The 56327-nt window shown below is 59.6% G+C and carries 53 protein-coding genes (1 of these 53 cut by a window edge); 41 read left to right on the forward strand and 12 right to left on the reverse strand.

Translation table 11 applies throughout. The features are described from left to right. The first annotated feature begins 179 nt into the window (after positions 1-179). Entirely contained in the window at positions 180-326 is a 147-nt protein-coding gene (locus EXN68_RS16765) for a DUF1127 domain-containing protein (RefSeq protein WP_080843067.1), read from the forward strand. Positions 327-806: 480 nt separating this feature from the next. Here the strand turns inward: EXN68_RS16765 and EXN68_RS16770 are convergent, their stop codons facing one another. Next, a complete protein-coding gene (locus tag EXN68_RS16770) occupies positions 807-1250 on the reverse strand; it encodes a response regulator (protein WP_142841954.1) in 444 nt (147 codons plus the stop codon). A gap of 375 nt (positions 1251-1625) precedes the next feature. On the opposite strand from EXN68_RS16770, the gene ftsZ reads away from it, so the two are divergent. The 3 genes from ftsZ to EXN68_RS16785 all read left to right on the forward strand — a co-directional run bounded on the left by ftsZ (position 1626) and on the right by EXN68_RS16785 (position 4762). Further along, on the forward strand, positions 1626-2588 hold the full coding sequence (gene ftsZ / locus EXN68_RS16775; protein WP_046801213.1) for a cell division protein FtsZ: 963 nt from the start codon (positions 1626-1628) through the stop codon (positions 2586-2588). A 400-nt stretch (positions 2589-2988) separates the two neighbouring features. After that, on the forward strand, positions 2989-3687 hold the full coding sequence (locus EXN68_RS16780) for a GntR family transcriptional regulator (RefSeq protein WP_080843068.1): 699 nt from the start codon (positions 2989-2991) through the stop codon (positions 3685-3687). Positions 3688-3796: 109 nt separating this feature from the next. Beyond that, positions 3797-4762, forward strand: a complete 966-nt coding sequence (locus EXN68_RS16785; RefSeq protein WP_142841955.1) for a dihydrodipicolinate synthase family protein — start codon at positions 3797-3799, stop codon at positions 4760-4762. A gap of 283 nt (positions 4763-5045) precedes the next feature. Here the strand turns inward: EXN68_RS16785 and EXN68_RS16790 are convergent, their stop codons facing one another. Next, the gene (locus tag EXN68_RS16790; RefSeq protein WP_142841956.1) at positions 5046-6083 is read right to left on the reverse strand and encodes an Ldh family oxidoreductase; all 1038 of its coding nucleotides are present in this window, start codon (positions 6081-6083) and stop codon (positions 5046-5048) included. Positions 6084-6461: 378 nt separating this feature from the next. Between EXN68_RS16790 and EXN68_RS16795 the strand changes: the two genes are divergently transcribed. The 7 genes from EXN68_RS16795 to EXN68_RS16825 all read left to right on the forward strand — a co-directional run bounded on the left by EXN68_RS16795 (position 6462) and on the right by EXN68_RS16825 (position 13390). Further along, positions 6462-7268, forward strand: coding sequence for an ABC transporter substrate-binding protein (locus tag EXN68_RS16795; RefSeq protein WP_142842085.1), 807 nt, complete (start codon positions 6462-6464; stop codon positions 7266-7268). A 72-nt stretch (positions 7269-7340) separates the two neighbouring features. Continuing rightward, positions 7341-8006: an amino acid ABC transporter permease gene (locus EXN68_RS16800; RefSeq protein ID WP_065116852.1), complete on the forward strand. Its 666-nt coding sequence runs from the start codon at positions 7341-7343 to the stop codon at positions 8004-8006. Positions 8007-8018: 12 nt separating this feature from the next. Continuing rightward, positions 8019-8672: an amino acid ABC transporter permease gene (locus EXN68_RS16805; protein ID WP_065116851.1), complete on the forward strand. Its 654-nt coding sequence runs from the start codon at positions 8019-8021 to the stop codon at positions 8670-8672. Then, positions 8665-9387, forward strand: a complete 723-nt coding sequence (locus tag EXN68_RS16810) for an amino acid ABC transporter ATP-binding protein (protein ID WP_020811659.1) — start codon at positions 8665-8667, stop codon at positions 9385-9387. Before EXN68_RS16805 ends, EXN68_RS16810 begins: the two co-directional genes overlap by 8 nt. Beyond that, complete coding sequence (locus tag EXN68_RS16815; RefSeq protein ID WP_142841957.1) at positions 9387-10628, forward strand: NAD(P)/FAD-dependent oxidoreductase; 1242 nt, start codon at positions 9387-9389, stop codon at positions 10626-10628. The genes EXN68_RS16810 and EXN68_RS16815 overlap by 1 nt, the downstream gene beginning before the upstream one ends. 13 nt (positions 10629-10641) lie before the next feature. After that, a complete protein-coding gene (gene lhpI, locus EXN68_RS16820; RefSeq protein WP_142841958.1) occupies positions 10642-12351 on the forward strand; it encodes a cis-3-hydroxy-L-proline dehydratase in 1710 nt (569 codons plus the stop codon). 10 nt (positions 12352-12361) lie between these two features. Then, positions 12362-13390, forward strand: a complete 1029-nt coding sequence (locus tag EXN68_RS16825; protein ID WP_142841959.1) for a trans-3-hydroxy-L-proline dehydratase — start codon at positions 12362-12364, stop codon at positions 13388-13390. 215 nt (positions 13391-13605) lie between these two features. Here the strand turns inward: EXN68_RS16825 and EXN68_RS16830 are convergent, their stop codons facing one another. Continuing rightward, on the reverse strand, positions 13606-14628 hold the full coding sequence (locus tag EXN68_RS16830) for a LacI family DNA-binding transcriptional regulator (RefSeq protein WP_142841960.1): 1023 nt from the start codon (positions 14626-14628) through the stop codon (positions 13606-13608). Between the two features lie 157 nt (positions 14629-14785). Then, positions 14786-15106 (reverse strand): hypothetical protein, encoded by a 321-nt coding sequence (locus EXN68_RS16835; RefSeq protein ID WP_142841961.1) that lies wholly within the window; start codon positions 15104-15106, stop codon positions 14786-14788. Positions 15107-15402: 296 nt separating this feature from the next. On the opposite strand from EXN68_RS16835, the gene EXN68_RS16840 reads away from it, so the two are divergent. The 7 genes from EXN68_RS16840 (at position 15403) to EXN68_RS16870 (ending at position 23202) form a co-directional block, all read left to right on the forward strand. Continuing rightward, positions 15403-16206: a transporter substrate-binding domain-containing protein gene (locus EXN68_RS16840; RefSeq protein ID WP_142841962.1), complete on the forward strand. Its 804-nt coding sequence runs from the start codon at positions 15403-15405 to the stop codon at positions 16204-16206. Positions 16207-16274: 68 nt separating this feature from the next. After that, positions 16275-16979, forward strand: coding sequence for an amino acid ABC transporter permease (locus EXN68_RS16845; RefSeq protein ID WP_142841963.1), 705 nt, complete (start codon positions 16275-16277; stop codon positions 16977-16979). Next, positions 16976-17635 (forward strand): amino acid ABC transporter permease, encoded by a 660-nt coding sequence (locus tag EXN68_RS16850; RefSeq protein WP_003499527.1) that lies wholly within the window; start codon positions 16976-16978, stop codon positions 17633-17635. The genes EXN68_RS16845 and EXN68_RS16850 overlap by 4 nt, the downstream gene beginning before the upstream one ends. After that, on the forward strand, positions 17616-18347 hold the full coding sequence (locus EXN68_RS16855) for an amino acid ABC transporter ATP-binding protein (protein WP_065116843.1): 732 nt from the start codon (positions 17616-17618) through the stop codon (positions 18345-18347). Before EXN68_RS16850 ends, EXN68_RS16855 begins: the two co-directional genes overlap by 20 nt. A 23-nt stretch (positions 18348-18370) precedes the next feature. Further along, positions 18371-19306 carry a 2-hydroxyacid dehydrogenase gene (locus EXN68_RS16860; RefSeq protein ID WP_142841964.1) on the forward strand — a complete coding sequence of 312 codons (936 nt, stop codon included), beginning with the start codon at positions 18371-18373 and terminating at the stop codon, positions 19304-19306. A gap of 230 nt (positions 19307-19536) precedes the next feature. Then, on the forward strand, positions 19537-21711 hold the full coding sequence (locus tag EXN68_RS16865) for a putative bifunctional diguanylate cyclase/phosphodiesterase (RefSeq protein ID WP_142841965.1): 2175 nt from the start codon (positions 19537-19539) through the stop codon (positions 21709-21711). 447 nt (positions 21712-22158) lie between these two features. Beyond that, positions 22159-23202 carry a porin gene (locus tag EXN68_RS16870; protein WP_142841966.1) on the forward strand — a complete coding sequence of 348 codons (1044 nt, stop codon included), beginning with the start codon at positions 22159-22161 and terminating at the stop codon, positions 23200-23202. A 178-nt stretch (positions 23203-23380) separates the two neighbouring features. Here the strand turns inward: EXN68_RS16870 and EXN68_RS16875 are convergent, their stop codons facing one another. Beyond that, complete coding sequence (locus EXN68_RS16875; protein WP_142841967.1) at positions 23381-24919, reverse strand: amidohydrolase family protein; 1539 nt, start codon at positions 24917-24919, stop codon at positions 23381-23383. 159 nt (positions 24920-25078) lie between these two features. On the opposite strand from EXN68_RS16875, the gene EXN68_RS16880 reads away from it, so the two are divergent. The 7 genes from EXN68_RS16880 (at position 25079) to EXN68_RS16910 (ending at position 33511) form a co-directional block, all read left to right on the forward strand. Continuing rightward, complete coding sequence (locus EXN68_RS16880) at positions 25079-26644, forward strand: ABC transporter substrate-binding protein (RefSeq protein ID WP_142841968.1); 1566 nt, start codon at positions 25079-25081, stop codon at positions 26642-26644. A 260-nt stretch (positions 26645-26904) separates the two neighbouring features. Further along, a complete protein-coding gene (locus EXN68_RS16885) occupies positions 26905-27873 on the forward strand; it encodes an ABC transporter permease (RefSeq protein WP_142841969.1) in 969 nt (322 codons plus the stop codon). An 18-nt stretch (positions 27874-27891) separates the two neighbouring features. Beyond that, positions 27892-28839 (forward strand): ABC transporter permease, encoded by a 948-nt coding sequence (locus tag EXN68_RS16890; RefSeq protein WP_110759555.1) that lies wholly within the window; start codon positions 27892-27894, stop codon positions 28837-28839. A 5-nt stretch (positions 28840-28844) separates the two neighbouring features. Further along, on the forward strand, positions 28845-30038 hold the full coding sequence (locus EXN68_RS16895) for an amidohydrolase family protein (protein WP_142841970.1): 1194 nt from the start codon (positions 28845-28847) through the stop codon (positions 30036-30038). Then, positions 30038-31531, forward strand: a complete 1494-nt coding sequence (locus EXN68_RS16900) for an amidohydrolase family protein (RefSeq protein WP_142841971.1) — start codon at positions 30038-30040, stop codon at positions 31529-31531. The genes EXN68_RS16895 and EXN68_RS16900 overlap by 1 nt, the downstream gene beginning before the upstream one ends. Further along, positions 31524-32507: an ABC transporter ATP-binding protein gene (locus tag EXN68_RS16905; RefSeq protein WP_142841972.1), complete on the forward strand. Its 984-nt coding sequence runs from the start codon at positions 31524-31526 to the stop codon at positions 32505-32507. The genes EXN68_RS16900 and EXN68_RS16905 overlap by 8 nt, the downstream gene beginning before the upstream one ends. Further along, positions 32504-33511 carry an ABC transporter ATP-binding protein gene (locus EXN68_RS16910; RefSeq protein WP_142841973.1) on the forward strand — a complete coding sequence of 336 codons (1008 nt, stop codon included), beginning with the start codon at positions 32504-32506 and terminating at the stop codon, positions 33509-33511. The genes EXN68_RS16905 and EXN68_RS16910 overlap by 4 nt, the downstream gene beginning before the upstream one ends. 9 nt (positions 33512-33520) lie before the next feature. On the opposite strand, the gene EXN68_RS16915 is transcribed toward EXN68_RS16910, so the two are convergent. Continuing rightward, on the reverse strand, positions 33521-34198 hold the full coding sequence (locus EXN68_RS16915) for a GntR family transcriptional regulator (protein ID WP_065116831.1): 678 nt from the start codon (positions 34196-34198) through the stop codon (positions 33521-33523). Positions 34199-34328: 130 nt separating this feature from the next. Between EXN68_RS16915 and EXN68_RS16920 the strand changes: the two genes are divergently transcribed. After that, on the forward strand, positions 34329-34958 hold the full coding sequence (locus tag EXN68_RS16920) for a flavin reductase family protein (RefSeq protein WP_110759564.1): 630 nt from the start codon (positions 34329-34331) through the stop codon (positions 34956-34958). A gap of 22 nt (positions 34959-34980) precedes the next feature. Continuing rightward, a complete protein-coding gene (locus EXN68_RS16925; RefSeq protein ID WP_142841974.1) occupies positions 34981-35697 on the forward strand; it encodes an aspartate/glutamate racemase family protein in 717 nt (238 codons plus the stop codon). Between the two features lie 65 nt (positions 35698-35762). Here EXN68_RS16925 and EXN68_RS16930 read toward each other — a convergent pair whose 3' ends face one another. The 4 genes from EXN68_RS16930 to EXN68_RS16945 form a co-directional block, all read right to left on the reverse strand. Continuing rightward, positions 35763-36269 (reverse strand): DUF992 domain-containing protein, encoded by a 507-nt coding sequence (locus tag EXN68_RS16930; protein ID WP_142841975.1) that lies wholly within the window; start codon positions 36267-36269, stop codon positions 35763-35765. After that, the gene (locus tag EXN68_RS16935) at positions 36266-36613 is read right to left on the reverse strand and encodes a BON domain-containing protein (protein WP_142841976.1); all 348 of its coding nucleotides are present in this window, start codon (positions 36611-36613) and stop codon (positions 36266-36268) included. Before EXN68_RS16935 ends, EXN68_RS16930 begins: the two co-directional genes overlap by 4 nt. Before the next feature lie 7 nt (positions 36614-36620). Next, a complete protein-coding gene (locus EXN68_RS16940; RefSeq protein WP_142841977.1) occupies positions 36621-36800 on the reverse strand; it encodes a CsbD family protein in 180 nt (59 codons plus the stop codon). Positions 36801-36940: 140 nt separating this feature from the next. Next, positions 36941-38419, reverse strand: coding sequence for a helix-turn-helix transcriptional regulator (locus EXN68_RS16945; protein WP_142841978.1), 1479 nt, complete (start codon positions 38417-38419; stop codon positions 36941-36943). Between the two features lie 190 nt (positions 38420-38609). Between EXN68_RS16945 and EXN68_RS16950 the strand changes: the two genes are divergently transcribed. The 12 genes from EXN68_RS16950 to EXN68_RS17005 all read left to right on the forward strand — a co-directional run bounded on the left by EXN68_RS16950 (position 38610) and on the right by EXN68_RS17005 (position 53082). After that, positions 38610-39545 carry a LysR family transcriptional regulator gene (locus tag EXN68_RS16950; RefSeq protein ID WP_142841979.1) on the forward strand — a complete coding sequence of 312 codons (936 nt, stop codon included), beginning with the start codon at positions 38610-38612 and terminating at the stop codon, positions 39543-39545. Positions 39546-39648: 103 nt separating this feature from the next. Beyond that, entirely contained in the window at positions 39649-40128 is a 480-nt protein-coding gene (locus tag EXN68_RS16955; RefSeq protein ID WP_065116827.1) for a formate dehydrogenase subunit gamma, read from the forward strand. Then, entirely contained in the window at positions 40125-41681 is a 1557-nt protein-coding gene (locus EXN68_RS16960; protein WP_142841980.1) for a formate dehydrogenase beta subunit, read from the forward strand. Before EXN68_RS16955 ends, EXN68_RS16960 begins: the two co-directional genes overlap by 4 nt. A gap of 4 nt (positions 41682-41685) precedes the next feature. Then, positions 41686-44568: a formate dehydrogenase subunit alpha gene (gene fdhF / locus EXN68_RS16965; RefSeq protein ID WP_142841981.1), complete on the forward strand. Its 2883-nt coding sequence runs from the start codon at positions 41686-41688 to the stop codon at positions 44566-44568. A gap of 68 nt (positions 44569-44636) precedes the next feature. After that, positions 44637-44978, forward strand: coding sequence for a formate dehydrogenase subunit delta (locus tag EXN68_RS16970; RefSeq protein ID WP_142841982.1), 342 nt, complete (start codon positions 44637-44639; stop codon positions 44976-44978). Positions 44979-45091: 113 nt separating this feature from the next. Then, positions 45092-46744 carry an OFA family MFS transporter gene (locus EXN68_RS16975; protein WP_142841983.1) on the forward strand — a complete coding sequence of 551 codons (1653 nt, stop codon included), beginning with the start codon at positions 45092-45094 and terminating at the stop codon, positions 46742-46744. A gap of 656 nt (positions 46745-47400) precedes the next feature. Continuing rightward, complete coding sequence (locus EXN68_RS16980; protein WP_142842086.1) at positions 47401-48426, forward strand: LacI family DNA-binding transcriptional regulator; 1026 nt, start codon at positions 47401-47403, stop codon at positions 48424-48426. Positions 48427-48460: 34 nt separating this feature from the next. Next, on the forward strand, positions 48461-49414 hold the full coding sequence (locus EXN68_RS16985) for an ABC transporter substrate-binding protein (RefSeq protein WP_142841984.1): 954 nt from the start codon (positions 48461-48463) through the stop codon (positions 49412-49414). After that, positions 49411-50214: an ATP-binding cassette domain-containing protein gene (locus tag EXN68_RS16990; protein WP_142841985.1), complete on the forward strand. Its 804-nt coding sequence runs from the start codon at positions 49411-49413 to the stop codon at positions 50212-50214. Before EXN68_RS16985 ends, EXN68_RS16990 begins: the two co-directional genes overlap by 4 nt. After that, entirely contained in the window at positions 50211-51215 is a 1005-nt protein-coding gene (locus EXN68_RS16995; protein ID WP_142841986.1) for an ABC transporter permease, read from the forward strand. The genes EXN68_RS16990 and EXN68_RS16995 overlap by 4 nt, the downstream gene beginning before the upstream one ends. Positions 51216-51219: 4 nt before the next feature. Next, on the forward strand, positions 51220-52287 hold the full coding sequence (locus tag EXN68_RS17000) for a phosphotriesterase family protein (protein WP_142841987.1): 1068 nt from the start codon (positions 51220-51222) through the stop codon (positions 52285-52287). A gap of 24 nt (positions 52288-52311) precedes the next feature. Next, complete coding sequence (locus tag EXN68_RS17005) at positions 52312-53082, forward strand: glutamine amidotransferase (protein ID WP_142841988.1); 771 nt, start codon at positions 52312-52314, stop codon at positions 53080-53082. 9 nt (positions 53083-53091) lie between these two features. Here the strand turns inward: EXN68_RS17005 and EXN68_RS17010 are convergent, their stop codons facing one another. Next, on the reverse strand, positions 53092-53988 hold the full coding sequence (locus EXN68_RS17010) for a ribokinase (RefSeq protein ID WP_142841989.1): 897 nt from the start codon (positions 53986-53988) through the stop codon (positions 53092-53094). 24 nt (positions 53989-54012) lie between these two features. Between EXN68_RS17010 and EXN68_RS17015 the strand changes: the two genes are divergently transcribed. Together EXN68_RS17015 and EXN68_RS17020 are read left to right on the forward strand one after the other, a co-directional pair. Further along, entirely contained in the window at positions 54013-54858 is an 846-nt protein-coding gene (locus tag EXN68_RS17015) for a BtpA family protein (RefSeq protein WP_142841990.1), read from the forward strand. 10 nt (positions 54859-54868) lie between these two features. Next, positions 54869-56128, forward strand: a complete 1260-nt coding sequence (locus EXN68_RS17020) for a Zn-dependent hydrolase (protein WP_142841991.1) — start codon at positions 54869-54871, stop codon at positions 56126-56128. A gap of 120 nt (positions 56129-56248) precedes the next feature. Here the strand turns inward: EXN68_RS17020 and EXN68_RS17025 are convergent, their stop codons facing one another. Next, positions 56249-56327 carry the final stretch of a dihydrodipicolinate synthase family protein gene (locus EXN68_RS17025; protein ID WP_142841992.1) on the reverse strand. 818 nt of this gene lie beyond the right edge of the window, so the window shows 79 of its 897 coding nt (coding positions 819-897); the start codon falls outside the window, past its right edge; the stop codon is at positions 56249-56251.

Here is a 56327-nt window from a genome sequence, read left to right on the forward strand (position 1 = left end):
TTCAGTCACGTTTCTTTTTCGCTGCAAATCGTCATGGTGAACCCTTGCGTCTGGTGCATGGGTGGATTGCCTTATTCTGCCTGTTCATTGGGCATGGGAAAGCGCATATAGAGGGCATCAAAGGACGCCGGAACGAAAACGTTGCTGACGTCACCTAAACCTCAAGAAAGGGTCATGTCATGAACGTAGCACGCAGCTTTAACAATTGGCGCAAATATCGTCAGACCATCAACGAACTGGGCCGCATGAGCACCCGTGAACTGCACGATCTCGGTCTCGACCGCAGCCAGATCACCAGCGTTGCCCGCGCCGCAATCGGCAAATAATCAAGACGATATTGTCCTGTCCTAATGCCCAAACGCCCGCTTCGCGGGCGTTTTTGTTTTTTGGGCTCATTTAATCTCGTCGTCGCCTTGGGGCGCCTGTAACGAGGTTTTGCCCGATTGCGTGAAATACGGATGTCGCGTTTTTCGCAGACGATGCGGTAGGGACGGGGAACTGTTGCATCGATATCCGGCGGCGTAAAATTCGCCATGCACAAAATGCATATCTGTACTGCAAGCTTATGCCTGTGAAATGCGCAGGAAGATGCTATCTTTCAATCATCGAAACGGATGTACCTCCTCCCACATCCTTTTGATAATGCGGGTGATCCTACTCCTCCTCCCAAGGATTGCCCCGGGGACAGCGGTTTTCCTCCTCCCATATCGCTGTTCATCTTTTCAGAAGCCTGCCGCACCTCCTCCCGCGGCAGGCTTTTCTGTTTTCAGCCCTATCTTCAGGTCACCTTATTTTCAGGAATTGCCTCAGTCGAACGGCATCATGCCGATCGGGGTCACCGCATGTGTACCGGCGCGTTTGGCAAGCGCGTAGGACAGGCATTGTTCCACCGCGTCCTGTGGCACGGGCTTGGCAATCACTCCGGCACCGATGCCGAGATTGACGACAACTTCCGGGTTTGCCGTCATGAAAATCACCACGACGCCATGATCCTGCGAAAGACGTCTGCCGATCTCGGGGCCGGTCTGGCCGTCGGCAAGGTTGACGTCGACAAAGGCGATGTCGGCGCGGCTGCCGAGTGCAACAGCCTCATCCAGCCGGTTGGCGATGCCGATAACATCTGCCTCTTCATCCGCCTGGAGAATGGAATCCTCTATATCCATGGCGATGAGGAACTCATCTTCGACGATCAGCACCCGCGGTTGTTCCAAGCGGAAACCCGGTTCGCTTTGCAAGACGTCTGCCAACATATGCCTGCCTCCATTCTGTGCGCCCAAGCGCTGTCGGCAAGCAAACACCTGTCGGCACAACTCGTTCCAAACTGAGATAAACATAGTGAATGGAGTGTAAACGGCGTGCCTTTTCGGCTATCACCATTCAATAGCGAAGCAGTTGATTCGGTTTGGTTTTCATCCGGGGGAAGGGTGGGAGAACGTTGCCGTAGCGCATCTTTCGCCGCTGGAGCACAAGTCTTTTGGCCGCAATCGGCCGATAGCTTATATGCAATTCAACGCGTTAAAGCCTCCTTCGTGCACCAGGAAGGAAGTGCGGGAACGCCGCCGATCATTCGCGTGCCGCGGCCAAAACGGCGCGGGACCCTATGAGTTTAGAAAGAGAATAACACGATGACCCAGTCTCCGCGCGCTTCGATTGCCCGCAACACTCCCAATATCGCTGTCGTCGGCGTTGGTGGCGGTGGCGGAAATGCGATCAACAACATGATCTCCGAAGGCATTAGCGGGGTCGATTTCATCGCCGCCAATACGGATGCGCAGGCGCTGAAGAAAACCAACGCGCCGCGGATGGTGCAGCTCAGTTCCGAGCTGACCGGCGGACTTGGTGCAGGGGCCGATCCTGAGGTCGGCCGGCAGGCGGCGATCGATTCACTCGATGAGATCATGGATCACTTGAGCGGTTACGACATGTGTTTCATCACCGCCGGCATGGGCGGCGGCACCGGCACGGGCGCTGCCCCGGTGATTGCGGAAGCCTGCCGGGCAAAGAACATCCTGACGGTTGGCGTCGTTACGCTTCCTTTCAGCTTTGAAGGTGCGCGCCGCATGCGGGCTGCCGAATACGGCTTTGCCAACCTGCTGAATACCGCCGATACCGTCATTGTCATTCCCAACCAGAACCTGCTGCGCATCGCTGACGCCGGCACCACCTTCGAGAATGCGCTGAAGACGGCCGATAAGGTCCTGTCGCTCGGCGTGCGTTGCGTCACCGATCTCATCCTGCGCGAGGGTCTCGTCAATCTCGATTTTGCCGATGTGCGTTACGTCATGAAAAATGGCGGCCGGGCGCTGATGGGCACGGCGCAGGCCAAGGGCGAAAAGCGCGCCTCGGAAGCGGCGGCAGCCGCCATCGCCAATCCGCTGCTCGGCGAACCGTCGCTGAAAGAAGCGCGCGGTGCGCTGGTGGCCATCTCCGGCGGCAACGATCTGACACTCTATGAGATCGACGAGGCGATGACGCTGGTGCGCGAGGCGGTGAGCGAGGAGACGGATGTAGTGATGGGCGCTTCCTTCGACCCGACGCTGGACGGTGCTTTCAAGATCTCCGTCGTGGCCACCGGTCTGCGCAACTGAGGCGCAGCTACAGCGACAGGGAGTTATGGGGGAGTACGACGGTGCGGCTCGTTTCTTCTCCCCGCCGGGGAGAAGGTGGCCTGAAGGGTCGGATGAGGGGGCAGCGTTGCCGAATATCTCTACCCTTGCCCCCTCATCCCGCTGCCGCGACCGTCTCCCCGGACGGGGAGAAGAAACAGGCGGCGCGCTCCCCGTTCCACGATAAACTAAGCGGCGACATTTTATAAACAGCGTACACGCCACAAACCGAACAATTAAAAGCCGTCGCGGGTAATTTTCGTGACGGCTTTTTGTTGTTTTTGAACAATTATTCCGCCATTCGGGGAGGCGGGGTTGCAACGCGTCGTTGATAACGAAAAAAGATAATAGTACTCTTTATGTCGACAAGAAGGATTTGGCTATGACGGATATAATTGCTTCTGCCGAGCGCAAGCGCGGCTCCGGCGTAAAGATGGTCTATGATCTGCTGCGCGACGAGATCCTCGATCTGGTCCTGCCGCCGGGAAGCCCCATTGACGAGGTGCAGCTTGCCGAACGATTCAAGATGTCGCGCACGCCGATCCGTGAGGCGCTGGTGCGGCTTTCGGGCGAGGGGCTGATCGATACGCTGCCGAACCGGTCGACCATGGTGTCGAATATCGACTTCCTCAACATGCACACCTATTTCGATGCGCTGGTGCTGATGTACCGGGTCACCACCCAGCTTGCGGCACAATATCATCGCCCCGAGGATCTGGCCGGAATTCGCGCCCACAATGCGGAGTTCGCCATTGCGGTGGAAGAGCAGAATGCGCTGGCGATGATTTCCACCAATGCAGCCCTTCACCTTTCCATCGCCGAGGCAGGCCGAAACCCCTATTTCACCAGCCTGTTCAAACGCCTGCTGGATGAGGGGCGGCGCATTCTGAGACTTTATTACCAGTCCTATGAGGATCGTCTGCCGAAGCGTTTCGTCCATGATCACGACGCAATGATCGCCGCCATCGCCGCCCGCGATATCGCCCTTTCCGAAAAACTGGCGCGTGAACATGCCGAACAGATCGTGCAGCAGGTGCAGAAATTGCTGGTGCGAAATGAGCGGCTGGAAATAAATCTGTAGCTTGTCGATTTCTTGTCGACAAATAAAATACAAGATAGTAATGTCCTTGTTGAAAGGGTGGCGCATAGCTGCGTCCATTCCTGAGAACCATGTGCCTTAGGAGCTAATAATGACGGCCAGCATTTTTTCCGGCGTGATTCCCGCCTTGATGACCCCCTGCAAGGATGATCGCACTCCTGATTTTGATGCGCTTGTGCGCAAGGGCAAGGAACTGATCGCCGATGGCATGTCGGCCGTCGTTTATTGCGGTTCCATGGGCGACTGGCCGCTTCTCACCGATGAGCAGCGCATGGAAGGCGTGGAGCGTCTGGTCAAGGCCGGCATCCCTGTTATCGTCGGCACCGGCGCGGTCAACACGGCGTCTGCCGTGGCGCATGCCGCGCATGCCCAGAAGGTTGGCGCCAAGGGCCTGATGGTTATCCCCCGCGTCCTGTCTCGCGGTTCGGTCATCGCGGCGCAGAAGGCGCACTTCAAGGCCATTCTCTCGGCCGCTCCTGAAATTCCGGCGGTTATCTACAACAGCCCCTATTACGGTTTCGCCACCCGCGCCGATCTCTTCTTCGCGTTGCGCGCCGAACACAAGAACCTGATTGGTTTCAAGGAATTCGGCGGCCCGGCTGATATGCGTTATGCAGCTGAAAACATCACCAGCCGCGATGATGAAGTGACGCTGATGATCGGCGTCGATACCGCCGTTTTCCACGGTTTCGTCAATTGCGGTGCAACCGGCGCCATCACCGGCATCGGCAACGTGCTGCCGAAGGAAGTCATTCATCTCTGCAAGCTTTCGCAGGCCGCTGCCAAGGGTGATGCGGATGCCCGCAGCCGCGCGCTGGAACTGGAGCAGGCGCTGGCCATACTCTCCTCCTTTGATGAAGGTCCGGATCTGGTTCTTTATTTCAAGCACATGATGGTGCTGAAGGGCGACAGGGAATACACGCTGCATTTCAACGAAACCGATGCCCTGACGGACAGCCAGCGCGGTTATGTCGAGGCGCAGTTCAAGCTGTTCAACAGCTGGTATGCCGACTGGAGCAAGCTTCCGGGCGCCGTTCAGACCTGCAAGGCTGCCTGAGATATTGCTGCTGCGAAAAAAAGGCCCGCAACTGCGGGCCTTTTTTGCATGTGATGGGGTTTGATGCCTCTCCTCCGTCATACCGGACCAGATCCGGCATCCAGCCACGGCGCGTCTGCGCCGTGAAAGAGTCTTCTCCGATCAAGGACTTGATCGCGCTGGACCCCGGAGCTAATCCGGGGTGACGGAGCGGGTATGCTATGCAGTCGCAAAAAACGCTGAGTGACGTTGTTGCCATGAGGCCCGCAATTGCGGGCCTTTTTTCATTTCCACATCCAAATGGTCAGGAGACTGCGTCCAGCCCCTTCTCCAGCAGCCGGTCGAGCCCGGCCATTTCAGCGGCGGTGAGCGTAATGCCGTCGCTCTCGGATTTGGCGCGCGCCGCAAAGCGGCGGCCGGAGGGCAGGCGGGCGCCCTGGCCGATGATGGCGTCAAACAGCACTTCCGCGCGCTGGAAGGGGTCGCCCGGGCGGCCCTTGGCGAAGGCTTCCGGAGAAAATGCGACGATCAATTCGCCATGGGTCGGCGCAAGTGTTGTCGTGCCGAGGAAATCGAGGGCTTCGGGGCTGGTCAGGTCACCGATCATGATGCCGGCAAGAAGTTCGATCATGGTGCCGATCGCCGATCCCTTGTGACCACCAAAAGGCAGCATGGAGCCGGCAAGCGCGGCTTCCGGGTCGGTCGTCGGCTTACCTTCGGCGTCCAGCGCCCATCCTTCCGGCAGGGATTTGCCGGCGCGCCGGTGCAGTTCGATTTCGCCGCGCGCCGCAACCGACGTGGCAAAATCGAAGACATAAGGTGAGGTGTCCTTGCGCGGCCAGCCGAAAGCGAAGGGATTGGTGCCAAGCAGCGGTTTGCTGCCGCCGGTGGGGGCAACGGTGGAGTAGCTGGGGCACATCACCAGTCCAGCGAGACCATTCGATGTCAGCCCCTCAACCTCTGGCCAGAGCGCCGAGAAATGTGTGCAGTCATTGATGACGAGTGCGGCAATGCCCGAACGTTTCGCCCGCTCGACAAGAACCGGCAGGCCCAGTTCGAAGGCGGGATTGGCAAAGCCGCCATTGGCGTTGACTTTGACAATCGCCGTGCCGTCGTCCTCAGCCACATCAGGGATCGCGTCGGGCTTCACCTTGCCGGCCTTGACGGTGCGCAACGCGCCTTCGATACGGTAGATGCCGTGCGATTTGCAGGCGTCGCGTTCACCGGCGGTGATGACGCGGGCAAGCGCCCCCGACTGCACCTCATTCAGTCCCGCCTTGCGGAAAATTTCTTCAATCCGCTTTGAAAGCGCATCAATGGTCAGGGTGGTGGCGTCGCTCATCATGATCCTCCGATATCGGCCCGCACATCTTGAATACATAAAGTATACAAAGGCATGTCTATTGCAACTCGTCTTTTCGGTGAAGTGCCGCGAAAGCGTAAATCGGTACCGAAGATACAGAGTTTTCAGTTTTTGTGACGGTTTCCTCTTCCCTCTCATTCGCGGGCGGGCCGCAGCACTCGCTTTGGCGCAAGTCCTTGGGCTGAAAAGAGACTTTTCGTCAGTTCCCCGCGCAGCCACCCATGCGGCAAATCCCGATTGTTCGCAGCTGCAAAATTCTTTTTGTATACTAGTTGTATTTTTATGTTGATTTATCGGCCCCATAGGGAAATAGTGACCGCGCCTTCAACGGCAGACCAATTGTGGGAGCAATCAAGAATGAAAAAATCGGTCATCATCGCCAGCCTTCTGGCCGCTACTTCCGTTATCACGCCGGCCAAGGCCGACAAGCTTGACGACATCATTTCCGCCGGTACGCTGCGTTGCGCCGTCGTGCTCGATTTCCCGCCCATGGGTTCACGTGACGACGCAAACAACCCTGTTGGCTTCGACGTCGATTATTGCAACGATCTCGCCAAGGCGCTCGGCGTCACGGCTGAAATCGTCGAAACGCCGTTCCCCGAACGTATTCCGGCACTGATGTCGGGCCGCGTCGATGTCGGTGTTGCTTCGACCTCCGATACGCTGGAGCGCGCCAAGACGGTCGGCATGACCGTGCCTTACTTCGCTTTCGAAATGGCTGTTACCGCCAACGACAAGTCGGGCATCAAGTCCTTCGAGGACATGAAGGGCAAGACGGTCGGCGCAACCGCCGGCACGTTCGAAGCCATCGCGCTTGAAAAGTCGGTCAAGGAGTGGGGAACCGGCGAGTTCCGTCCTTACCAGACGCAGGCTGACGTTTTCCTCGCGCTGAGCCAGGGCCAGATCGACGCCACCGTTTCCACCTCCACGGTTGCGCAGTCCAACGTCAAGGGCGGCAAGTTTGCCGGGATCTCGGTCGTCGGCAAGGCGCCCTACGATATCGATTACGTTGCGCTCTTCACCAACCGTGATGAATATGGGCTCATCAACTACCTGAACCTCTTCATCAACCAGCAGGTTCGCACCGGCCGTTACGCCGAACTCTATGAAAAATGGGTTGGCGGCGAAGTTCCCTCGCTCACCGTCAACGGCGTTTATCGCTAATCAGGACTTTTCGTAAACGGCGCGGTCAAAATGATCGCGCCGTTGATCGTTTCTGAAAAGGCGGGACGCTTAATGTTCAACTATACATTCCACTGGAATCAGGCGCTGAAGGCTTTGCCGCAGCTTCTGGACGGTGCGGTGGTAACGCTGCAGATCGCCCTTCTGTCGATGGTGATCGGTCTTACCTTCGCCATCCTGCTGACGCTGTTCCGGCTCTCGGGCAACCGTGTTCTCGGCGCTTTGGCCTCCGTCTGGGTGGAGGTTGCCCGCAACACGCCGGCACTGTTCCAGATTTACATGGCCCATTTCGGGCTTGGCAATTTCGGCATCCACCTCAGCCCCTATACCGCGCTTCTGGTCGGTATCGCGTTCAACAATGCCGGTTATCTGGCAGAGAATTTCCGCGGTGCGCTGAAAGCCATACCGGATACGCAGACGCGGTCGGGCCGTTCGCTTGGCATGACCTCGATGCAGACCTTCCGGCTGATCATCCTGCCGCAGATGCTGCGCGTGGCTTTCCTGCCGGCCACCAACCAGATGGTCTGGGCGATCCTCATGACCTCGCTCGGTGTCACGGTCGGCATGAACACGGATCTCGCCGGCGTCACGCAGGCGCTCAATGCGCGCTCGTTCCGCACCTTTGAATTCTTCGCGCTCGCCGCGGTCATCTATTACGTGATCGCCAAGATCGTCACGCTCGCCGCCAGATTGCTGGCCTGGCGTCTGTTCCGTTACTGAGAGAGGTGCGCCATGTTTGAAACCGCTCTCACCTGGAGTGATCTCGCCTTCCTGGCCAAGGGTGCCGGCATGACGCTTGCCGTCACCGCCGTCGCCGTCACGGCAGGCACCCTGATGGGGATCATCTTCGGTATCATCCGTTTTCAGTTCGGTCCCTATTGGTCGCTGCCGCTGACCTTCGTGCTGGATATTTTCCGCTCCGTGCCGCTGCTCATCCAGCTGGTTCTCGGCAATGCCTTCCAGTCGATCGCCAAGCTCGGCTGGCCGCCATTCACCACCTCCTGCGTGGTGCTGTCGCTTTATACGGCAGCCTATTGCACCGAGATCGTGCGCGGCGGCATCGATGCCGTGCCGTCCAATACGCGCCGTGCCTGCCGCTCACTCGGCATGACATGGTCGCAGGACATGCGCTACATCGTCCTGCCGCTCGCCACCCGCGTCTCGTTGCCGTCCTGGATCGGACTGACGCTCGGTGTCATGAAGGATTCGGCCCTGGTGCTTTGGCTTGGCCTTATCGAGCTTCTGCGTGCCTCGCAGATTCTCGTTACCCGCCTGCAGGAACCGTTGACCATCCTGATGATCTGCGGCGCCATCTACTTCCTTATCAGCTTCCCCATCGCCCGTTTCGGCGGGTATCTCGAAAGACGGTGGTCCCCCAATGATTGAGATCGAAAACGTCCGCAAATCCTTCGGCCCGCTGGAGGTTCTGAAAGGGATCAACCTCACCGTCAACAAGGGCGAGGTCGTCACCATCATCGGCGGTTCCGGTTCCGGCAAATCGACGCTGCTCACCTGCATCAACGGCTTGGAGCCGATCGACAGCGGCAAGATCGTCATCGACGGCACGGAAGTGCATGCCAAATCGACAGACCTCAACAAGCTGCGCCGCAAGGTCGGCATCGTTTTCCAGCAATGGAACGCCTTTCCGCATCTGACGGTGCTTGAAAACGTCATGCTGGCGCCGCGCAAGGTTCTTGGCATCTCGAAGGAGCAGGCCGAGGAGATCGCGGTCAAGCAATTGACCCATGTGGGCCTTGCCGAAAAGCTGAAGGTCTATCCGAACCGCATGTCGGGTGGCCAGCAGCAGCGCATGGCGATTGCCCGCGCGCTTGCCATGTCGCCCGAATATATGCTGTTCGACGAAGTCACCTCGGCACTCGACCCGATGCTGGTGGGCGAAGTGCTCGATACGCTGAAGATGCTGGCGGATGAAGGCATGACGATGATCTGCGTCACCCATGAAATGGCGTTTGCCCGCGATGTCTCCAACCGCGTCGCCTTCTTCCATCAGGGCGTGATGGCGGAAATCGGCACGCCGGACCAGCTGTTCGGCGCGCCGCAGCATGCCGAAACCCAGAAGTTCCTGGCGAGCGTGCGGTAATGCCTGCAAATGATGTCATCGTCATAGGGGCCGGCGTTGTCGGCCTCTCGGCGGCAATCGCCGCGCAGGGCCGCGGTCTTTCGGTCACGGTCATCGATCGCGAAGGGCCGGCGGCGGGCGCTTCGGCCGGCAATGCCGGCGCCTTCGCCTTCACCGATATCCTGCCGCTTGCATCGCCGGGCATTCTCTGGAAGGCGCCGAAGTGGCTTCTCGATCCGCTCGGTCCGCTCAGCGTGCCGCCGGCCTATGCGCTGAAGATCGCACCGTGGATGTTCCGCTTCTGGCGCGCCTGCGCGGCATCGAAAGTCGAGCATTCCACCGCCGCGCAGACGGCGCTGATGGACCTTTCCAAAGCAGAGCTGGAGCCGTTTCTCAAAAAGACGGACACGATTGCGATGCTGCGCAAGGAGGGGAACCTTCAGGTCTATGAAAGCGAAGCGGAGTTCGAAAGCTCGCTTGCCGGCTGGAAGGCACGCGAACGCCACGGCATCGAGTTCCGGCATCTGAACGCCGAACAGATGGCCGAGATACAGCCCGGCATCGCGCCGCGTTTTACCTGCGGCACCTTTACGCCCGGCTGGTTTTCCATTGCCGATCCCAAGCTTTACACCCTGACACTGGCCGAGCATTTTCGCAGCATTGGTGGCCGCATTGAATGCCTCGATGTCGGCTCGCTCCGACCGCTGGACGATGGCGTCGAGGTGGTGAGCCATGATGGCCGCACCCGCAAGGCCGGCAAGGTGGTGCTGGCGGCGGGGGCTTTCTCGCACCGCATCGCCCGCTCGCTTGGCGAAAAAATTCCGCTGGAAACGGAACGGGGTTATAATACCACCCTGCCTCCAGGTGCTTTCGATCTGCGCACGCAGGTCACCTTCGGCGGCCATGGTTTCGTCGTTACCCGCCTTTCCTCCGGTATCCGCGTTGGCGGTGCCGTGGAGCTGGGCGGACTGGAGCTTCCGGCCAATTTCGCCCGTTCCGAGGCGCTTTTGACCAAGGCAAAGGCTTTTCTGCCGGGCCTGAGAACTGAAGGCGGCAAGCAGTGGATGGGCTTTCGCCCCTCGCTGCCGGACAGCCTGCCGGCCATTGGGCAAGCGCAGCACACGGCGCGGGTGGTTTATGCTTTCGGCCACGGGCATCTGGGACTGACCCAATCGGCGGGTACGGCCCGCATCGTCGCCGATCTTCTGACGGGGCAAAAGCCCGCCATCGATACAAGGGCATTTTCGCCGCAACGTTTCTGACGGGGATTTTTCAATGTCTTCTTCCGTTTCGACAACAGCTGCTCCTCAGGCGCGCAGCATTCTGGCCGGTGCCGCCAAAGGCAAGGTCATCGCCACCACCGAGGCGCTGAGCTTCTGGGGCGGGGTCGATCCCGCCACCGGCAAGGTGATAGACGTGCATCACCCGCTGCATGGCATCTGTCTCACCGGCGGTGTGCTATTCATGCCGACCAGCCGTGGCTCCTGCACCGGTTCCGGTGTGCTGCTCGATCTCATCCTCACCGGCCGTGCACCCTCGGCGCTGGTTTTCTGCGAGGCTGAAGACGTCCTGACGCTTGGTGCCCTCGTTGCGGCGGAAATGTTCAACAGGGCTCTGCCGGTCGTCCGTCTCGATGCGGATAATTTTGCCCGCTTCTCGCGTGCTGCGCATGTCAGCATCAACGAGAACACCATTGAGGCCGACGGTATCTCGCTTGCCATCGCGCCGCCGGCGACGGCCCATCTTGACCTGAAGGACGAGGATGGCGCAATGCTGGAAGGGCGCGACGGCATTGCCGCGCGGCAGGCCATGCGCATCATCGTCGCCATGGCCGCCCAGCAGGGGGCGTCGACGCTTGTCGATGTGACGCAGGGCCATATCGATGGCTGCATCTATGCCAGCCCCGCCAATCTCACCTTTGCTGAAAAAATGGCTGACATGGGCGGCAAGGTGCGGGTGCCGACCACCATGAACGCCATTTCGGTGGACAAGGCGCACTGGCGGGCGCAGGGCGTGCCGGAGGATTTCGGCGATCCAGCCGCAAGACTGGCGGATGCCTATGTGCGCATGGGCTGTCGCCCCACCTTCACCTGTTCGCCTTACCTCCTCGACAGCGCGCCGAGCGCCGGCGAATCGATCGGCTGGGCCGAATCGAATGCCGTGATCTTCGCCAATACGGTGCTGGGTGCCCGTACCGCAAAGCACCCTGATTTCCTCGATCTCTGCATTGCGATGACGGGCAGGGCGCCGCTTTCGGGGGTGTATCTCGAAGAAAATCGCCGGCCGCAGCGCATCGTCGATGTGGCCCTGCCAGCTGGCATCGATGACGCCTTCTGGCCGCTTGTCGGTTATCTCGCCGGCAAGGCCGCGCCGGATTGCATTCCGTTGCTGCGTGGTCTTGGCGCTGCAAAACCGTCGCGGGATGATCTGAAAGCGCTTTGCGCCGCCTTCGGCACCACCTCTGCCTCGCCCATGCTGCATATCGAGGGCGTGACGCCCGAAGCGGGACTTGCGCCGCTCGAAACCGCCGGGACCGTGACCATTTCGCTCGCGGATATGGCCGCCGGCTGGTCGCTTCTGAATGAGGGGCCGGAAGAGGTGCAACTCGTCGCTATCGGCAGTCCGCATGCCTCGCTGGAGGAATGTCGGGCGCTGGCGGCCGTGTTTAATGGCCGCAAACGCCATGCGGATGTCGCCGTCATCGTCACCGCCGGTCAGCAGGTCATCGATGCGGCCGTGCAGGACGGCACGCTGCAGAGCCTGAAGGACAGCGGCGTGCAGGTGCTGCCGGATCTCTGCTGGTGTTCGATTTCCGAGCCGGTCTTTCCGACGAAGACCCGCGCACTGATGACCAACTCCGGCAAATACGCCCATTACGGCCCAGGTCTCAGCGGCCGCGCGGTGCGCTTCGGCAGCCTTGCCGATTGCGTCAACAGCGCGCTGACCGGCCGTGCCGTATCCCGCCTTCCTGTCTGGCTTTCGTGAGGAGAACTGAATGCGCAGTATCAAGACAGTTCATGTGATTTCCGCCCATGCGGAAGGTGAAGTGGGGGATGTGATCGTCGGCGGGGTGAAGCCGCCGCCGGGCGAGACGATCTGGGAACAGAGCCGCTTCATCGCCCGTGATGAGACGCTTCGCAACTTCGTGCTCAACGAGCCGCGCGGCGGCGTGTTCCGCCACGTCAATCTGCTGGTGCCGCCGAAACATCCTGACGCGGATGCCGCCTTCATCATCATGGAGCCGGAAGATACGCCGCCCATGTCCGGCTCCAATTCCATCTGCGTTTCCACAGTGCTTCTGGATGGCGGCATCGTGCCGATGCAGGAGCCGGAAACCCATATGCTGCTGGAAGCGCCCGGCGGATTGGTGAAGGTGCGCGCCGAATGCCGTAACGGCAAGGCCGAGCGCATTTTCGTGCAGAACCTGCCGAGCTTTGCCGCAAAGCTCGATGTCGAGCTTGAGGTCGAAGGCCTCGGCACGCTGAAAGTGGACACCGCCTATGGCGGCGACAGCTTCGTTATCGTGGATGCCGAAGCGATGGGTTTCAGCCTGAAGCCGGAAGAGGCGCATGAGATCGCCCGCCTCGGCGTGCGCATCACCAATGCCGCCAACAAGGCTTTGGGTTTCGACCATCCTGAAAACCCCGACTGGCGGCATTTTTCCTTCTGCCTCTTCGCCGGCAAGGTGGAGCGCACGACGGAAGGCCTCAGGGCAGGGGCGGCCGTCGCCATCCAGCCGGGCAAAGTGGACCGCTCGCCGACCGGCACGGCGCTTTCCGCCCGTATGGCCGTGCTGCATGCACGCGGCGAAATGAAGGAAGGCGAAACGCTGACGGCGGTGTCGCTGATCGGCTCGACCTTCACGGGCCGCATTCTCGGAACAACAACAGTTGGCGACCGCCCGGCCATCCTGCCGGAAATCTCCGGCCGCGGCTGGGTCACCGGCATCCACCAGCATATGCTTGATCCGTCCGATCCTTGGCCGGAGGGGTATCGGCTGACGGATACCTGGGGTGCTCGGTAAAGGCGCAAATGGTCACTCAGGTGGAATGTTGAGTACGCCACGGCGGTGCCGCGTATTTCTTCTCCCCACCGGGGAGAAGGTGGCCCGAAGGGTCGGATGAGGGGGCAAGGGTAGAGATTTACGGAGAGCTTGCCCCCTCATCCCGCTGCCGCGGACTTCTCCCCGGCGGGGAGAAGAAACAAGCGGTACCCGCTCGTTCCAACAGGGCTAAAGCCTCACCGGCTCAACCGCTTCGTCGTTTCCCGCACGATCAGCTCGAACCCGACATCCACCCGCGCGCCTTCGGGAACAGCGGCATCCTTTTCCGGCTCCAATATCGAAAGCAGCAATTCGCCCGCCCTGCGGCCGATCATCTGGGCGTCGACCCGGATCGTTGAAATCGCCGGATAACATTGGCGGCTGATATCGAAATCGCCAAAACCGAGGATGGACACCTGATCGGGCACGGCAATGCCGCGGCGGTGACATTCCATCAGCGCGCCGACGGCGGAAATATCGGAGACGGCGAAAATGCCTTCGACATCGGGCGCCTTCGCGAGCAGGGAGCCGAGCGTCTTTGCCCCGTGATCATAGGAGACTGGCGCGCTGCCTTCGCGGATGATGAGATCGTCGGAAATGCCGGCTTCGCGCAACGCTGCCGCAAACCCGACAAGGCGGCTTTCGCCGCGCCAGTCGTTCACGGCGCCGTCAGCCCGGGATCCGAGTGCGCCAATACGCTTTAGACCAAGCGATATCAGATATTTGGCGGCGTTTCTTCCCACTTCGTAGTTGGAGAAGCCAACCGCGTGGTCGATCGGGTGCTCCGGAACGTCCCAGATTTCCACGATCGGAATGCCGGCGCGCATCAGAACTTCGCTCGCCATCTTGGTATGCACCGTGCCGGCGACGACGATGGCATCGGGACGGCGCTCCATCATGGTGCGGATGACGCGCTCTTCTTCCTGCAGGTCATACATCGTATAACCGATCAGCAACTGGTAATCGGCCGCACGCAGCGCCTTGGCCAGCCCCTGCGCGCTGTCGGCGAAGTTGGAGTTGGTGAGCGTCGGCAGGATGGCGGTGATGAAATTGGTGCGCCGGGAAGAGAGCGAACCGGCGATTCGATCCGGCACATAGCCAAGCTTCTCGATGGCCTTCATTACCTTCTGGCGTGTCTCTTCTGACACCAGGGCAGGATCGGCCAGCACCCGCGAAACGGTCATCTTGGAGACGCCCGCGAGTTTCGAGACGTCGCTCATGGTTGCTTTTTTTGACGTGACTAACGCTGCAGCCAAGGGCGTGCGCTCCACCAAAGCATGTCTCCCTAAATTCGAACCGTTTCAGGACAAGACATACACGAAGATATCAAGGGAAAGCACGCCGTATGATTGCGGATCAATACGGCGTGCACCGGATTTATGCGACGCGGCTATAGACCAGATGGTAAAAACGTCCGTCGCACATGCTCATCATCTCATCCGTCAGTACCCGGCCTTCCAGCCGGACCGGCGAGACCAGCGCTTCCTCCACGGCTTCCATCGAAGGATAGTCGATTTCCTGTACCATGATGATTGAGGCTGCGTCCGGGTCGGTGCGCTCGGTGCGCATCACCCGCACGGCCTGCGCATTCGGCATGCGTTTCCAGACCGGCAGCAGTTTTTCCTCGACGATGCGGAAAAACTCCTCCTCCCGGCCCGCGTGGATCCTGCCTTCGAAAATTGCCGAGCGTGTATACATGGTTTCCTCCCGAATGAATGCCCGATGCAACAGTTCTGTAGATCGGACTTGCAATGATACCGATAACATGCATTATTGATCCTGCCAAGAACGTGAAACGGTGTCGACAAGAGGAAAATCGATAACCAGTCGAAATTGTTGAATTTTAAGGAAAATTCACATGGTTTTGGGCTTTCGCGGTTTCTTGGGAGGAGTTTTTTGTCAATCGCGGTGAAATGTTATCGAGAACATTTTTCGCTTTGTGCAAGATCGCTGTTCCGCTTTGGGCAGCCACTTAAAAGGTTGGAGGAGAAACCATGAGCATTTCAAGATTTCTGAAGAACGTGACCGTTGCCGTCGGTGTTGCCGCAGCAACGCTCGCCGCCAGCACATCCGCCCATGCTGTCTCGCTCAGCGAGATCACGGCGCGCGGCAAGGTCAAGATCGGTGTTCTGACCGGCGCTCCGCCGATGGGCATGGTGGATGAGAAGGGCAATCCTTCCGGTTATGATGTGGATGTCGCCAACCTCATCGGCACCTATCTGTCGCTGCCGGTTGAGCTTGTGCCGCTGACGCCGCCTGCGCGCATTCCAGCCCTTCAGACCGGCAAGGTCGACTTCCTTGTCGCAACGCTTGCACCGACTGGCGAACGCGCCAAGACCGTGATGTTCACGCAGCCTTACAGCGCCTTCAACATGGACATCATCTCGGGCAAGGACCAGAAGTTCGAAAATCTCGACAGCCTCAAGGGCAAGCGCGTTTCGGTCAATCGCGGCTCCTCGCAGGAAACCGCGCTGCGCAAGGCCAATGTCGAAGGTCTCGAAATCGTCGTTTACGAAGACGATTCCACCAGCGCCCAGGCACTGCTTGCCGGCCAGGTCGATGCTGTCGCCCTGCCGTCCACGGTTGGCGAAGCGATCATCAAACAGCGCCCGGAAGCCGGTCTGCAGGTTGGTTTCACCTTCTTCCAGCAGGGCAATTCCATGGCGACGAAGCTTGAGGATTTCGAGCTGCGCCAGTGGCTGAACACGTCCATCTACCTCATGAAGATGTCGGGCGATCTCGACCGTATCTCGGTGAAGTGGACCGGTCGTCCGCTGCCGCAATTGCCAAGCTTCTGATTGAGCCTTTCAACGCGTCCGCCGGAGAAAAATTTCCGGCGGACCGGGAAATGTCAACGGAGTGACGCATGTCCTATACTTTTCAATTCGGCGCGCTCGCCCAGTATCAGAATGAAATTCTGAACGGCATATGGCTGACGATCAAGCTGTCGGTCCTCTCCATCGTGCTCGGCTGCGCTTTCGGCATTCTTTTGGCCTCGCTGCGCTCCATCAAGGGTGGCATCGTCCGCATCATCGTGGACGGTTATGTGGAGGTGATCCGCAACACGCCGTTCCTGGTGCAGCTTTTCATCGTCTATTTCGGCCTTCCGGGTCTCGGCTTTCGCGTCGGTGCGGATACCGCGGCGCTGATCGGCATGACGATCAATCTCGCGGCCTATTCAACGGAAATCATCCGCGCCGGCATCGAGGCGGTGCACAAGTCGCAGATCGAGGCGGGCGAAGCGCTTGGTTTCACCAGATACCAGATCTATCGCCACGTCATCATCGTGCCGGCCATCGCCAAGGTCTATCCATCGCTCTGCAGCCAGTTCGTGCTGATGATGCTGGCATCGAGCATATGTTCGGCAATTTCCACCCATGAGCTTGCGGCTGCCGCAGCCTTCGTGGAATCGCAGACCTATCGCTCCTTCGAGGTCTATATCGTCGTCACGCTCATCTATCTGGCGCTGGCGCTCAGCCTGCGGCTTATCCTTGCCCTTATCGGCATGTGGCTGTTTGGCCGTCGTGTCGCCCGCAAGACGATGACCGCTTTGCCGGAGGTGCAGTCATGACTCTTCGAACTTTCGGCTGGAACGAATTCGGCTTCCTGCTGACCGCCCTGCAATGGACCGTGCTTCTGACGATCATTGCGCTTATCGGCGGTGGCATCGTCGGCTTCTTCATCGCTCTTGCCCGCACCTCGGATAACAAGCTGCTGCGCATTGCCGCCGGCACCTATATCCAGGTCATTCAGGGCATTCCGGTGCTGATGATCCTGTTCCTGTCCTATTATGGCCTCAGCCTTGCCGGACTGGAACTACCGCCTTTGATTGCCGCCGGCGCGTCGATGACCATCTATACGTCAGGTTATCTCGCTGAAATCTGGCGCGGCTGCATCCAGGCGGTGCCGAAGCAGCAATGGGAAGCATCGGAATCGCTGGCGCTCACCCGCGCCCAGCAATATCGTTACGTCATCCTGCCGCAGGCGATCCGCATTTCCCTGCCGCCGACCGTCGGTTTTGCCGTTCAGGTCGTCAAGAATACGTCCATCGCATCGATCATCGGTTTCGTCGAACTGGCGAGAGCGGGGCAGCTCATCAACAATGCCACGTTCCAGCCGTTCCGCGTCTTCGTCGCGGTGGCCGTGCTTTATTTCATCGTCTGCTACCCGTTGTCCCAGCTATCGCGTTGGCTGGAAAGGAGGCTTCATGCCGGAAGTAATCGTTGAAAACGTTCACAAGAGCTTTGGCGCTCTGGAAGTCCTCAAAGGCGTGTCGCTGACGGTTGGTCGCGGTGAAGTCTTTGCCCTCATCGGCCGCTCGGGCTCGGGCAAGAGCACGCTGCTGCGCTGCATGAACGGGTTGGAGAAGATCAATTCGGGCCGCATCGAAATTGCCGGTCATGCGATCGGCGAAGATGCCAAGGCGCTGCGCAAGCTGCGCACCGATGTCGGCATCGTGTTCCAGAGCTACAATCTTTTTCCGCATCTGACGGTCGGTGAAAACATCATGCTCGCGCCGCGCATCGTCAAGGACGTGGCGAAATCGGAAACCAGGGATATCGCCCGCGAGGTTCTGCAACTCGTTGGCCTGTCGGAGAAATTCGATTCCTATCCCGACCAGCTGTCCGGCGGCCAGCAGCAGCGCGTGGCGATTGCCCGCTCGCTTGCCATGCGGCCGAAGGTGATGCTGTTCGACGAGGTGACCTCGGCGCTCGATCCTGAACTGACCGAGGAAGTGCTGACCGTCATGGAAAACCTCGCCAAGGGCGGCATGACCATGATCCTCGTGACCCACGAAATGGCTTTTGCACGCCGCGTGGCGACCGAAACCATCTTCATGCACAAGGGCAAGATCTGGGAGCAGGGCCGCTCGTCCGAACTCTTCGCCAATCCGCAAACGCCGGAACTCCGGCAATTCGTCAAGGCCGATGTGAAGTAGTTCACCGGCACAAAGGAAAGTCCATGACCACTGAAATCGTGCAACTGTGCCCCCTCATCCCGGCACTGGAACAGGAACTCGCGCAGCGCTTCACCGTGCACCGCCTGTTCGAAGCGGCAGACAAGGCGGCGTTCCTTGCTGAAAAGGGCGCTGCAGTCCGCGGCGTCGTCACCGGCGGCCATATCGGCCTGCCAGCAGATATCGGCGCTGCACTCCCCAATCTTGAAATCGTCGCCATTAACGGCGTCGGTTTCGACAAGGTTGATCTCACTGATGCCAAACGGCGCGGTTTCCGCGTTTCCAACACGCCTGACGTGTTGACGGCGGATGTCGCTGACCTCGCGCTCGGTCTGGTTCTGGCGCAGGCGCGCAAGCTGCCGCAGGCAGATCAGCATGTGCGCACCGGGCAGTGGCTGAAGGGCGATATGGGGCTTTCCACCCGTGTGGCTGGCCGTCGTTATGGCATTTTCGGCCTTGGCCGCATCGGTCAGGCGATCGCAAAGCGACTCGAAGGTTTTGACGCGCGGATTTCCTATACCGCCAGAAACCGCCGCGATGTCGCTTATGATTACCACGACAGCATCGAGGCGCTGGCTGCCAATTGCGACGTGCTGATCATCGCCGCCGCTGCCACCGCCGAAACGCGCCACATCGTCAATGCCGGTGTGTTGCAGGCGCTTGGGCCACAGGGTGTGCTTGTCAACGTGGCGCGCGGTTCGCTGGTGGATGAGAAGGCGCTGGTCGAGGCGCTTTCAAACGGCACGATCGGTGGTGCGGCGCTTGATGTCTTCGAGGATGAACCGCGTGTGCCGGAAGCGCTTTTCGCCTTCGACAATGTCACACTTGCCCCGCATGTCGGCAGCGGCACGCACCAGACGCGACGCGCCATGGCCGATCTCGTTCTTGCCAATCTCGACGCACATTTTGCCGGTAAGGAACTGCCGACTCCAGTGGTCTGACATACCTCTATCGAAGCCTTTAATCTGACGGCGCGGCTTTTATCCGCGCCGTTTCGATTCGTGCTGTTGGCTGTTCCTCATTTAGCCTGCAAAAGGCAGCCATTTGCCCGTAATCCCGGCCTGTCGTTCATATTTATATAATATGTATAATCCTACTATTCTGCTTCCTTATAAAGCGATGAGGCGGAGAGGTGCGTTCCAAAGGCCCGAAGACACCCGAGCAGAACCGGATGTCGCGAGAAAAGCGCGACGCTATGCCATCTGCCCCTCCTGCAACGACTGAAAACGCCAATCCCTCCGACCGGCACGTGCTTCTGGAAGCGATGATCAATCATGTGCCGGATTTCATCTATGCCAAGGATCTGGAGGGCCGTTTTCTTTTCGCCAATCGCGCCATCGTTACGGAAAACGGCTTTAAGAGCGTCGAGGAACTGATCGGCCTTACCGATTACGATATTCACGGCGACGCGGCGCGGCGCGCCGGCATTCCCGATACCGAAGCGCGGGTGATGCGCACCGGAGAGCCTGATCTTGGCTACGAGGAACCTGCCATGCGCGGCGATATCGACCGTTGGTTGATGATGTCGCGTGTGCCGCTGAAGGATGAGAGCGGCAAGATCATCGGTGTGGTTGGCGCTTCCAGGGATATCACCCAGAAAAAGGCCTCGGAAAGACTGCTTCAGGCGCAGGCGCGTATCCTGGAAATGATCGTCGCGGCGGCGCGGATCGAAGATTTTCTCGAGGAATTCGTCAAGGCCATTGAAAACCTTGCCACCGGGCTTGCCTGCGCTGTCAGGGTGTTCGAGGCGGCGGCGGGAGAACCGTCCGTTTATGTCTCTCCAGCGCTGGTGTCGCATACGAGCCTGACGGCGCTCATTTCCACCGTCAGCGATGCCGGGAAGCTTACCCATCCGGCCAACAGCACTGCTTTCAGTTTCGATATTCCCGCCAGCGAGGGCGAGGCGCATGGCTTTGTCTGGTGCGTGCTGGCGGGCCGCCAGGCGGATGCGGCGCTGGTCGAATTCATCGGGGCTGCCGCCCGCATGGCGGGACTGGCGATCGACCGGAAACGGGCCGCCGCGCATATCGCTTTTCTCGCGGATCACGACATGCTGACCCGGCTACCCAATCGCCGTTTTCTCGATACGCGGCTACCGGAAATATTGGCGGTGGCGGCAAAGGCAAAACGGCAGGTCGGCATCGGTTTTCTTGATCTCGATAATTTCAAGCAGATCAATGATACGCTTGGTCACAGCGTTGGCGACGCGCTGCTTTCGAGAACGGCTGAGCGCATCGCGCATAGCCTCAGCCGAAACGATCTCGTGCTGCGGGTGGGCGGCGACGAATTCGTCGTCATTCTGGAAAAGCAGAAACTCGGTTTCGAAGACCGTCTGCAGCGCATTCAGGCGGCGGTTTCGCAGCCGCTGCGCATCGGCAATTACGATATCAAGGTCACCTGCAGCATCGGCATGGCGTTTTTTCCAGAACACGGGGAAACCACGGCGGAAATCGTCGCTGCCGCCGATCTTGCCATGTATGAGGCCAAACATAACGGCCGGGATGGCATTGCCACCTTCACGCCGCGCATGGCGGACGATCTGAGAAAGAAGTTCACCCGCATCGAGGAGCTGCGCAAGGCGGTGGAGCGGGATGAGTTTGTTTTGCATTTCCAGCCGCAGGTTGACCTTCTCACCGGCCGTATCAGCGGGGTGGAGGCGCTGGTGCGCTGGCAGCACCCGGTGGAGGGTCTGCTGGCTCCATTGGAATTCATCGGTCTTGCTGAAGAAACCGGCCTCATCGTGGAGCTTGGGGAAAGCATTCTGAAAAAAGCCTGCCAGCAGGCGCAGGCTTGGATCGCGGCCGGCCTGTCGCCCATTAAGATGGCGGTCAATATTTCGCCCCGGCAGTTTCAGGGCGGGCTTGTGGAGCAGATCCAGTCGGCGCTGAAGGAAAGCGGTCTTTCGCCTTCGCTGCTCGAAATCGAAATCACCGAGACGCTTATCATCCAGGACGTCGAAACATCGGTGCGGATCATGCGCGCCATCAAGCAGATGGGCGTCAGCCTTGCGCTGGACGATTTCGGCATCGGTTATTCCTGTCTCGGCATGCTCAAGACCTTTCCCCTGTCCTGCATGAAGATAGACCGCTCGTTTCTTACCCACCTGCCGGAAAAAACCAAGGACAGCGCCATCGTCTCGATCATGATCCAGCTTGCTGGGTCTCTGGATATCGACGTCATTGCCGAGGGCGTGGAGACCGGCGAGCAGGCGGCGTTTCTGCGCGCGGCCGGCTGTCCCTACGGGCAGGGTTATTATTTCAGCCGCCCGGTTCAGGCGGACGTGATTGAAGACATGCTGGCGAAGATGACGACATTCCCGACAGGCCCTGCCGGCGATCTGCAATAAACCGGCTATGAAGGCCCTGTTTTGACGGGCCTGATGTGGGCGAGGCCGGAAGGGCTCCGACAGTATTCCCGCGCCTTTTATTTCTATAACCCCCAACCCCCTTGTGATCGTACCGGGTCAAGATGGCGGACATTCGTCCTTTGCGGCGTGGTGTATTTATATTTTATGATCAATAAAATTATTATAATCGATTATTTATATTAAGTAATGAATGCCGTTATTTGAAAATATAAAATGAAATTATTATATTTTGAAGTATTTATTTGTTGTAATTTTACTACTTAATATTGTTCTGTACTTTTATTGTATTTGTAATCTGCCGATTTGAATTGCGAGTCTCCTGTTCTTTCTGTCATTTGCTGAATCAGCGCAGGGAAGCGGGCGGCAGGGAAAGACCAGCCCTCAGTTTTGCGCATTTGTTGAAAAATTTTTGACTGGAGATTACAAATGAACATCAAGAGCCTTCTTATCGGCTCCGCTGCAGCTCTCGCAGCAGTATCCGGCGCACAGGCCGCTGACGCTATCGTCGCTGCCGAGCCCGAGCCCATGGAATATGTTCGCGTCTGCGACGCTTTCGGCACCGGCTTCTTCTACATCCCCGGCACCGAAACCTGCCTGAAGTTCTCGGGTTACATCCGTTTCCAGACCAACGTGGGTCGCGATGCAGCCAGCCCGTCTGACTGGGATTCGACAACACGTGCCCAGTTCAACATCGACACCCGCACTGACACTGATCTCGGCGCTCTGCGTGGCTACATCGGCCTTCGTGGAAATGCTGACTCCGGCGTTGGCGGCGCGACTGCCGGTACGAGCGGTAACCTGGGTTCTGGCGTTTTCGTTGACCAGGCCTTCATTCAGCTTGGCGGCTTGACGGTTGGTAAGGTTTACAGCTGGTGGGACGAAGACCTTTCCGGCGAAACCGACGTGTTGTCTTCCAACGCCCTGTTCAACTCTCTCCGCTATGTCTACGATGCCGGTTCCTTCTGGGCAGGTGTTTCGGTCGACGAGCTCGAAGGCATCACTGTTTCGAGCTTCAACGAGCGTGACAACAATATCGGTGTTGCTCTCGGCGCAGGCGCAAAGCTCGACAGCGTAACTCTGCAGCTCATCGGCAGCTATGACACCGATCGTGAAAACGGTGCGGTACGCTTGATGGCGACTGCCGATGTTGGCCCGGGCACGCTTGGTCTGGCCGGTGTTTGGGCATCCGGCGCAAATGCTTATTACAATGTTTCCGAGTGGGCAGTTGCCGCAGAATACGCCATCAAGGCAACCGACAAGCTTAAGATCACCCCCGGCGCTCAGTTCTTCGGTGGTTACGGCCTCGCTTCCTGGGACGAATTCAAGGACGTCGATGCTTGGAAGGCCGGTGTGACGGTTGATTACAAGATCACCGACGGTTTCAACGCAAAGCTCACTGCAAACTATCTCGATGTCGACAACCAGCCTGAGGCTTGGACCGGCTTCCTTCGTCTGCAGCGTTCGTTCTAATAACTCGCATAACCAAAAAGCCTAAACCGGGTTAGACAACTCAGATCCACCCCGTTTCCGAACGGGTGAGTCACTAGCTCCAGTCAAAGTTCCTGACATGATGTCAGGTTTGCTCCCCGGACCCCTCCAGGCCGGGGAGTTTTTGTTTCCGTACGAGGTCTCCGGCAATTCACTTCCGCTATCGCAAGAATTCCGGCCCAATACCCTCTTCTTGGTCAGTAACGCCCTGTTGCCCGTGGGCAGCCGGCTCCGGTGGCCGAGGAGGGTGGACTGGCTCTTCAAAGGTCCGCAACAGGCGACCCCAACCCGGATCGTGCATATGCGCTTCAAGACCGGCGCGGGCGGCGAGCGCCAGTGCTTCTTGCTGGCCGAAGTCAAGTGCTGCATCAACGTCGGTTGTCAGAACCCGGCCGTTTTCCATCAACATCCTGCCATCCACGAAGACGGTATCGACATCGCTGCCCAACACCTGATGCACCAGCCGGTGCACCGGCATCCACATCGGCATCAGATGCGGTTTGCGCATGTCGATAACGACGACGTCGGCCTTTTTGCCGATTTCCAGCGAGCCGATGTCGTCCTCCATACCGATGGCATGGGCGGCGTCGATGGTGATCATTTCGAATATCTTGCCGGGCGGCAGCAGGTAACGATCATGGTTGTGCAGCAGATGTTGAGTGAATTGCGCCAGACGCGCCGTCTGCAACATGTCGAAATGCCGGCTGGGGGCCGCGCCGTCGGTGGTGATGGCAACACGAATGCCTTTCGACATCATTTCCATGATCGGCGTCGCCCGGCCGGGCGGGGCGTGGGTAACCCGAGTTCCTGTTTCGGCCAGAATGTCGATCTCGTCATGCGAGATGCCCCAGCAATGCTGGAGATGGATATCAGGGCCAAGCAGCGCATTTTCCTTGTCCTGATACGCCATGCGGATCTGTCCGGCAAAGGCGTCCGAATGCAGTCTGACGCCGGTTTTTCGTGCCGTTTCGCGGATCCGGCGCGCCTGCATCCGGTCATTTTCCGTCAGTTTCACCGCCTGATCGGGTGTTGAGGCATTGGAGGGTTCCACTGACGGAACGATGGTGAAAGGTGTGAGGAAGACGCTGATGCGGCCATCCGCCGTGCCGTGCAGGGCATCGATGGTTGCCTCACTGCCTTCGATCATCTCTTCGAAGCTGATATGGCGGCGCTCCGGCGAACCGCGCTCCCAACGGGTGACCGGATGCGGCCATGGCAGGCCGGATGGGCCGACACAGATGATTTCGCGAAGGCCGATTTCCTCATAGGCGCGTGCATGGTTGATGGCGAAGACGGGATCGTCGGCGCGCGGCATCGAGGTGATGATGCTGGCGCCGGTCGTCACGCCGGCGCGTAACCGTTCGATGCCGGAGACCAGGCCGTCGGCGTACCAGTAATCGCGGGTGACATAATGATAATAGGTCGGTGTCACCACCTTCATCCACATGGCATTGGTATCGGCGGCAATGCTGCGGATGAGCGCATGCCCGGCATGGCCGTGTGCATCGATCAGGCCAGGAATGATGAGTTTGCCCCGGCAGTCGATGATCTGCTTGTCGGGGTGAAGTGACGCAAGCTCCCCGGCCGTGCCGATATCAACGATACGATCATCCTGAATGGCAAGGCCGCCATCCTCGATAATCCGTCTTTCCCGATCCACGGTGACGATCGTGCCATGCAGCAGCAGATAATTTCCCATTCGCCTTCTCCCATATGTTTGCAGTCGGTATCCAGAAATTCGCAATTTTGAATACGATAATTGTCAACAATATTATTGACAATAAGCCGCAGCAAAACAATACTCCGCTTGCTCAGCCGCCAGCCGGCTTTCCAACGACCTATAAAAAGGGGGGATCAAATGTCCCGAATTAGAAGTTTTGTCCTGGCCGCCGTGGCCGCCGCCGCCATTGCCGTTCCCGCAAGCGCAGAGACCCTGCGCTGGGGTAGCCGCGCCGATCTTTATTCTCTCGATCCATATTCGGTGCCTTCCACCTCCAACCTTGCTTTCCTCAATCACATCTATGAAGGGCTTGTCCGTTACGGACCGGACTTCAAGATCGAGCCAGCGCTGGCGACGGAGTGGAAACTCGTTGATGGAAAGACCTGGCGCTTCACCCTGCGCAAGGGTGTGAAGTTCCATGACGGCTCGGATTTCACCGCTGATGATGTGGTCGCTTCCTTCACGCGCGCTTCAGATGCCACCTCGCCATTGCGTGGCAATATTCCGGTCTTTGCCGGCGTGAAGAAGGTCGATGATTACACTGTTGATCTCGACGTCACCGCACCGACCTCGCTTTTCCTGAACGACATCACCAATATCTTCATTTTCAACGCCAAGTGGTTGAAAGATAACAATAGCGAGAAGCCGACCGACTTCGCCTCCAAGGTCGACGGTTATACGACGATGCACACCAATGGCACCGGGCCGTTCAAGCTCGAAAGCCGCGTGCCCGATAGCAAGACGGTTCTTGTTGCCAATGACGGCTGGTGGGACCAGAAAAAGCACAATCTCGACCGTATCGAATTCGTGCCGATCGCCTCTGCCGCGACACGTGTTGCAGCGCTGCTTTCCGGCGAAATCGACCTGATCGATTCCGCGCCGATCCAGGATCTGCCGCGGCTTGAATCCTCAGCCAATATCACGGTGAAGAAGCGCACCGAACTGCGCACGCTGTTCATCGGTTTCAACCGTCGTGAAAAGCTGGAAGACGGTAAGCCCAACCCGTTTAATGATCTGCGTGTGCGTCAGGCATTCGAGGCGTCGCTTGATCGCGATCTCATCAACAAGAAGGTCATGCGCGGCCTTGCAAGACCTTCAGGCTCGCTTATCGCGCCTGAAATTGCCGGTTATGCCAAGTCGCTCGATACCTATGAGCCCGCCGATCCGGCAAAAGCGCAGAAGCTGCTTGCCGATGCGGGCATGAAGAACCTCGCTTTCACCTATACCTGCATGAATGATGAAAGCATCAACGAGGAAGATATCTGCTCCGGCGTTGCCAACATGCTGAAGCGCGGCGGTTTCCAGCCGACGATCGACATTGCACCGCGCTCCGTACAGTCGCCCAAGCGCAATGGCGGCAAGGCCGATGTCTTCAACCTCAGCTGGGCGAACGAGCCGACGCTCGATGCCTTCTCGTTCCTGTCGCAGATCCTGTCGACCCGCAAGGGTGCGATGGGCGTCTCCAATTATGGCGGCTGGTCGAACCCCGAGATCGACAAGCTGGTCGATCAGGCAGCGCAGGAACAGGACAACACCAAACGTCTGGCGCTTGAAGAAGCCGCGTTGAAAATCGCCAAGGATGAAACCATGCTTGTCCCGCTGCATCAGCAGCCCATTGCATGGGCCATGCTCGGAAAGGTCAAGAGCGTCGACTTCCGTGCCGATAACAAGCCGCGTCACTGGCTGACACAGCTCGACAAATAATGCAGAACGCTGGAAGGGCGTCGGCCTGTCGCCGAACGCCTTTCCAGCCTTTCCGGCACAGTTCGCCTCAGCCGTTGAAACCGTGATGCTCACGGAAGTGATGGCCGAAACGCGATCCTTCGCCGGTGCAATTGTCGACAATGTGACGGGTTCAGGCGCGAGGCATCGTCGCATCGTTGCGAAAGCTCTACCCTGTCTCTGGAAGAGAATGGTCGAACCTGGCACGCCTTGTGGCGCGGGTTCGCATCCGAGAGGTAACCATGCTGGTTTTCATCATCAAGCGTTTGGGAAATGCCGTGCTCGTCATGCTTTCCGTCGCGCTTATCGCATTTCTGATTTTCCGGCTCGCGGGTGATCCCGTTGAGCTGATGGTCGGCGAACAGACCTCGCAGGAGGATCGGGCGGCCCTGCGTGAGCGCCTCGGCCTCAATGACAGCCTGCCGACGCAATATTTTCGGTTCGTGAAAGATGCGGCAGAGGGCAATTTCGGCGTTTCCTATCGCAACGGCCAGCAGGTGTTGCCGCTGATAGCGGAGAGGTTTCCGGCAACGCTGGAGCTTGTTCTTGTCGCCACCGTCCTGTCGCTGGTCGTCGGTCTGCCGCTTGGGGTGCTGACGGCAATCAGGCGCGGCAAGTGGTATACGGAGGGCCTGCAGTTCCTGTCGATCGTCGGCGTCTCCCTGCCGAGTTTCGTGGTCGGCATTCTGCTCATTCTCGTCTTTTCGGTGTCGCTTGGCTGGGCGCCGGCCTTCGGTCGCGGAGATGTCGTGCAGATCGGCTGGTGGTCCACCGGGTTGCTGACGTCCTCCGGGCGTGCGGCCATCATTTTGCCGGCCATTGCGCTTTCACTTTATCAGATCACGCTCGTCATGCGTCTGGTTCGCGCCGAGATGCTGGAAGTGCTGCGCTCCGATTTCGTGAAGTTTGCGCGGGCCCGCGGCATTCCCCGCTGGCGTATCTATTTCCGCCATGCGCTTCGCAACTGTCTCATGCCTGTCGTGACGCTGACGACGATGAATGTCGGCTCGCTCATCGCCTTTGCGCTGATCACGGAAACGGTGTTCCAGTGGCCGGGCATGGGCATGCTGTTCATACAGGCGGTGACGTTTCTCGATATCCCCGTCATGGCGGCCTATCTCTGCATCATTTCCTTCATCTTCGTTGTTCTCAACACGTTCGTCGACATTGCATATGCGGTGATCGATCCGCGTCTGCGCACCGCGCGTTAACCGAAGGGAGCCGGTTTCATGACAGACCTTCCACAAATGGCAAAACCCGCCCGCCGGTCGCTTTTCAGCCGCATGCGCGACAGCGATCTCTACTGGTCTTTCAGCCGCAGCAAATCGGCGAAGATCAGTGCGCTGGTCCTCTCGATCCTGATCCTCGCTGCCATATTCGCGCCGCTGATCGCGCCGCAAAACCCCTATGACGGCGCTTCACTGGACATGTGGAAGGCCGAGTTGCCACCGGTGTGGCAGGAGGGCGGCGAATGGCCCTATCTGCTCGGCACCGACACGCAGGGGCGGGACATGCTCTCCGCCATTCTTTACGGCACCCGCATATCGATCGTCATCGGTGTCGCTTCCGTGGCGCTGTCGCTGGTCATCGGCATGACGGCCGGACTGGTCGCGGGTTATTTCGGCGGCTTTGCCGATAATCTCCTGATGCGGATCGGCGATATCACACTCTCCATCCCGACAATTCTGGTGGCCATCCTCGTCTCGACGGTGGTACGGCAGATGTTGCCGGACAGTCTGCGCGAGGTGGGGGCATCCGCCGTGCTCATTTTCGCCATCGCCCTTTCCGCCTGGGTGCAATATGCGCGCACCGTGCGCGCGCAGGCCATCGTCGAAACCGGCAAGGATTATGTGCAGGCGGCCAAACTCATCGGCGTTCCCGCCCGTCGCATCATGGCCAACCATATTCTGCCCAATACGCTCACACCGATCATGGTTGCCGCCACGCTCAATTTCGGCATGGCGATCCTCACCGAAGCGACGCTGTCCTTCCTCGGCATCGGCATGCCGCCCAGCCAGCCTTCGCTCGGAACGCTGATCCGCATCGGCAACCAATTCCTGTTCTCGGGTTCGTGGTGGATCGTATTGTTTCCCGTTTTCCAGCTCTGTCTGCTCGTCGTTACCGTCAACCTTCTGGGTGACTGGCTGCGCGATGCGCTCAATCCGAAACTGAGGTGAGTTCCATGCACGATCTTCTGCTCCGCAACATCAGGCCCATGGCGGGCGATACCTGCGACATTCTGATCAGGCAGGGAAAGATAGCCGGTTTCGGAAAGTTCGAGGCCGATCCGGGCATGCCGGCCGAGGAGGGGAATGGTGCGATTGCCGTCCCCGGCCTTATCGATGCCCATACCCATCTCGACAAGACGACATGGGGCATGCCCTGGCATGTCAATAATCGCGCCGCGATCCTGCGGCAGCGGATCGACTTTGAACGCGAAAACCGGACACAGATCGGCATCGATCCGCACCGCCAGTCCATGCGCCACGCCATCGGCCTTGCGGCCAATGGCGGCACCCATATTCGCAGCCACGTGGATATTGACCCGACCCATGGCCTGGCGCTTGTGGAGGGCATCTGGGAGACCCGCGAGAAGCTGAAGGGCATCATCGACATCGAAGTCGTCGCCTTCCCGCAATCCGGCGTCATGGTCATGCCCGGTACCGTGGAGCTTCTGGACGAGGCCTTGAAACAGGGCTGCGAAGTGCTTGGCGGCATCGATCCCTGCGGCATCGACCGCGATCCGAAAGGCCAGCTGGATATTCTCTTTGCGCTTGCGGTCAAGCATGGCGTGCCGATCGACATCCATCTGCATGAGGCCGCCGATCTTGGCGCCTTCACCATGGAGCTGATCTTCGAGCGTATCCGGGCCAATGGCATGGAAGGCAAGGTTGCGATCAGCCATGCCTTTGCACTGGGAATGAGTGATTACCTGCGGGTCGGCAAGCTGATCGAAGAGATTGCAAGGCTCGACGTGGCGATCCTGACGACCGGTGCGCCTTCGGCAAATGTGCCGTCGATCATGCGGCTGAAGGAAGCGGGCGTGCGTGTCGGCGGCGGTTGCGACGGCATTCGCGATACCTGGGGTCCATGGGGCCAGCCGGACATGCTCGACCGGGCGAAGATCATCGGCATGAAGAACGGCCTGCGCTCGGATATCGAGCTTGCCCATGTGCTGCATGTGGTTTCGCAGGGCGGAGCCGATATCATGGGGCTCCATGATTATGGCCTGCGGCAAGGCTGCGCCGCGGATTTCACGCTGCTTACGGGCGAAACGCTCGCCCATGCCGTTGTCGATATCGCGCCCCGGCCGCTCGTCGTCAAAGGCGGCCGCGTTACCGCCAGAAACGGCAAAGCCATCGTGGAGGCGCCGTGATGAGCGCCGCTTTGCAATCTCTTGCGCTTGGCGAACGTCCGTCGGGTCGCACGCTGCTTACCGCAAGCTGGGTTGTCGGACACAAGGACGGATCACACCGGCTCTTGAAAAACGGCGAGGTGGTCTTTGAGAATGGTGAGATTCTCTTCGTCGGGCACGGTTTTCCCGGCGAGGTCGCCCGTCGCGTCGATTTCGGCAACGCCCTCATCAGCCCCGGCCTGATCGATCTCGACGCGCTTTCCGATCTCGATACGACGATCCTGGGGATCGATCACTACCCCGGCTGGGCCAAGGGCCGTGTCTGGCCGCGATCTTATGTCGAGGCCGGACCTTACGAGATGTATTCCGAGGAGGAACTGGCCTTCCAGAAGCGTTTCGCTTTCGGCCAGCTGCTTCTCAACGGCATCACCACGGCAGCACCCATCGCTTCCCTGTTTTACCGGCAATGGGGCGAAACCGTCGCCGAATTCGAGGCTGCCGCCGATGCTGCCGGCGAACTCGGCCTGCGCGTCTATCTCAGCCCCGCATACCGCTCCGGCGGCATGGTGCTGGAAGAGCCGGGGCGCATGGTGCCTGTCTTTGACGAAGAGCGTGGCTTTCAGGGACTGAAGGATGCGGTGTCCTTCATCGAAAAACAGAGCGGACGGCATGGTGATCTCGTGCGCGGCATGCTCGCGCCGGATCGGGTCGAGACATCGACGCTCGCCCTGTTGCAAAGAACCGATGCGGCCGCTCGGGATCTTGGATGCAAGTTCCGTCTGCACATGGCGCAGGGCACGATGGAGGTCGATACCGTCCGCAGCCTTCATGGCTCCACGGCACCTGTGTGGCTGGCCAAGGCCGGTCTCCTCAGCGACCGCCTTGTCGCGCCGCACGCCACCAATGCGACGGACGAAGATCTGACACTCTACGCTGAAAATGGCGTTTCCATCGTCCACTGTCCGCTGGTGTCGGCCAGAGGCGGCAGCAAGCTGTCGTCGTTTTCGTCGTGCCGGCAGCGTGGCATCAACATCGCGATGGGCACGGACACGGCGCCGGCCGACATGTTGATGAACCTTCTGGTCGGGCTTATCACCTGCCGCATCAGCGACGGCGTGCCCGACAGGGTCCGTTCGGCCGATCTGTTCGACGCCGCCACGATCGGTGGCGCAAGGGCACTGGGCCGTGCCGATCTCGGACATCTCTCAAAGGGTGCCCGCGCCGATATCGCGGTCTTTGACCTCGATGATACCGTCATGGCGCCGAGCGTCGATCCGATCACGACCATCGTTACCGGCGGTTCGGGCAAGATCACGCGTGCGGTCTTCGTTGATGGCCGCCTGTCGATGCGCTCAAGGCAGGTCGCGAATATCGACATGGAGCAAGCCCGCGTTCAGGCGCAGGCGCAGTTCGATGGGCTGATCGCGAAATATCCCGAACGAAGCTGGGCCAACCCGCCCGTTTCGGAAATTTTCCCCCCGAGCTACCCGGTGGAGGTTGACGCCAATGGATAACATGAACCAGTCGGTTATCGACGTTCGCAATCTGAAAGTCGAGTTTCCGGGCCGCAGAGGCACGGTGACCGCCCTTTCGGATGTCAGCCTGTCGATCCGCCCCGGCGAAATCCTCGGTGTTGTCGGCGAATCCGGTGCCGGAAAATCCATGACCGGACTTGCGATACAGGGCTTGCTGGAAAAGCCCGGCCGCATCGCCGAGGGTGAGATCTGGCTTGGATCGCGGCGTATCGACAAGTTGGACGACAGGGCGATGGAGGGCATTCGCGGCCGCGAGATCGGTGCGATCTTTCAGGATCCGCTCACTTCGCTCAACCCGCTCTTTACGGTTGGCGCGCAGCTGGTCGAAACGATCCGCCAGCATCTGCCGCTCTCCAGGAAAGAAGCGCGGGGGCGGGCGGTTCAACTCCTGAAAGATGTCGGCATTCCGTCTCCGGAAGATCGCGTCGATCATTATCCGCATCAGTTCTCCGGCGGCATGCGCCAGCGTGTCGTCATCGCATTGGCGCTGGCAGCCTCGCCAAAGCTCATCATCGCCGACGAGCCGACCACGGCGCTTGACGTGTCGATCCAGGCGCAGATCATTTCGCTGCTGCGCAGGCTATGCAAGGAGAAGCAGACGGCGGTCATGCTGGTCACGCATGATATGGGCGTCATCGCCGAAGCCGCCGACCGCGTTGCCGTGCTTTATGCCGGCAGGCTGATCGAGGTCGGGCCGGTCGAGCAGGTTCTGCATGCCCCGAAACATCCCTATACGCAGGGCCTGATGGCCTCCATCCCTTCGCTCGGCGCGCGGGTGGAGCGGCTCAACCAGATCGACGGGGCGATGCCGCGTCTTGATGCGATCCCGCCGGGCTGCGCCTTCAATCCGCGCTGTGGCTTTGCCGGCCCCCGCTGTCTTCGCGAGCGCCCGGAACTGGAAACGCAGGGCAACAGCGCAAGCGCCTGCTGGATGAATGCAGGAGGAACCGCATGAAAACCTCGGTGACAAAAACACCCGCACTGACGGTGAAGGGTCTGACCAAGACCTTCGATGTTTCCGCCCCGTGGCTCAACCGCGTCATCGAGCGCAAACCCCGTCAGTTCGTGCAGGCCGTCAACGACATCGATTTCACGGTGCCAGCCGGTGGCTGTCTCAGCATTGTCGGCGAAAGCGGCTGCGGCAAGTCCACCGTCGCGCGGCTGGTGACAGGGCTGTTCCGTCCAAGCGCCGGTGATTTCCGCTTTGCCAAAGGGCGGACAGATGCACCGCTTTCGGCGCAGATGATCTTTCAGGATCCCTATGCCTCGCTCAATCCGCGCTGGAGGGTGAAGAACATCATCGCAGAGCCGATCCGCGAGCTGAAACTGCGCGCCACCCGCGCAGAGACAATGGAGCGGGTGGAAGAGCTGCTGCGAACGGTCGGCCTCTCTGCCTCCGACGGCGAGAAATTCCCGCATGAATTTTCCGGCGGCCAGCGCCAGCGCATTTCAATTGCCCGTGCCCTGGCAAGCGAGCCGGAGTTTCTGGTCTGTGACGAACCGACATCCGCGCTTGATGTATCGGTGCAGGCGCAGGTGCTGAACCTGATGCGGCGGCTGCAGGACGAGCTGGGGCTGACTTATCTGTTCATCAGCCATGATATGAGCGTGGTTCGCCACATGTCAGACCGTATCGCTGTGATGTATCTCGGCCGCATCGTGGAGGAGGGCGATACGGAGGAGCTGTTCGCCCGCCCGTGTCACCCCTATACGCAGCTTCTGCTGCAGACCATTCCCAATATCGAGGCCCCGCGGCGCGACCGGGAACTGGTGGCAGGCGAAGTCCCAAGCCCGCTCAGGCCGCCCTCGGGCTGCACCTTCCATCCGCGCTGCCCGCTTGCAACGGCGCGCTGTTCGGCGGAAGTGCCGCAGGTGCGCACGCTTGCCGGCGGCACACGCGTTGCATGTCATCTGGTGGAGGATGAAGAGGTGTTGACGCAGGAACGGGAGCGCGCCTGAGCCGCAAGGTCAGGCGAGTGCCGCCCGCAGATCATGGGAAAGGTCGCGGATTTCGCTGAGGTCGAGTTCCGCTTCCACATGTTCGAGGTGATGGGTCATCAGATGCGTGGCCCTCGCCGGGTCGTTATTGGCGATCGCGTCGACAATTTCCGCATGTTCGTCGGGCCCGCAGTTAAAGCGGTCCGTGTTGCGGTAAACGGCAGTGATGAGGGAGGAACGCGAAATGAGGTCGCGCATGGTGGTGAACAGGAAATCGGAACCGACCGTTTCCGCAAGCAGCAGGTGGAAGCCGCCGGAAAGCTTGATGATGTCGGTGGTGATGTTGTGAGCGTTGGCCACGCGCTCCTTTTCGACATGGTCGCGAAGCCGCTTCAGAGCGGCCTTGGTGGTGGATTTGCACAGCCGCTCAACAACACATTGTTCCACGGTGCGGCGAACGAAGAACACGTCTCTCGCCTCTTCGACCGAGGGTTTGGAAACGAAGGCGCCGCGATTGGGAACGATGGTGACGAGACCGTCTCGCTCCAGCACGGAAAGCGCCTGGCGGATGCGCGCGCGGCTGACGCCAAAAATCGTGGCGAGCTGTTCTTCCTTCAGCTGCACGCCCGGGCGAAGCCGTCGTTCAGCGATCGACAGCCAGACTTTCTCGACAATTTGCTGCGTGGACTGGCCGTTCTGTTCGGTCATCGGTTTCGCTCTCCATTGTGGGTAGAGAAGCGTGATGCGGTGGAAAAAGTCAACCGTTTCAACACAGTTTTGGTTGCAAGATTGTCAACAATCTGAAATAATATTGTGTACTATAAACAGGGCAGTTGTCATGGAATTCGACTTCACCACGCTCGAGCCGCAGAGCCGTTACCGTCTGCTGACGAATTTTATCGGTCCCCGGCCGATTGCGCTCGTCACGACGCGTTCTGCTGCCGGCCACAACAATGCGGCGCCGATGAGCTTTTTCAACGTTTTCTCCCATGATCCGCCGATCGTCGTCCTCGGTATCCAGCCGCGGGTGACGGGCGAGGAGAAGGACACGATGGTCAATATTCGCCGCACCGGCGAATTCGTCATCAACATGGTGGACATGGCCCTGTCGGAACAGATGCTCGTCTGCGGCCTCGGCTTCGACAGCGAGGTGGACGAACTTTCCATGGCGCGGCTGACCGCGACCCCCTGTAACAAGATCGATGCAAGCTTTGCGGCGGAATCACCCTGCGCGTTCGAGTGCCGGGTGGAGCGTCTGATCGATTATCCGCGCCGCACGCTGGTTCTGGGTGAGGTCGTGCATATGCATGTGCACAAGGATTGCCTCGATGAAGAGGGGCGTTATGTCGATCCGGACCGCTACCAGCCGATCGCACGTCTTCACGCCGACAATTACATTACTTCGGACCGCCAGTTCGTCCTCAAGGCGCCAGCGATTACCGACTTCATCAAGCCAGATGGCGCGTGAAGGTCCTGAAAGGCTTACCCCGATGCATATTCGCCTGATCAACCCGAACTCTACGGCCTCTATGACGGCGCAGGCGCTCGACAGTGCCTTGCGCGTCAAACACATGGATACGAAAATTTCCGCTGCAAATCCCCTCGATACGCCCGTCAGTATCGAAGGTGGAGCGGATGAGGCGCTGGCCGTTCCGGGCCTGCTGCAGGAAATCCGCAAGGGTGAACAGCTGGGCGTTAACGCCTATGTCATTGCCTGCTTTGACGATCCGGGACTGCATGCTGCCCGCGAAGTGGCGCGCGGGCCGGTCATCGGCATCTGCCAGGCCGCCGTGCAGGTGGCCATGACGATCAGTCGCCGATTTTCCATCATCACCACCCTGCCGCGTTCGATCCCCATCATCGAGGACCTTGTCGGCAACTATGGGGCGGAGCGGCATTGCCGCAGGGTTCGTGCCATCAATCTGCCGGTGCTTGGTCTCGAAGAAGACCCTCTCGCCGCTGAAATGATGCTGATCCGCGAGATCGAAGCGGCCAAGAAGGAGGATGCGGCGGAAGCGATCATCCTTGGATGCGCCGGCATGTCGGCTCTGTGCGACAGGCTGCGCGAGGCAACCGGCGTGCCTGTTATCGATGGGGTTACAGCGGCGGTGAAACTGGCAGAGGCGCTGGTGGGGGCAGGTTACAGCACTTCGAAGGTCAATGCCTATGATTATCCGCGCATCAAGGAAGCCATGCTGGTTGCCTGAGCCGGGGGACGGCATACGGTTTCGGGCAATTTGGATGCCCGAAACCGCGCCATTTTCGACCTGAATTAGCGGACGTGCTTCAATTGCAGGCGTGATACGCCCGCTGCGATGTTCACGCCAGTGCCAACCTCCGCGCTGATTGGCTGAAGCGCGAAATTCTTGGCGTTGCCGCCGATCAGGGCGTTTGCGCCAATACCGATGCCGACAGAGGCTGCGGCGGAGGCGCCGACGTAGTCGCCGCCAAGCGCACCGTCGCCGATGCGGCTTGCCGCCGTGTTGAACACGATCCAGCTCATATAGGTCTTGCCCGTCACGCCGATATCGAGGCCGAGCTTGCCGATGGTGCCGGTGTAACGCTCGGTCTTGCCGGAACGCTGGCGAAACTGGCAATCGACATTTTTGCTGGAACCGATCACAAGTCCGACCCCGCCGGCGATTTCGCAGGACAGGGTACCGACACGTTCCTTCTGGACGGTTTCAGTCGCACGCTTCGAGTTATGCTTGGTTTCGGCTGAAGCGAGCGGGGCAAGTGCCAGGGTTGCGATGGCGGTTGCGAGAACGAACTTCTTCATTGTTTATCACTCCTGTTATTGTTGACGAGGTGGAGGCGCGGGGAGGCCGCGTCCAGCCTGATCGACGGCCGCTGGCGGATCGCCAGATCGGCGATGATGGGTCGCGATGCGAAACATTCGGCTATGATAACCGCCCGTTCGAAGGCAGAGAGTGTTTCAACTTCGCCTGTAAGGACGATGCACCCATCAGAAGAACTGACGGAGATGCAGCTGTTTTCCTGCCCGTCCGCATAGGCGATCAGTGCCTGCAAGGCAGCGCACAGGCTGATCTCCTGGGGATTGCATCCCGGTGCCGTGTCTGCGTTCCATGAAAGCATCATCGTGAAACCTCCCGCCTTGAACATTGACGGATCACTTCAGAGCTTTGGCGATGGCGTCCTTCGCCCGGCCAAGTTTCTCCTGTGCGTGGCCGGCCACTTTTTCGGCCCTGCCTTCCGCCTCAAGTCGCCCATTGCCGGTGATTTTTCCGGTCGCTTCCTTGATGGTGCCCTTAGCCTGGCGGGCAATGCCTTCGATACGGCTTTTGTCCATGATGCACTCCTTCCATCGTTGGATCGTGCCGCTGCTGACAACGGCATGATGGGAAGGTAGTGCGGCGCAATGGCGTGAAGCAGAGCATTTTCTACTAGTTGAACTGGTATAAAGTGACCTATTTTCGCAAAAGCGGGCCGCTATTTTTCCCTGCGGCCGGAAAAGCCCCGTTCGCGTGCCCAGATAACCGCGGCGGTCCGGCGGTTCACGCCGATCTTGCCATAAAGCGACGCGATGTGATTGCGGATGGTGTGCTTGGAAAGATGAAGTCTGTCGCTCATTTCCCTGTCGCTGCACCCGTCACAGATCAGCGACAGGATTTCCTCCTCGCGATCCGTCAGGTCCTTCAGCGATGCCGACGGCGTCGCGCTGCGCGCGTTCTGCCGCAGTCCCGCCAGTCTTTCGACGACGGTTCTGCTGAACCATGAGGTATCGGTCATCACGCTTTCGATCGCTTCGATCAGTTCATTCTCCGAGCGTCTGCGCTCGGTCACGTCCTGTATCGCCCAGATGACACATTGCTGGTCGTTGATCTCGGCGCGTTCGGCAGAAACGATGCATTCGGCCGTGCCGCCATCGCGCAGCTTCATGCGCATATTTTCGTTGCGGATGGGGATGTTGTCCTTCAGCCGCTTCTCAATATCCCGGCGCGCCGCCACATCTTCCCAAAGTCGCAATTCGCCGGCGGTTTTTCCCACCACTTCCGGCTCCTTGCGGCCGCATAGCTGCAGGAAGGCGTCGTTGACTTCAGTCAGCACGAAATCCTCCAGCCGCGAAACGGCAGCGGGTGCGGGCGAAAGGCGGAAAGACTTGAAGAACCGTTCCTCGCTCTGGCGCAGCGCGTTCTGTGCCCTGCGACGCCCGTCAAGATCGGCGAAGGTGAAGAGCATGCAGGGCTCTTCGGCAACCGCGATGGTTTCGCCGGCGACGATCACCAGCCTGTCGCCTCCCGGTATGGGGATGAGCGCCTCCCGCTGACGGATGATCCTGCCCTCATGCAGCCGCTTCAGCGCGTCCTCGCCGGTGTCGCATTCGGAAAACAGTCCAAGCTCCTCGACGCTCACGCCGATAATCTCCTCACGCGTGAAGCCGGTCATTTCAAGAAAGCCCTGATTGACGCGGATGAAACGCTCGTCTTCCAGCCGGCAGATCAAGCCCGGGGCAGGGTTGGCATTAAAGGCGCTTTCAAAGCGGGCTTCGGCCTCGAAACGGGGTGTCTCATCCCGGATGATGACGACGAGAACATCGGGCCTGGCACCCGCATCCTCAAGAACGAGGCCACGTATCGTATGGACCCAGCACTCCTCCTCATTGCCGCTCGGCGACACTTCAACCGTCACGTCGTCAAAATCATCGCCGGCCAGAAGACGCTCAAGCGGATATTGTCCCTCCTCGAGCAGATGGTTGTTGCGATAACGAAGCGTGAAATTGCGCCTGTAGGCCGCGGCATCCTCTCCCAGATCCGCAAGTGCCTCGATCCGGTGCATACGAAGTGCCGCCCTGTTTGCCCAGGCAATCGTTCCGTCGTTCTCGAGCAGGATCAAGCCGTCGCTCAGCCCGGCGATCAGATTCTGCAATACCAGCCGGTTGATCTTTGGAACCTCTGCGATCGCGTCCATGCTTCCCCCGATATCCTGATCCTTGACCCGATTATAACGCATGGTTGCGGCAAGTGTTGCAATGAGGTCCTGCCTGTGTTTCCGCGATCCGGCAGTCTCCTGTTGTTGTCGGATTTGCGACGAGGCGCGTCAGGCACTAGTGTCCGGTTGCGTGCTGTCGCGCGCAGCGACACTTGTCATGGGAGGACGCATGATCGACAAGCTGGAGTTTTTCATCGCATTGGCGCGCGCGGAGCATTTCGGGCGGGCCGCGGAGGAATGCGGTATTTCGCAGCCCAGCCTCTCGGCGGCGATCCGGCAACTGGAGGATCAACTGGGTGTCGTTCTGGTGGTGCGCGCCGCCCGTTATCAGGGGCTGACGCCGGAGGGCCAGCGTGTGCTGGAATGGGCGCGCCGCATCGTTGCCGATACGCGCACCATGCGCGAGGAAATGCGCGCCGCCCGCAAGGGCCTGGCCGGCCATATCCGCCTTGCGGTCATTCCCACCGCGCTTGCGATGGTGCCGCGATTGACGGAACCGTTTCAGGCGCGCCATCCGGATGTTACCTTTTCCGTGACGTCACGTACCTCGCTTCAGGTCTTGAGCCAGATCGAGAATCTCGAGATCGATGCGGGAATCAGCTATCTCGACAATGAGCCGCTGGGGCGGGTGACGACGGTGCCGCTTTATTCGGAGCGATATCACCTGATCGCAGCGGCCGGAACGCCTTTGGCCGATCAGGAAAGCGTTACCTGGAGGCAGGTTGCCGGTCTTAGGCTATGCCTATTGACTTCGGACATGCAGAACCGCCGTATCATCAACAAGCACATGGCGGAAGCGGGTGTGGAGGTGAAACCTACGCTCGAATCCAATTCGATGATCGTGCTTTTTTCCCATATTCGGACCGGACAATGGGCTTCAATAATGCCGCGTAACATAGCGGAATCATTTGGTTTTCCAAAGCAGATAAAAATGATCCCAATCATCGAGCCCGATGCCGAGCATCTCGTGGGGTTGATTGCGACTTACCGCGAACCGCATACGCCGCTGGTTTCGGCGCTTCTTCATGAGGCGCGGCAGCGCGCTTCGGAGCTGGTTTTTGATAGGAAATCCCTATCGAGCGACGGAAACACCGTATTGACCTGATCCTGCCGCTCTCGCCATTCTCGCTGTCAATGCAGGGGCTGCGAAAGGGCTGAAAATGTCCTTCTCGCCATCCTTGCCCCTGTCGGTTTGGGAGGACTGGCTTATGAATATCCAGGCGGTTGCCGCAGATGAGGCGGCCCGTGTTTCCGCGGTTATTGACGACTTTATTCACCTCGAAGGGCCGATGCTGCCCATCCTGCACGCGGTTCAGGAAGAATTCGGCTACATTCCCGAAAGCGCCAAGCAGATCATCGCCTCTGCACTGAATGTGTCGCGGGCGGAGGTGCATGGGGTCGTAACCTTCTATCCGGATTTTCGTGATCATCCTTCCGGCCGACATGTCTTGAAGCTCTGTCGCGCCGAGGCTTGTCAGTCGATGGGTGGCGAGCCTCTGGCGGATACCATCAAGTCCCGGCTCGGCCTTGACTGGCACGAAACCGCCGCTGACGGCTCCGTCACGCTGGAACCGGTTTTCTGTCTCGGGCTTTGTGCGCAGGCGCCGGCCCTGATGCTGGACGGCGAAGTCCATGCCCGCCTTGACGAGGACTGTCTTGGCGACATTCTGACGGAGGCGCGCCGATGAGTGTCACCGTTTTTGTTCCCGGCGATTCCGCCGCGCTTGCCGTTGGTGCAAACCGTGTTGCCGACGCCATTGCCCGGGAGGCGGCCAGCCGCAATCTTGATGTGCATGTTGTCCGCAACGGTTCGCGCGGCATGCTCTGGCTCGAAGTGCTGGTCGAAGTGCGCACCGACCACGGCCGCATCGCCTACGGGCCGGTGAACGCCGGCGACGTCGCCTCGCTTTTCGATGCGGATTTTCTGACTGGCGGCGAGCATCGTCTCTGTCTCGGGCCGACCAAGGACATCCCGTTCCTGAAAAGCCAGACGCGTCTGACATTTGCGCGCTGCGGCGTCACTGATCCATTGTCGCTTGAGGATTATCGCGCCTATCAGGGCATGAAAGGCCTCGAAAAAGCCGTCGCCATGGCGCCGCTCGACATCGTCGCCCAGGTGACCGAAAGCGGCCTGCGCGGACGCGGCGGCGCAGGTTTCCCCACGGGCATCAAATGGAAGACCGTTGCCGATGCGGTGGCCGACCAGAAATATATCGTCTGCAATGCGGACGAGGGCGATAGCGGCACCTTCGCCGACCGCATGATCATGGAAGGCGATCCCTTCGTGCTGATCGAAGGCATGGCGATTGCCGGCCTTGCCGTTGGTGCGACGAAGGGCTTCATCTATACGCGCTCGGAATATCCACACGCGATCAAGGTCATGGAGCAGGCAATCGAGATCGCCCGCCGTGAAGGCATCATCGGCGCCTCTGTCCTCGGTTCCGGGCGGGCCTTTGATCTCGAAGTGCGCATGGGTGCCGGCGCCTATGTCTGCGGCGAGGAAACATCACTTCTCAACAGCCTGGAAGGCAAGCGCGGCACCGTGCGTGCCAAGCCGCCGCTACCCGCCCTGCAGGGCCTGTTCGGAAAACCCACCGTCGTCAACAATGTGATTTCGCTGGCATCCATTCCGGTCATCATGGATCTGGGTGCCGCTTTCTATCGCGATTTCGGCGTTGGCCGTTCGCATGGCACGATCCCCATCCAGCTTGCCGGAAACATCCGGCATGGCGGGCTTTACGAGACAGCCTTCGGCCTGCCGCTCGGCCAGCTGGTCAATGATATCGGTGGCGGCACGATCACCGGACGTCCCGTCAAGGCGGTGCAGGTGGGCGGTCCGCTCGGCGCTTATTTCCCGGTTTCGCTGTTCGACACGCTCTTCGACTATGAAGCCTTTACGGCGGCTGGTGGCCTTATCGGGCATGCCGGTATCGTGGTTTTCGATGATACCGCCGATATGCTGCATCAGGCCCGGTTCGCGCTGGAATTCTGCGCCGTTGAAAGCTGCGGCAAGTGCACGCCCTGTCGCATCGGCTCGACGCGCGGCGTCGAGACGGTTGACAGGATCGCGCTCGGAATCGAGCGGGAGAAGAACACCGCGCTCCTCGCTGACCTCTGCGAGACCATGAAATTCGGTTCGCTTTGTGCGCTTGGCGGCTTCACGCCCTATCCCGTCATGAGCGCGCTCCGGCATTTCCCTGATGATTTTGCCCCCATCCCACGTGTTGAAGCGGCGGAGTAAGACCATGGCCCTTGTTTCTGAATTCGACTACGGAACCCCGAAATCCCGCGCAACGGACATGGTGACGCTCACCATCGACGGCCGGCAGATCACCGTACCGGCGGGAACGTCGATCATGCGGGCCTCACGCGAAGCGGGTATCGATGTGCCGAAACTCTGCGCCACCGATATGGTGGATGCTTTCGGTTCCTGTCGGCTCTGTCTTATCGAGGTGGAAGGCCGCAACGGCACTCCCGCCTCCTGCACCACGCCCGTCGCCGCCGGTCTTGTCGTGCATACGCAGACGGAGCGGCTGAAGCAGATCCGCAAGGGTGTGATGGAGCTTTATATTTCCGATCACCCGCTCGACTGTCTGACCTGCGCGGCCAATGGCGATTGCGAGCTGCAGGACATGGCGGGTGCCGTGGGCCTGCGCGATGTGCGCTACGGTTATGAAGGTGACAACCACGTCAAGGCACGCACCGGTGATGGCGATCTCAATGCCCGCTGGATGCCGAAGGACGAAAGCAATCCCTATTTCACCTATGATCCTTCCAAATGTATTGTCTGCTCGCGTTGCGTGCGCGCCTGCGAGGAAGTGCAGGGCACGTTTGCACTGACGATCGAAGGGCGTGGCTTTGAAAGCCGCGTGTCACCCGGCGCGCATGAGGCCTTCCTTGATTCCGACTGCGTTTCCTGCGGCGCCTGCGTGCAGGCCTGTCCCACCGCGACACTGACGGAAAAATCGGTGATCGAGATCGGCCAGCCGGAGCATTCGCTGGTCACGACCTGCGCCTATTGTGGTGTCGGCTGTTCCTTCAAGGCGGAAATGCGCGGCGAAGAGCTGGTGCGCATGGTGCCGTGGAAGGACGGGCAGGCCAATCGCGGCCATTCCTGCGTCAAGGGTCGTTTCGCCTATGGTTATGCAACCCACAGAGACCGTATCCTCAACCCGATGATCCGCGAAAAGATCAGCGATCCCTGGCGGGAAGTCACGTGGGAAGAGGCTTTCTCCCATGTCGCGTCGGAGTTTCAGCGCATCCAGGGCCAATATGGCCGGGAAGCCATCGGCGGCATCACCTCGTCCCGCTGCACGAATGAAGAAACCTTCCTCGTTCAGAAACTCATCCGTGCCGGTTTCGGCAACAACAATGTCGATACCTGTGCCCGCGTCTGCCACTCACCCACGGGCTATGGTCTCGGTCAGGCTTTCGGCACCTCGGCGGGAACTCAGAATTTCGACAGCGTGGAGCATTCCGACGTCGTCGTGGTTATCGGTGCCAATCCGACGGACGGGCACCCGGTCTTCGGTTCCCGGCTGAAAAAGCGGCTGCGGCAGGGCGCAAAACTGATCGTCATCGATCCCCGCCGTATCGATCTCGTGCGCGGCCCGCACGTGGAGGCATCCTTCCACCTGCCGCTGAAGCCCGGCACCAACGTCGCCGTGCTGACGGCGCTTGCACATGTGATCGTCACCGAAGGCCTGTTCAACGAGGCCTTCATCCGCGAGCGTTGCGACTGGTCTGAATTCGAGGATTGGGCCGCTTTCGTTGCCGAGCCTCAGCACAGCCCGGAAGAAACCGAAAGTTTCACCGGTGTTCCGGCGGAAGAACTGCGCGGGGCCGCCCGCCTTTATGCCCGGGGCGGCAATGGTGCGATCTATTACGGCCTTGGCGTGACCGAGCACAGTCAGGGGTCGACCACGGTCATGGCGATTGCCAATCTGGCCATGGCAACCGGCAATATTGGTCGCCCCGGTGTGGGCGTCAATCCGCTGCGCGGGCAGAACAACGTTCAGGGCTCCTGCGACATGGGCTCGTTCCCGCATGAGCTTCCGGGTTACCGGCATATTTCCGATGACGCCACGCGCGACATCTTCGAGAAACTCTGGGGCGTAAAGCTCAACAACGAGCCGGGACTGCGTATCCCCAACATGCTCGACGCTGCCGTGGATGGCAGCTTCAAGGGCATCTACATTCAGGGCGAGGATATTCTCCAGTCCGATCCGGACACGAAACACGTGTCCGCCGGTCTTGCCGCCATGGAATGTGTTGTGGTGCACGATCTCTTCCTGAACGAGACGGCGAATTATGCCCATGTCTTTTTACCCGGTTCCACTTTCCTCGAAAAGGACGGCACCTTCACCAATGCCGAACGCCGCATCAACCGCGTGCGCCGGGTCATGTCGCCGAAGAACGGCTTTGCCGACTGGGAGGTGACACAGAAGCTGGCGCAGGCCATGGGGCTTTCATGGAACTATGCACATCCGTCGGAAATCATGGATGAAATTGCGGCGACGACACCAAGTTTCGCCAGCGTTTCCTATGATTATCTCGAGCGGAACGGTTCGGTGCAGTGGCCCTGCAACGAGAAGTTCCCGAAGGGGTCGCCGATCATGCATGTCGACGGTTTCGTACGCGGCAAGGGCAAGTTCATCCGCACGGAATATGTGGCGACGGACGAACGCACCGGCCCGCGTTTCCCGCTGCTGCTCACCACTGGCCGCATCCTGTCGCAATACAATGTCGGCGCACAGACGCGGCGCACCGAAAACGTCGTGTGGCATGAGGAGGATCGGCTGGAAATCCACCCGCATGATGCCGAACAGCGCGGCGTCAAGGATGGTGACTGGGTGAAGCTTGCCAGCCGCTCCGGAGACACGACGCTGAGGGCGCTGATCACCGACCGCGTGGCGCCGGGCGTGGTCTATACGACCTTCCACCATCCCGGCACGCAGGCGAACGTCATCACCACCGACTTCTCCGACTGGGCAACGAACTGTCCCGAATACAAGGTGACCGCCGTGCAGATATCACCTTCCAACGGGCCGACGGAATGGCAGGAGGAATATGACGCGCTCGGCCGCCGGTCGCGGCGGATCACCGGCAAGCTGGAGGCAGCCGAATAATCGGGGCCGGGGGGTGCCCCGGCCACTTGAAACATGGACGCCGACCGGCAGGCGGCGCGGGGAACAGTATGTTGCTTAATCACACCGACGAAAAACTGGTGAGAATGGCGAACCAGATCGCGACTTTTTTCCTGTCTCAGCCGGAGGATGTCCGCATTGACGGTGTCGCCACCCACATCAATAAATTCTGGGAACCGCGCATGCGCCGCCGGTTTTTCGAGATCGTGGATGCCGGTGCCGGCGATTTTCTGCCGCTGGTGATTGCAGCCTCAGCGGAGATCAAGAGACCCGGAACGCCCACCGCCGATGCGGTGGGGCTTGGGGAGGATGCAAAGGGTGCGCCGGGAGGCAAGGGGCCGGCTGCGGGTGAGTCCCTGTCCGAGCCGAGTATTCCCGAAACCAGACACTGAACGCGGCGAGGGCCGCCTTTATCTATTGCCGCATGGGAGAGCATTCGGCGGTTTCGCCCTGCCATATGGGGCGTATGAAATTTGTCCAGACATCCACGAGGGAGGTAATGTCGATGGCAGTAGCAGGCGTATCTGCGGGAGAACCGGTGCAGGCCGGAATTCTGGACCGCGAACGGATCATAGCAAAACCCGGATTTAACCGCTGGCTGGTGCCGCCGGCAGCATTGGCCATTCATCTGTGCATCGGCATGGCCTATGGCTTCAGTGTTTTCTGGCTGCCATTGTCGAAGGCCCTGCCGGCGACGGACCCCAGTTGCTCCAGTCTCACCCTTGTCGGCGCTTTGTTTACCACGCAGTGCAACTGGCGCGTGGCCGATCTTGGCTGGATTTACACGCTGTTTTTCGTCCTCCTGGGTTGCTCGGCGGCAATCTGGGGCGGCTGGCTGGAGCGGGTGGGACCACGCAAGGCCGGTTTCGTTTCCGCCTGCTGCTGGTGCGGCGGCATTCTGGTCGCAGCACTCGGCGTCATGACGCATCAATTATGGCTCATGTGGGTGGGCGCGGGTGTCATCGGCGGTATCGGTCTCGGCCTTGGTTATATCTCGCCGGTCTCGACGCTGATCAAATGGTTCCCGGATCGTCGCGGCATGGCGACCGGCATGGCCATCATGGGCTTCGGCGGTGGGGCGATGATCGGTGCGCCGCTTGCCAATATCCTGATGAACACCTTCAAGACGGATGTTTCCGTCGGCGTCTGGCAGACTTTTGTCGTCATGGCGTTGATCTATTTCGCCTTCATGATGGCCGGTGCCTTCGGGTATCGTATTCCGCCGGCCGGCTGGCGTCCGGAAGGCTGGACGGCGCCTGCGGCCAAGAGCGCGATGATAACCCATCGTCACGTGCATCTGCGCGACGCGCACAAGACACCGCAGTTCTGGCTGATCTGGGCGGTTCTGTGCCTGAACGTCTCGGCCGGCATCGGTGTTATCGGCATGGCCTCGCCGATGCTGCAGGAAATTTTCGCTGGCTCGCTGATCGGCCTGCCGGGTGTGGGCTTCGCCGAGCTGGATGCGGGGCAGAAGGCGCAGATTGCCGCCATCGCGGCAGGTTTCACCGGCCTGCTGTCGTTGTTCAACATCGGCGGGCGGTTCTTCTGGGCCTCGATGTCCGACAAGTTGGGCCGCAAGAACACCTACTTCTGCTTCTTCATCCTCGGCATCATTCTTTATGCGCTGGCCCCGACACTGGCGACGATGGGTTCCAAGGCATTCTTCGTTCTGGCTCTGGGCATCATCCTGTCGATGTATGGGGGTGGTTTTGCGACCATTCCAGCCTATCTCGCCGATATCTTCGGCACGCAGTTCGTCGGCGCCATCCACGGCCGGCTGCTGACGGCATGGGCAACGGCGGGCATTGCCGGACCGGTAGTGGTCAATTACATCCGTGAAGCGCAGATAGCCGCCGGTGTTGCGCCGGGTCCGGCGCTTTACACCAGCACCATGTATATTCTGGCGGGCATGCTGGCGATCGGCCTTGTCGCCAATGCGCTGGTGAGGCCGTTGCCGGAGAAATGGTTCATGTCGGATGCGGAGGTTGCCGCACTTCAGGCAAAAACCGCTGCCGCCAGCGCCGGCCCGACCGGTTCCTTCGGCATCGGCAGGGGCGGTCTCGATACCAAGGCTGTCTTCGCCTGGCTCGCTGTCGGCATACCGCTCCTCTGGGGCGTGTGGGTCACGGTAAAGAGCAGTCTGGCGCTGTTCGGCTGAGCGTTCATCACATTCGGGTGGCGCTAATCAACGTGCCACCCGGAGAAGTGCGTGCCAGCCCACGGTCGGCATATCATTTGATCAGGCCATATCAGGGGGCGGCTCGGACCCATGTCCGATGAGCCTCCCCCCGTTTGCGAAAAACTCCGGTTCACGGCGGGTTCAAATCCCGCTCCGCAATCATCTGAACCTGGAGAATTTGTCAGCCAAGCCACGTCTTGGAGCATTTTTCAGTAAAAGTGCTTAGCTGTTTTACGTCCGGAAAATTTGGAAAAACAAAAGGATAGAGCACCTCCAACAAACCCGTTTGGATTGGGCGTCCTTTAGAAATTTCCCGCCGTCAGGCGTGCGGGAGACCTTGTTCTTCCCAAGTTATCTCACGGTCGGCAGCAGGCCGGCTCTCCCGGCGATTGCGGGTTTTCGACTTAACCTTTGATCGGTCATCTAAAATCTAGCCTTGTCATGCCTGTCGATCCGATCGGGAGATCGAAACGCGGGCGACACCCTTGCCCGGCAGCAATTTTCGTGGCGGCGACGACATCATATTGACTCCGTTCGAATTTTGGATTTTTTTGTAAACCGGTTTAGTAAAGCGATTTACAAACCGAAGAGAGGTCGAAAAAGACCCGATGAGTGGAACAGGAAATGGGAATATGATGGCGCGAAATCATGCGACCAGTCTGAAGGACGTTGCCCGGGCCGCGGGTGTTTCCGTTGCGACGATATCGCGATTGCTGAACGGTACGCTGGAGCTGCCGGCAGAGACGAAAACGCGCATCGAGAGCGCTATTCGCGAGCTCAATTATGTCCCTAATCCCCATGCCCGGCGTTTGAGCCGCGGACGCTCGGACACGATCGGCCTTGTGGTTCCAGATATCGGCAATCCGTTTTTCGGCATGCTCGTCGCGGCCGTGGAAGAAGAGGCAGATCGACGCGGTCTTGCCGTATCGCTGTTTGCCACGCTGAACCGCACGGGTCGCGAATTGTCATATCTGCGACTGCTTGCCCGTAACCATGTCGATGGGCTCGTCTTCATCACCAACCATCCCAATACCGATGAACTGGCAGAACTGATCAACACAACCGGCAAGGTCGTGGTGGTGGATGAAGATGTGCCGGGCGCAATCGTTCCCAAGCTCTTTTGCGATAACGAGCAAGGGGGGCGCCTCGCGGGAGCGCATCTGGCGGAGCACGGACATCGCCGGGTGCTTTACGTCGGCGGTCCCGAGGACATGATCAGTACAGAACGTCGTTTCAGCGGCTTCAAATCCGCACTCTCCGAAAGGGTGGCGCAGGCGGAGCTTTCGATTTCCAGATATTGCGGCGCATATACAGTCGAATTCGGCCGGGCGGCTGCCCGACGCTTTCTGGAGGAGGGGCGTCCGGCGACGGCGATATTCGCAAGTTCGGACGAAATCGCCATCGGGTTTATCGAGGTCCTGCGTGCTGAAGGCGTGCGCATTCCGCAGGATGTCTCGATGATCGGCTTCGATGATGTCGGGCCACTGCATCTTTTTGCACCGCCGCTCACCGCCATTCGCCAGCCTGTCAGCGCCATTGGCCAGCGCGCCCTGTCGCTCCTGCTTGAAACCAATTGGGATCAGAACCCTCCGTTTCCATCGGAGGAGTTGCTGCCCGTCGAAATCGTCGTGCGTGAATCCGTTGCGCCGCCCGCGATCTAATAAAAAGCAACGAACCAACAGAGGAAGAACGATAATGCCAAATTTGAAACGTCGATATTTTTCTGCGGCTCTCGCTGCGACCGTCCTTTCCGGCGCGACCTTGTCTGCTGGTCTGGTCCATGCCGCTGAAAAGACCATTGCCCTGGTGCAGATCAATCAGCAGGCGCTGTTTTTTAACCAGATGAACGAAGGTGCGGAAAAAGCGGCGAAAGAAGCCGGCGTCAAGCTGGTAATCTTTAATGCCAATAACGATCCCGCGGCCCAGAACAGCGCGATCGAAACCTACATCCAGCAGAAAGTGGACGGCATCGCCGTCGTCGCCATTGACGTCAACGGCATCATGCCGGCTGTAAAGCAGGCGGCTGCCGCCAATATTCCCGTCGTTGCGATTGACGCCATTCTGCCGGAAGGCCCGCAGAAGGCGCAGATCGGCGTGGATAACGGCAAAGCCGGTGCCGACATGGGGACATTCTTCCTCGACTACGTGAAATCAGACATGGGCGGCAAGGCCAAGATCGGCGTCGTCGGCGCTCTGAATTCCTTTATTCAGAACATTCGCCAGAAGGGCTTTGAAGAAACCATCAAGGACAAGTCCGGCATTACGGCCGCCGGCGTCGTCGATGGCCAGAATGTTCAGGACACCGCACTTTCCGCAGCGGAAAACCTGATCACCGGCAATCCGGACATGACCGCAATTTATGCCACGGGTGAGCCGGCCCTTCTGGGCGCGGTCGCTGCCGTTGAAAGCCAGAGCAAGCAGAAGGACATCAAGGTCTTCGGTTGGGACCTGACCAAGCAGGCGATCGCCGGTATCGATGCGGGTTATGTTGCAGGTGTCATCCAGCAGGATCCCGCCGCAATGGGTGCGGCCGCTGTCAAGGCGCTCAAGACGGTTGCCGATGGCGGCACGGTCGAAAAGACCATCGCCGTGCCGATAACCATCGTCACCAAGGCCAATGTCGAACCCTACCGCGCGGTTTTCAAATGATTGCCGCCGGACAGCACACAGGCGCTGTCGACGGCACCGGGGGAGATATTCTCTCCCGGCAAGCCGATCGTGAAGCGCGTATCTCGTTGCGTAACATCCGCAAGACATTCGGGTCGCATCAAGCACTTCGGGGTGTTGATCTCGACATTTTTCCCGGTGAATGCCTCGGCCTCGTCGGCGACAATGCCGCGGGCAAATCGACCCTGACCAAGGTGATCTCGGGAACTTACATTCCGGACGAGGGCACGATCACAATGGAAGGCGAGACCATTCGCCTTTCAGGCCCGGCCGACGCCCGCAATCGCAACATTGAAATGGTCTTTCAGGACCTGAGCCTCTGCGACCATATCGATGTGGTGGGGAACCTCTTCCTTGGACGTGAAATCACCAAGGGACCGTTCCTCGACCGGCAAACCATGCTTACGGAAGCCCGCAAGATGCTGGATGCGCTGGAAATCCGCATACCGCGTCTCACCGCCAAGGTGGAAAAGCTCTCCGGCGGCCAGCGCCAGGCGATTGCCATTGCCCGGGCGGCCTCTTTCAATCCGAAGGTCCTGATCATGGATGAGCCCACCTCGGCGCTTGCCGTTGCGGAGGTGGAAGCCGTGCTTTCGCTCATCAATCGTGTCAAGGCGAAGGGCGTATCGGTCATTCTCATCACCCATCGCCTTCAGGATCTCTTCCGCGTCTGCGATCGCATTGCTGTCATGTATGAGGGCACCAAGGTGGCGGAGCGCCAGATCAACGAGACCGGCCTTGAAGACCTCGTCCGGCTGATCGTGGGAGGACAACGCCATTGAACGTCTATACTGAACGCGCCAAGGGCTCACCGCTGTCGGATTTCATCGCGGAAAATGCGCAAGTCCTGTCGATCGCGGTATTTTTCGCCCTTTGCCTGGTGTTTTTCTCCGCCACGACGGACACGTTTCTGACGGCCGGCAATCTGTTGAATGTCATTCGTCAGGCCGCGCCGATCCTGATCGTCTCGATTGCCATGACGCTGGTTATCATAACCGGCGGTATCGACCTGTCGGTCGGTTCCATGGTGGCGCTTATCAATGCCGTTGGCGCCATTCTGCTGGCGGCGGGTTACGCCTGGCCGCTGGTTCTGGTCGCCATGCTGATGCTGGGTGGGGGGCTTGGCCTGCTGCAGGGCTGGTTCATCGCCTATCAGGGTATTCCGGCATTCATCGTCACACTGGCCGGCCTGTCGATCCTGCGTGGTGTGGCACTGTACATCACCCAGGGTTATTCCATACCGATACCTGACGCGCCGGGCTTTTTCTATCTCGGTCGTGGCGATCTGCTGGGTATGCCCGTTCCGGCATTGATCGGAATATTCATGACGGCGATCGCCTATGTCATTCTCTCGAGCACACGATATGGACGCCGCGTCGTGGCCGTCGGCTCCAACCTTGAGGCGGCGCGGCGCGTCGGCATGCCGGCGAAGTGGATTCTCGCTTCCGTCTATCTCGGCGCCGGGGTGGCGTCCGCCATTGCCGGTCTCCTGATTGCGGCCCGGCTGGGTTCGGGTTCCTCCAACGCGGCGGTCGGCTTTGAATTGCAGGTCGTGGCGGCGGTGGTTCTCGGCGGGACATCACTGATGGGCGGCCGCGGTACCATTCTCGGCACCGTGCTCGGTACCATGACGATCGCGGTGATCGGTAATGGCCTCATCCTCATGCATATCTCGCCGTTTTTCACCCAGATCGTTACTGGTGCGATCATCCTTGCCGCTATCTGGCTCAACACGCGCATCTTCACCACCAATTTCCGTTTCGGCGTGAAAAGAAAGGGTTGATGTCATGACCTCAGAATTGTCCGAAGGACATGTCCGTTCCGGCAAGGTCATGACCGTGCGCGGGCCCGTTCCGGCAGAACAGCTCGGTGTGACGTTGATGCACGAGCATATTCTCAATGATTGCCGGTGCTGGTGGCATGCGCCGAAAACGCCGGAGCGGCAATATCTGGCCGATGGTTTCGTCTGTATGGAAATCCTCGGCGAGTTACGCCAGGACCCTTTCGTCAACAGGCATAATATTACGCTGGATGACGAGCCGCTGGCGATTGCGGAATTGATGGATTTTGTCAGTGCCGGCGGTCAAACGGTCGTCGAGCCCACCTGCCAGGGGATCGGCCGAAACCCGGCGGCGCTGAAAAGGATATCCGAGGCCACGGGGCTCAACATCATCATGGGAGCGGGCTATTACCTTGCCTCATCCCATCCCGGCAAGGTGGCGAGCCTCAGTGTCGAGGCGATTGCGGACGAAATCGTTGGCGAGGCGCTGCATGGTGTCGATGGCACTGGCATCAAGATTGGCCTGATCGGTGAAATCGGCGTCTCCGCCGATTTCACACCGGAAGAGGAGAAATCCCTGCGCGGCGCGGCACAGGCACAGGTCCGTATCGGCCTGCCGCTAATGGTACATCTGCCGGGATGGCTGCGGCTGGGGCACAGGGTTCTCGACATCGTCGCCGGGGAGGGGGCGGATTTAAAGCATACCGTTCTTTGCCACATGAACCCTTCGCATGACGATCTGGCCTATCAGGGGGAGCTTGCCGCGCGCGGCGCCTTCATCGAATACGACATGATCGGCATGGATTTTTTCTATGCCGACCAGCAGGTGCAATGCCCGAGCGACGAGGATGCAGCCCGCTCCATCGTCGCGCTGGCGGAACGCGGTTACCTGGATCGTATTCTCCTCTCCCATGACGTCTTCCTGAAAATGATGCTGACGCGATATGGCGGCAATGGCTACGCCTATATTCTCAAGCATTTCCTGCCGCGCCTGAAACGGCACGGTCTTGGCGACACCGCTCTTCAAACCCTTATGCGGGATAATCCGCTCTCGGTCTTTCAGGCAAAGGCCTGATGAACTTATGGAAATGGAAAGATCATGACAAAAAAAGTGCTTCTCGTCGGTGAAAGCTGGGTCAGTTCGGCTACTCACTACAAAGGTTTCGATCAGTTCGGCAGCGTCACCTTCCATCTCGGAGCCGAGCCTCTGGTCAAGGCGCTGGAGGGCAGCGACTATGAGCTGACCTATATGACAGCCCATGATGCGGTGGAAAAATTCCCGTTCGAGATGGCCGGACTGGACGTCTATGACGCGATCATTCTTTCAGACATCGGCGCCAATTCGCTTCTATTGCCGCCAGCCGTCTGGCTGCACTCCAAAACGGTGCCGAACCGGTTGAAACTGCTGAAGGCCTGGGTCGAAAAGGGCGGCGGCCTGCTGATGGTCGGCGGTTATTTTTCCTTCCAGGGGATCGACGGCAAGGCCCGCTGGCGTCGTACGCCGGTCGAAGATACTTTGCCCGTGACCTGCCTTCCCTGGGATGACCGGGTGGAAATTCCGGAAGGCTCGACCGCAGATATTCTGAAACCCGACCATCCGACGGTCGCCGGCCTTTCTGGCGAGTGGCCGCTTCTGCTCGGGGTGAACGAGGTCGAGGTTCGCGATCGCGCCGATGTCGAGGTGGTTGCCCGGCTGCCAAAGGATCAGGGTTCCCATCCCCTGCTCGTGACCGGACGTTTCGGCAAGGGCCGCACGGCGGCATGGACCTCCGACATTGGTCCGCACTGGCTCTCTCCTGCCTTCTGCGAATGGGACGGATATGGTCGCCTATGGAAGAACATTCTCGGCTGGCTGACGGAAAAGCCGTGATCGGAGGGGCTAAGTCCGCAGAATGGCCATCAGCTCTTCATGGCTGGGAAAGGCATCCTGCGTACCGCGGCGACCGACCGTGATGGCGGCGGCCCTTGAGGCATCTTCAAGGGCGCGCACATCCACGGCGACACCGCGAAGCATGGCGGAAGCAAGCGCCACGCCCGTGAAGCAATCGCCGGCACCCGTTGTGTCGACGATTGCGGCGGGTGCGGCCGGCACTTCGGTAGCACCATCGTTGGACACGAGCACGCAGCCCTGTCCACCAAGCGTGACGATGACGAGGCCGACACCGGCACGCAGCAGAAAAGCGCCAGCCTCGGCACCGTTCTCGCCGGTCAGCGCCTCAGCCTCGATACGATTGAGAACGGCGATATCGATAAGCGGCAGGACGCTTGCGAACCAGGGTTGCAGGGGTGAAGGATTGAAGGCCGTATTTAACCCCTTCGATCTTGCCGCATTGAGAATGGCGAGGGTTGTTTCTTCCGAGAGATTGCCCTGCAGGACGAGGAGGTCGCCGGATGCGGCGTCGCCAAGCGCGTCCAAGGCTGCGTTTTCATCAAGCGCTGCTGCTGCTGCACGGGTGGTGATGATCGAGTTTTCGCCGTCCGGAGTTGTCAGAATGATGGAAATATCGCTGGTGGGGCTGTCGACGGGAATGAGATTCGGTGTCAGGCGCTCGCGGGTGAGCGCTCTTCCGATCGCAATGGCGCGATCGTCCATGCCGACGGCAGCAACCAGCGTGGTTTCGACGCCGCATCGTGAAAGAACAATGGCCTGATTGCAGCCTTTTCCACCGAGACTGCGCGAGGCCTGCTCGCCAAATATCGAAGCGCCTGCCTCGGGCAGCGCTGAAATGGAATAGGTTTCATCGAGTGCGATATTGCCGATAACAAAGGCGCGCATGAAGAACTTTCGAAAGGGATTTAAATGCAGACCATATCCGACAACACAGCCAATGCCATTCAAGAAATTTTCGGCCGAAGCAAGGCATTGATCGGCATGGTCCACTGCCCGGCCTTTCCGGGAGCGCCGCGTTATCGGAACGCGAGCATGGATGCCATCTACGATACGTGCATGCGCGATGCGGAACGCCTTGTCGAGGGCGGCATGCATGGTCTGGTCATCGAAAACCACGGAGACGTGCCATTTTCCAAGCCGGACGATATCGGACCGGAAACGTCAGCCTTCATGAGCGTGGTGACGGACCGCATCGTTCGCGCCGCCGGCGTGCCGGTTGGCATCAACGTGCTGGCCAATGCTCCCATCCCGGCCTTCGCGATCGCGATGGCGGGCGGGGCAAAGTTCATCCGCGTCAACCAATGGGCAAATGCCTATGTGGCCAATGAAGGTTTCATGGAGGGGCGAGCAGCCGAGGCGATGCGCTACCGTTCGCTGCTGCGGGCGGAGCATATCAAGGTTTTTGCAGACAGCCATGTCAAGCACGGCGCCCATGCCATCACGGCGGATCGCAGCATTGATGAGTTGACGCGCGATCTCGCCTTCTTCGACGCCGATGGGGTCATTGCGACGGGCCAGCGCACCGGCAACAGCGCCTCCCTTGAGGAAATAGAGGAAATCGGTGCGGCGACGCATCTGCCGCTGCTGGTCGGATCGGGTGTCAATGAGGGCAATATCTTCGAAATCCTCAAACGTACCAATGGCGTGATTGTCGCCTCATCGCTCAAGGAAGGCGGGGTGTGGTGGAACCCCGTGGAGCTGTCGCGCGTGCGTTCTTTCGTGGCGGCTGCGCGGCCCGCCCTTGATGCCCGATGAGGAGATGAAGATGGGACAGTTTGCGATCAACGGTGAAAGACTTCTGGTAAACCTGGATCGTTTCGCAGCAATCGGTGCCACCGACAGGGGAGGCGTGAATCGGCAGGCCCTTACACGGCTTGATCGCGAGGCACGACGGCTGTTGACGCAACTTGCCCTGGAGCGCGGATTTTCCGTGTTTCAGGATCCCATCGCCAATCTCTTCATTCGCAGAAATGGGCGGGATAACAATCTTTCACCGCTCTTGATCGGCAGCCATCTCGACAGTCAACCGTCGGGTGGCCGATTTGATGGCGCGCTTGGAACGCTTTCAGCTTTTGAGGTTCTTGAGACCCTTGAAGATTTCGGCGTTGAGACGGAGCGTCCCGTTGAGGTCGTAGCTTTTACCAATGAAGAAGGCTGCCGCTTTGCGCCCGGCTGCATGGGGTCGACGGCCTTTGCGAGCGGGACAATACCAACGAACTGGTCAAGCCTGCCGGCAACGGATGATGGCGCCGAATTTGCAGGTGAGCTTGCCGCAACCCTGCAAAGCCTGCCCGAAGCAACCATGCGTGGCCTCGGGTTTCCGGTCTTTGCTTTTCTTGAAGTCCATATCGAGCAGGGACCGTCTCTCGAAAAAGAGGGGCTGCCAATCGGCATCGTCACGGGGATACAGGGTACGCGCTGGCTGGAAGTGACGTTGACCGGACAGACCGCTCACGCCGGGACGACGGCACTCATGTACCGACGCGATCCGTTTCATGCCGCGGTGAATGCGCTTGGATCCCTTTTTCCCGCTATCATGCCGTCAGACCCTGACGCCCGCTTCACGGTCGGTCGAATTGCGTTGCAGCCCGGCGCCGTCAACGCCATTCCGCAAACCGCCACCTTCACCGTGGATCTCCGACACCCGTCTTCCGAAAGGCTTGACGACATGGAGGAGAAAATCCGTGCGGTTGTGGGGGATGCTGCATTGGCGCAGGGCTGTGAAGCGACAATCCGTCAGATATTCGACATGCCGCCCGCAAATTTTGAGGAGGGCATTCTATCGGCCCTCGACCGTGCTGCGCTCGAGCGCGGTTTTGCGACGCGACGGATGTTGTCGGGTGCTTTTCACGATGCGCTGTTCATGAACCAGGTCGCGCCATCGGCGATGATTTTCGTTCCGTGCCGCGATGGTCTCAGTCACAACGAGGCGGAACATGTTGAACCCGAGCATAGTATTGCCGGCTGCAACATGCTTTTGGCCGCGCTCCTTCAATTGCCATCGCTGGCGACAGTCGAGGGGTGAGATCCGACTGCCACTCGTTTGATGGAAACGTAACCGGCAACCGGCGAGTTGCCGGTCACAAGCTTGCCTATCAGGTCAGATTCGAACCCGGAAAAATGCGGCCCGCCGGCAGTCCGTCCGTCAGCGCCAGCTGGCAAGCAATCCTTCCAGCGTTGCGCGATCCTCCTTATCGAGGCGCGCAAGTCCGGGTGCGCGAACG

Source organism: Martinezella rhizogenes, assembly GCF_007002745.1.
In the GTDB taxonomy this organism is placed as follows: domain Bacteria; phylum Pseudomonadota; class Alphaproteobacteria; order Rhizobiales; family Rhizobiaceae; genus Agrobacterium; species Agrobacterium cucumeris.

Excerpts from the sequence above, each read along its gene's own strand:
- EXN68_RS16765 (WP_080843067.1), top strand. The coding sequence starts at position 180 with ATGAACGTAGCACGCAGCTTTAACAATTGGCGCAAATATCGTCAGACC.
- EXN68_RS16770 (WP_142841954.1), bottom strand. The coding sequence starts at position 1,250 with ATGTTGGCAGACGTCTTGCAAAGCGAACCGGGTTTCCGCTTGGAACAA.
- ftsZ (WP_046801213.1), top strand. The coding sequence starts at position 1,626 with ATGACCCAGTCTCCGCGCGCTTCGATTGCCCGCAACACTCCCAATATC.
- EXN68_RS16780 (WP_080843068.1), top strand. The coding sequence starts at position 2,989 with ATGACGGATATAATTGCTTCTGCCGAGCGCAAGCGCGGCTCCGGCGTA.
- EXN68_RS16785 (WP_142841955.1), top strand. The coding sequence starts at position 3,797 with ATGACGGCCAGCATTTTTTCCGGCGTGATTCCCGCCTTGATGACCCCC.
- EXN68_RS16790 (WP_142841956.1), bottom strand. The coding sequence starts at position 6,083 with ATGAGCGACGCCACCACCCTGACCATTGATGCGCTTTCAAAGCGGATT.
- EXN68_RS16795 (WP_142842085.1), top strand. The coding sequence starts at position 6,462 with ATGAAAAAATCGGTCATCATCGCCAGCCTTCTGGCCGCTACTTCCGTT.
- EXN68_RS16800 (WP_065116852.1), top strand. The coding sequence starts at position 7,341 with ATGTTCAACTATACATTCCACTGGAATCAGGCGCTGAAGGCTTTGCCG.
- EXN68_RS16805 (WP_065116851.1), top strand. The coding sequence starts at position 8,019 with ATGTTTGAAACCGCTCTCACCTGGAGTGATCTCGCCTTCCTGGCCAAG.
- EXN68_RS16810 (WP_020811659.1), top strand. The coding sequence starts at position 8,665 with ATGATTGAGATCGAAAACGTCCGCAAATCCTTCGGCCCGCTGGAGGTT.
- EXN68_RS16815 (WP_142841957.1), top strand. The coding sequence starts at position 9,387 with ATGCCTGCAAATGATGTCATCGTCATAGGGGCCGGCGTTGTCGGCCTC.
- lhpI (WP_142841958.1), top strand. The coding sequence starts at position 10,642 with ATGTCTTCTTCCGTTTCGACAACAGCTGCTCCTCAGGCGCGCAGCATT.
- EXN68_RS16825 (WP_142841959.1), top strand. The coding sequence starts at position 12,362 with ATGCGCAGTATCAAGACAGTTCATGTGATTTCCGCCCATGCGGAAGGT.
- EXN68_RS16830 (WP_142841960.1), bottom strand. The coding sequence starts at position 14,628 with ATGAGCGACGTCTCGAAACTCGCGGGCGTCTCCAAGATGACCGTTTCG.
- EXN68_RS16835 (WP_142841961.1), bottom strand. The coding sequence starts at position 15,106 with ATGTATACACGCTCGGCAATTTTCGAAGGCAGGATCCACGCGGGCCGG.
- EXN68_RS16840 (WP_142841962.1), top strand. The coding sequence starts at position 15,403 with ATGAGCATTTCAAGATTTCTGAAGAACGTGACCGTTGCCGTCGGTGTT.
- EXN68_RS16845 (WP_142841963.1), top strand. The coding sequence starts at position 16,275 with ATGTCCTATACTTTTCAATTCGGCGCGCTCGCCCAGTATCAGAATGAA.
- EXN68_RS16850 (WP_003499527.1), top strand. The coding sequence starts at position 16,976 with ATGACTCTTCGAACTTTCGGCTGGAACGAATTCGGCTTCCTGCTGACC.
- EXN68_RS16855 (WP_065116843.1), top strand. The coding sequence starts at position 17,616 with ATGCCGGAAGTAATCGTTGAAAACGTTCACAAGAGCTTTGGCGCTCTG.
- EXN68_RS16860 (WP_142841964.1), top strand. The coding sequence starts at position 18,371 with ATGACCACTGAAATCGTGCAACTGTGCCCCCTCATCCCGGCACTGGAA.
- EXN68_RS16865 (WP_142841965.1), top strand. The coding sequence starts at position 19,537 with ATGTCGCGAGAAAAGCGCGACGCTATGCCATCTGCCCCTCCTGCAACG.
- EXN68_RS16870 (WP_142841966.1), top strand. The coding sequence starts at position 22,159 with ATGAACATCAAGAGCCTTCTTATCGGCTCCGCTGCAGCTCTCGCAGCA.
- EXN68_RS16875 (WP_142841967.1), bottom strand. The coding sequence starts at position 24,919 with ATGGGAAATTATCTGCTGCTGCATGGCACGATCGTCACCGTGGATCGG.
- EXN68_RS16880 (WP_142841968.1), top strand. The coding sequence starts at position 25,079 with ATGTCCCGAATTAGAAGTTTTGTCCTGGCCGCCGTGGCCGCCGCCGCC.
- EXN68_RS16885 (WP_142841969.1), top strand. The coding sequence starts at position 26,905 with ATGCTGGTTTTCATCATCAAGCGTTTGGGAAATGCCGTGCTCGTCATG.
- EXN68_RS16890 (WP_110759555.1), top strand. The coding sequence starts at position 27,892 with ATGACAGACCTTCCACAAATGGCAAAACCCGCCCGCCGGTCGCTTTTC.
- EXN68_RS16895 (WP_142841970.1), top strand. The coding sequence starts at position 28,845 with ATGCACGATCTTCTGCTCCGCAACATCAGGCCCATGGCGGGCGATACC.
- EXN68_RS16900 (WP_142841971.1), top strand. The coding sequence starts at position 30,038 with ATGAGCGCCGCTTTGCAATCTCTTGCGCTTGGCGAACGTCCGTCGGGT.
- EXN68_RS16905 (WP_142841972.1), top strand. The coding sequence starts at position 31,524 with ATGGATAACATGAACCAGTCGGTTATCGACGTTCGCAATCTGAAAGTC.
- EXN68_RS16910 (WP_142841973.1), top strand. The coding sequence starts at position 32,504 with ATGAAAACCTCGGTGACAAAAACACCCGCACTGACGGTGAAGGGTCTG.
- EXN68_RS16915 (WP_065116831.1), bottom strand. The coding sequence starts at position 34,198 with ATGACCGAACAGAACGGCCAGTCCACGCAGCAAATTGTCGAGAAAGTC.
- EXN68_RS16920 (WP_110759564.1), top strand. The coding sequence starts at position 34,329 with ATGGAATTCGACTTCACCACGCTCGAGCCGCAGAGCCGTTACCGTCTG.
- EXN68_RS16925 (WP_142841974.1), top strand. The coding sequence starts at position 34,981 with ATGCATATTCGCCTGATCAACCCGAACTCTACGGCCTCTATGACGGCG.
- EXN68_RS16930 (WP_142841975.1), bottom strand. The coding sequence starts at position 36,269 with ATGAAGAAGTTCGTTCTCGCAACCGCCATCGCAACCCTGGCACTTGCC.
- EXN68_RS16935 (WP_142841976.1), bottom strand. The coding sequence starts at position 36,613 with ATGTTCAAGGCGGGAGGTTTCACGATGATGCTTTCATGGAACGCAGAC.
- EXN68_RS16940 (WP_142841977.1), bottom strand. The coding sequence starts at position 36,800 with ATGGACAAAAGCCGTATCGAAGGCATTGCCCGCCAGGCTAAGGGCACC.
- EXN68_RS16945 (WP_142841978.1), bottom strand. The coding sequence starts at position 38,419 with ATGGACGCGATCGCAGAGGTTCCAAAGATCAACCGGCTGGTATTGCAG.
- EXN68_RS16950 (WP_142841979.1), top strand. The coding sequence starts at position 38,610 with ATGATCGACAAGCTGGAGTTTTTCATCGCATTGGCGCGCGCGGAGCAT.
- EXN68_RS16955 (WP_065116827.1), top strand. The coding sequence starts at position 39,649 with ATGAATATCCAGGCGGTTGCCGCAGATGAGGCGGCCCGTGTTTCCGCG.
- EXN68_RS16960 (WP_142841980.1), top strand. The coding sequence starts at position 40,125 with ATGAGTGTCACCGTTTTTGTTCCCGGCGATTCCGCCGCGCTTGCCGTT.
- fdhF (WP_142841981.1), top strand. The coding sequence starts at position 41,686 with ATGGCCCTTGTTTCTGAATTCGACTACGGAACCCCGAAATCCCGCGCA.
- EXN68_RS16970 (WP_142841982.1), top strand. The coding sequence starts at position 44,637 with ATGTTGCTTAATCACACCGACGAAAAACTGGTGAGAATGGCGAACCAG.
- EXN68_RS16975 (WP_142841983.1), top strand. The coding sequence starts at position 45,092 with ATGGCAGTAGCAGGCGTATCTGCGGGAGAACCGGTGCAGGCCGGAATT.
- EXN68_RS16980 (WP_142842086.1), top strand. The coding sequence starts at position 47,401 with ATGGCGCGAAATCATGCGACCAGTCTGAAGGACGTTGCCCGGGCCGCG.
- EXN68_RS16985 (WP_142841984.1), top strand. The coding sequence starts at position 48,461 with ATGCCAAATTTGAAACGTCGATATTTTTCTGCGGCTCTCGCTGCGACC.
- EXN68_RS16990 (WP_142841985.1), top strand. The coding sequence starts at position 49,411 with ATGATTGCCGCCGGACAGCACACAGGCGCTGTCGACGGCACCGGGGGA.
- EXN68_RS17000 (WP_142841987.1), top strand. The coding sequence starts at position 51,220 with ATGACCTCAGAATTGTCCGAAGGACATGTCCGTTCCGGCAAGGTCATG.
- EXN68_RS17005 (WP_142841988.1), top strand. The coding sequence starts at position 52,312 with ATGACAAAAAAAGTGCTTCTCGTCGGTGAAAGCTGGGTCAGTTCGGCT.
- EXN68_RS17010 (WP_142841989.1), bottom strand. The coding sequence starts at position 53,988 with ATGCGCGCCTTTGTTATCGGCAATATCGCACTCGATGAAACCTATTCC.
- EXN68_RS17015 (WP_142841990.1), top strand. The coding sequence starts at position 54,013 with ATGCAGACCATATCCGACAACACAGCCAATGCCATTCAAGAAATTTTC.
- EXN68_RS17020 (WP_142841991.1), top strand. The coding sequence starts at position 54,869 with ATGGGACAGTTTGCGATCAACGGTGAAAGACTTCTGGTAAACCTGGAT.